The sequence below is a fragment of the Maribellus sediminis genome, assembly GCF_011799805.1.
Lineage (GTDB): Bacteria > Bacteroidota > Bacteroidia > Bacteroidales > Prolixibacteraceae > Draconibacterium > Draconibacterium sediminis_A.
Genome location: NZ_WXUB01000003.1, coordinates 1 through 57671, shown reverse-complemented (window position 1 = coordinate 57671; position 57671 = coordinate 1). Strand labels below are relative to the sequence as shown.

Sequence of the window (57671 nt, the reverse complement as noted above, 5' to 3'; positions counted from 1 at the left end):
CTTCGTGGAAAGCAATGGTCTTTTTCTCTTCCTGAGAAATGATTTTATTCTTTTTCTCCAGACCACCAATGATACGGTCAACCGCATCAAGGAAATCCTGTTTGGTAACTGCCTCGCGGTTTCTACGCGCGGCAATCAAAGCCGATTCGTTACAAACATTCGCAATATCGGCACCCGAAAAACCGGGAGTTTGTTTGGCCAGAAATTCAACTTTTACGTCTTCTCCCAATTTCAACGGGCGAAGGTGAACTTTAAAGATCTCACTACGCTCGTTAAGGTCAGGTAATTCAACATGAATTTGTCGGTCGAAACGGCCGGCACGCATCAGCGCCCTGTCGAGGATATCGGCACGGTTGGTAGCTGCGAGAATGATAACTCCACTATTGGTGTCGAATCCATCCATTTCAGTAAGCAGCTGGTTAAGCGTGTTTTCGCGCTCGTCGTTCGAACCCATGTTGGGGTTTCGTCCACGTGCACGACCAATGGCATCAATCTCGTCGATAAATACAATACATGGTGCTTTTTCCTTGGCTTGTTTAAACAAGTCGCGCACACGCGAAGCTCCAACGCCCACAAACATTTCCACAAAGTCGGAACCCGACATTGAGAAGAAAGGCACATTTGCTTCGCCCGCAACTGCCTTTGCAAGCAATGTTTTACCGGTTCCCGGAGGACCTACCAGCAATGCTCCTTTTGGTATTTTTCCACCCAGTTTGGTAAACTTAGCCGGGTTTTTCAGAAATTCCACAATCTCCTCAACTTCCTGTTTAGCCTCCGCCAATCCGGCAACGTCTTTGAAATTGGTAGATACTTTCTGGTCTTTATCGAATACTTTGGCCTGAGATTTTCCAACGTTGAAAATACCACCGGCTCCGCCACCTGCGCCACCACGGCTCATACGGCGGAATATCCACCACCAGATCAATATGATAATGATGAACGGACCAATGCTGATCAGCACGTCGCGCACCCAGTTGGTTTCCTTTTTATATTCGGGCAGAATTTCATCCGCAGAACCTTCCTGTGCATCCTTTAAATTGGCCTCGAAAGTTTCAACCGATCCAATGTTAAAGCTGAAATGCGGGCCTGCATCAGCAGGTTTGGTAAAACTGTTTTCGAATTCGCTTTTGTAATTCTCGAGCCGGTCTTTTTTTATGTAGATTTTGGCTACTTCATCGTTTACCACCACTATTCGCGAAACGTCGTTGTTGGCCAGCATGGTCGATTTTACTTCGCTCCAGGTGGTTTCAACCGGTCCGCGGCTGTTACTTAAATAGAATTGCACGATCAAAAATACCACCGCAATAATTGCGTAAATCCAGTACGAATTAAATTTTGGTGGTTTACCGTCACCTTTTTTATTTGGAGAAAATTTCCCGAACGGGTTGTTCAGGTTATTGTTGTCGTTTTGGTTTTTATTTTGTTTTTCTTCTGCCATGATGTCCCTATTCTGTCTCCTCTATTGTTTTAATTTTTGCGTCGGCCCACAGACCTTCGAGATTGTAAAAATCCCTTGCTTCCTTTTGAAATACATGCACCATAATGTCGCCGTAATCCAGTAATATCCAGTAGGCATTTTTGTAGCCGTCGCGGTGCCAAACATCGGTTTTCAGTTGTTCCTTCACCGTTGTTTCAACCGACCGGGCAACAGAATCAACGTGAGTTGACGATGTTCCGTGGCAAATTACAAAGTAGCTGCATTCGGTATGGTGTATGCTTTCTAAGTCAATGAGCGAGATGTTTTTTCCTTTTAAATTTTGAATTCCTTCAAGAATTGTTTCTAATAGTATTTCTGTTTCTTCTTTAACTTTCTTCATATATTCTTATTGTTCCGTACAAAGATAATCTTTTTGTGCATTAACCATTTTTTAAAAGATTGGTTTACTTTTGATTCCCATGGATTCAGGGGATAAAAACATAGTTGTACTGAACGCGATAGAAAGTACCAACAATTATGCCAGCCAATTGGTTTCGGACAAGCCGGAAGAATGTACTGTCGTTTTGGCACAATTTCAACACAAAGGGCGTGGTCAGCAGGGAAATTACTGGGAAAGCGAGCCCGGCAAAAATTTGCTGATGAGTATGATTCTTTATCCGGGATTTCTTCCTGCCGACAAGCAATTCTACATTTCAAAGATTGTTAGCCTCGCTCTTGCTGAGGTTTTAGATGCTGAAGTAGGGCAGGTGGCCATAAAATGGCCCAACGACATGTACATCGGAACAAAAAAGGTAGCAGGAATACTAATCGAAAACGCCATTAAAGGATTTCACCTCGATCATTCGATTGTTGGTATTGGGTTGAACCTCAACCAGGAAACGTTTTTATCGGATGCGCCTAATCCGGTTTCTTTGAGACAGTTAACTCAAAAAGACTACGGTAATCTGGACATTGCTAAACGTTTTCGGGAGGTGTTTCGAAACTGGTATCAGGCGTTGAAAGAAGGAAAACTCAGTGAAGTAGATGCTGCGTACTTTGGTCGCTTGTTGGGAAAAAATGAATGGCGGAAATACCGATCAGGGGACAATGAATTCGAAGCACGAATTGTTGGAACAGGTGAATATGGCAAGCTTCAACTGGAAGACCGGAAAGGGCAGATCCTGGAATTTATGTTTAAAGAGGTGGAGTTTGTTTTTTGAGTGCTGTGAGCGTAGAGCTACGAGCCTCGAGTTTTTCTGTCTTCAGGATTTAAGCATTTTAGCATTCACGCATTTGACCTTCAATCCCTCAGTCCTTCGATCCCTCAATCTACTGGTAAGGTAATTTCGATAACGTATCAGCCAGTTGGTTGATTCCTTCCTCCAGTTTATTTCCGGCCATCATTTTTATCATCATGCTCATTTCGGCATGCAGGGTCAGTCGCATTTTTGTTTTGTACTCATCGATCGGAACCAGTTGGATCCAAAAAGTAAAACTTAGCGGTAATCCTCCCGAACTTTCAACTTTAATGGATTTAAAGGGATCGCGGTTTACGATTTTGATCTCGGCCAATCCCAGCCCGGTAATGTTGAATTTACACGAATCGCGGTCCGACTCAAAATCTGTGATTTTAATCTGAGGTACCTTTTCTGTGATCTTTTCAATGAGGCCCGAATTCAGGTACGTAGCCAGGTTTTCGAAATTCGACAAATAGTTGAACACAATTTGCTGATTGTGATCGATGGTTTTTACCTCGCTGACATATTTGTTAATTCCCATTGCTTTATCGAAAAAAATCCCGTCCCGATGGTACCGGAAACGGGATGTATTGAATGTTCTTGATTTACTTATTTTCCCCAGTTGGCCGGATCTTCTCTCCACTCCATCAGCGATTCTACCTGATCTTTTGTTATCTCACCTTCCTGAAGTGAAAGTTCGATTAGGATCTGGTAGCGGCTCAAAGATGTAAGTTCGATACCTGCTTTTTTGAAGTTTTCTTTAGCGTGAGGGAAATTGTAGGTAAAAATTGAAACCATGCCAATTACATCGCCACCAAAGTTATTTACAGCCTCGGCAGCTTTTAAACTGCTTACTCCTGTCGAAACCAGGTCTTCAATAACAACCACTTTTTGATAAGGTTTCAGGTCCCCTTCAATCAGGTTTTCCAAACCGTGTCCTTTTGGTTTCGAACGCACGTAGATGAACGGCAGGCCAAGTTGCTCGGCAACAAGCACTCCCATTGCAATTGCTCCTGTTGCAACTCCGGCAATAACCTCGGCTTCCGGATATTTTTCTTTAATTACTTCCACAAACTGGTCGCGGATGTAGGTACGTGTTTCCGGATACGACAAAATCTTACGGTTATCGCAATATATAGGCGATTTCCATCCTGAGGCCCATGTAAATGGGTTGTTCAGTTGTATCTTTATAGTGTTAATTTCAAGTAACTTTTTAGTTACCTCAATTTGAGAAGATTCCATAATTGTGCAATTTTTATTCGATGCAAAAGTATAAAGTTTTTTTGAATGAAAAGAGGATTCGGTTTTCCTTACCTGCTAAGATAACATTGGCGAAAACAACACTCGTTTCGCCCGCTTTTACCAGTACTTCAGAAGTTAAAGTATACCTTGATCAGCTACTGCAATCAGGATTTACCGAGGCTGTTATAGAACATGATAATCCCGAAGATGCATTTCGTTTCTTTCGTTCGGCGCTGTTAAATATAGAGGCAGCGGGAGGTGTGGTTCGCAGAAATGGTGAACTGCTTTTCATTTTGCGGAATGGGAAATGGGATCTGCCTAAAGGAAAAATCGATGCGGGAGAAGAAAAACAGGAAGCTGCCTTGCGTGAGGTGGAAGAAGAATGCGGGATCAGTGATCACCAGATTGTGAAGGAATTACCAACCACCTATCACATCTATCAGTCGCCCTATAAAAAAACAAAAGGCGAATGGATTTTTAAACCCACTTACTGGTACGAAATGGAATATTCGGGTTCTTTCCACGGCGAGCCACAAACAGAAGAGGGAATCACGCAGTTAAAGTGGTTCAAGCCTTCAGACCTTGATGAGGTTTTGGAAAATACTTACGAGAATTTGAAAGTATTGATTGAAGGACTGAGGGATTGAAGGATGGTTGATACCAGATACGGGATTCTTGATCCTTGAGAATAACCTGTGACTGATAATTGCGACTGAAAACTTTTAACTCGAAACTCGCAGCTCAAGGCTCGCGGCTACCTGTTCTGATTTCGCTGTCGCATAAATAATTCATTCTGCAGATAGGCGCCAAATTGCTGTTCGAATCCGTCGAGCGGAGCTTTTGCAAAGTCGAAAACCACCCGATGTTGTTCATCAAGCAGCACACACTGCGGGAAAGATTTTATGCGGTATTCTTCTATAAACATTCCGTTTTTATCGATTAAAATCTGAGCAGGTACTTTGTATTCATTAAAAAAGCTTTTTACTGTTTCTGGTGGTGCGTTACGCAAAATCACAACTATTTCGAGATGCTTGTTAAAAAGCTCATCAAGACGACTGAGGTATTTTAAATGTTCCTTACTCACCATGGTTTCAACGTCGGCAAAAACAAGGTATTTAAACTTGTCGGTGCCCGCACTGGTACACACTTTCGTTCCTTCGAGGTTATTTAAACAGATGGCAGGAGCAACACTCCCTTTCACCAAAAAGGAGAATTTATCGAGAATGTTTTCAGCCGTGGTTTTCACCAGAGCATTGGTGCTTTTTGTGAATCGCGGAGATTCCACCAAATTTCTTATGGCTTGCTGAGAAAATTCTTTGGAGTAAAAACCGTCGTGTAATAATTTCAGGAGCACAATGTCGGTTGTTAATCCTGAGGTCTTGTATTTGCTTTCCACAAAATCGATTAAGGCCTGCAAGTTTTTAGTCCCTACCGCCGCCCTCACTTTATCGCCATGAATTGCCTGGGCTGAAAAGCTAAGCTGTCGGTCGAAGGTTTTGTTCATCGCTTCCACAAAAGCAGGGTGCAACCAAAATTTCGGTTCAATATTGTTGAAGATGGCGGAGTAAGCTTCGGGGCGAAGTTGAAAAATATCGGCTTCAGTGAGTTTTACCCGCAGTACTTTATGATTAACCATGGATTTTGGAGCTGTATTTGGCACCAAAATATCGAGCTGCGTTTGAACCGAATCGAAAACAGCTTTGGATTGTTTCAGGTAAAGTTTGTTGAAATATTTGTCGGTGAGGTAATTCAGCTGCTGTTCAAATTCAGAAATCTTATCGGTTAAATTCGCCCCACTTTCGCTGATAAACCAAAAGGAAACAGGTTGAAAATAGGGATTCTTTTCTTCGGCAAATGTCTTTGCCCGGAATGGAGGAAGTTTCAATGTCACGGTTTCGCCGGGTTTAACCAGCAACATACCGCGAAATACTCCAAAATCAGAAAAATAATAGCTGTCGTTTTTGATGTCAACAGTAATAGTGCAATTACCATTGTTGTCAATTTCAAGGGTAAATGCTTCCGATTTGTAGTTGGTTACCGGATCTTCAAGCTGGTAAAACACCAGCGATTTGCCGGCATATTCCTTGTTCGAACAATTTATTTTGGTAGTGGCACCCTGAAGTGTGCCTGCAATAAAAGAAATGAAAAAGAAGAAAACTGCTATTTTCTGAACCACTTGCGAACTGTTTATTTTGTTTTAAACTCGTTCATGTCCAGTCCTTTGGGTAAAAACATACTGGCGTCGCCTCCGTGCGAAACAATGTCGCGGATAATGCTGGCGTTAATTGGCGTGTGTTCAGGCAGTGTCAGTAGAAACACCGATTCAATTTCGGGATGCATCTTTTTGTTTACCTGCGCGATAGCCCGTTCGTACTCAAAGTCGGAGGATGTTCGGATGCCTCGTAAAATATATCGGGCGTTTACCTCTTTACAAAAGTCAACCGTTAATCCTTCATGAACTCTTACTTCTACTTTTTCCTCGCCTTGAAACACCTGATTGATCCATCTCATCCGCTTTTCTACCGGGAAATACGATTGCTTGTTGGCGTTGTTCCCTATCATGATGTAGATTTTATCAAACATAGGTACGGCACGCCTTACAATTGATTCATGTCCGATGGTGAAGGGATCGAATGATCCGGGAAATATGGCTATTCTTTCCATTTTTTATGTATATCAGTCGTTCAAAAGTAACGAAAAAAGCCAAGTCAAAAACGAATAGCGCATTTAGTTTATTGCTTTGGCGCGGTTGGAACTCACGAACAGGATGTTACCCAAATCGTTATATCCCTGGCTGAATTCTTCGATATTTCGTAAAGCATCGGTAGTAAATCCAATGATCGTAAGGTCGGCATCGGCGGAGTATTTCATGATCACATTTTTTCGGTTGCCCGATTCAAAAGGCACCATCGAAATGTTGGACGGACTGATAGGAAGTCGCCCTGTTTTTATCAGATCGAGCAATTGTTTGCGTTTGTCTTCAATGTCTTCTTCGGGGTAAAGTGCGTAAATTTTAATTTTACCTTTTTTCCAGTCGGGGTGGCCTAAAATGATGTAACCCAACAGAATCATCAGGTTAGCATTTACATAGTCCTCTGGGCTGATCCAGATGTGGATCTCCTTTTTATATCCAAAACTTTTATACGATGTATTCAGAATACAAATGTCGAAACCGGCAGATTCAACGATCTGGTAATTTCCGGTAATTTCCTTCAGATTACCGGGGTCAGTTCTCGAAAATTCAAACAGAATAAGGTTATTTCCCTTGCCCGAAATGCCCGAAAGTTGCACCACCTGTGCAATGGCCGACGTGTACGATGGTGAAATGATGGTGTCGAGGTAAACGCGGTTGTTACTTCCCGACGAGAGCTGGATCAGACGTTCGAGCACTCTTTTCGATTCTTCGGTATTTTTTTCGTTCAGCAGTCCTTTTATAAAATGAATATAGGTTCCGAAACCGTATTTATAGGAAATCCAGCGCATAATGTCGAAAGCCGACCGCCGTTTAAACGTGTCGTGTGAAATGCATACTCCAAATGGTCGCCAGCTTTTATCTTTTTCACTGTCGGCACGCTGCAGCATGATCTGCATCTGTCTGCTCAACTGGAAAATTACACCGCGGAAAAGTTTATTGAGGCCCTGGTTCTCCTCGTTGTTCAGCATTATGACGTAGTAAATGAGCGCCATAATAATTACTGAAATAGCGGCATAAGTGGCGTTCATTTTAAACATCAGCCAGAATGAAAACAGGGTACCCACCAGTGAGATTTGCCAATACGAGCGGAAAGTTGGTCGGTAGGCAGGATCGGCGGCAAAATGTTCGAGAAATGAAATCAGGCAGATGGCACCATAGGTTACCATGAAAAACATGGAGATGATCTGTGCCACAAAGTCCACGTCGCCAATAATCACAAAAATAAAGGCGATAAATATGGTAATTAAGGAGCCGTTGATTGGTTCATTATCTTTCTTTCGTCCTTTTGCAAACCAGCGGTTGGCTGCACTTTGCGGAAAAATATCGTCGAAGCCAATGGCCTGCAAAGTTCGCGGTGCCACCATAATCGATCCCAAAGCCGAACTTAACGAAGCCGCTGCCAACCCGATTGGAATAATTGGCCCCCAAATGGCAATTTTGCGCATAATTAGCTGGTCGCTTACCAGGTCTTCCGGCGACGCCGAAATGGTAAATTTATAGGCTACGGCCACATAAACAAACATGCCCACAATAGTTGCCCAAATGGTGCCTCGCGGGATAGATTTTTTCGGATCTTTTAAATCGCCCGACAAACCCAGCCCGGCAGCCAGTCCGGTAAAAGCCGGGAAGATGATGGTAAAAACAAAAAAGAAATTGACATTACCTTCAACTGTGCTGTGGAAATTAATTTCGCCGGGTTTTATGGGCGAGTCACCCATAAAAAACATAACAAGAGAAGTCAATAAAACGGCCACTACCACATACAATGCTTTCATGCCAACATTGGCGCCTTTTGTGAGAATCAATAAGGAAAGTAATCCCATGGTTGGAATGGAGATCCAGCGGCGATCAGGAATATAAAAATCGTAGGTTTTATAAATCCAGTCGATCAAAGGTTCAAAAGCTTCACCAAAAGCAATCACATAAAAGGCAACGCTAATGGCCTGCGAAAGGAAAAGCGCAATTCCAATGGCTCCGCCGATGTTTAGGCCAAAAGAACGACTGATGATGTAATAAGCACCGCCACCCTGAACACGCTGGTTGGTGGCAATTTCGGCTACGGCAAAAGCGGTTGGAATGGTTACAACATGCCCGAGAATGATGATCCCGATCACACCAATAAAACCAACTTGGCCAACGGCCCATCCAAAACGAAGAAAAAGTATAGCACCAAGAATGGTGGATAAAGCGGTTAGAAATACCGGCAGCGTTCCAAATTTTGCATTTGTGTTAACCAGCGATTTAGCCATAAGTAAAGCGTTTGCGGTTTTAAAGGTGAAAAGGATTTCTGAAAATTCAAATCTTTTTAAATAAAAATAGAGAGCCTGATACTGCGTTTAGCTTGATTTAGAGCGGGAAATTGTTATACAGCCCGAAGTCTTCAGATTTTTCGATCACCACAGTTGCGTCGTTGGGTTTCACCAGTAAATCGTCAACAGAAACATAATCACCTTTAAGCTTTAGCTGAATACGATCACCAGGTTTCAAATCGAAATCCGATGAAACCCTGATCCATTTTCCGTAAACATCGTGCACCTCGCGGGTATTTAGCTTTGTGGTTTTGCTGTTATTATCGGCTGTAGTGACTGTAACAAAAGCCTGTGGCATATCGTAGTGCCGTGCATCTACATACAGCCAAAACGAGAGTTCGTATTTTCCCTGTATGAATGAATTGTCCAGCGTTTGATTCAGCAATTCGTTTTCACCTTTTTTAGTGAAGAAAGCACCGTTTCCGCTAAAAACAAATTCTCCTTTCTGATCTTCAAAATCCTTATAGATGAATGCAGGTTGTGTTGAGTCCGTCAAAAATTCGCCGTTTTTTATCAGGCCTGGAAGTGTATTTGCAACTTTATCTTTCCATTTTTTGTGGCTTTCGGTAAAAACACTCAGCGGTAACCTTGAAAGTGTAATATATTTGTCCTCCCAGAAAACTTCGGCCTGCGATTTGAGCCAGGCTTCTTCGCTGTTTAATTTTTCTTTGGTACAAACCAATAGCAGCGGTTTTTCATTCATGTCATGCAAACGTACTTTTTCGAGGGCCGGATTTCCCAGCATCTGAATACTGCTCAAGGCATTGGCGTACGATAGTCGTGGCGAGAAACTCTGTACCAATGGAATGCCGGTGTGGTACGAGCATTTCATGGCTTCTGAGAAACCGTTTAGCGTATGCTCGAACAACAGTTTGTCGCCACAGGTGCTGGCGAATGGTAAAAAGAATATGGCCTGAAATTCATGGGGATTGACATTCGCTTCCTGGAAACGTGCCAGGTATTCGCTGTCGTTTGCTTCGAATTTATCGTTTTTATTGAGCAATCCACGCGTGCTTCGTTTAATATTTATCCCGGCATCAATTGCCCAGTAACCGATTGTAAAAACCAGTAAAACAGTTGCCGCAACAGGTAATTTCCTGATTTTCAATAAACGAAAAAGGCGGTAAATAAACCAGGCGGTATAAGCCGTAAACACACAGTAAAAGATCCAGGTAAAACGGCCCAGTGCCCGAAACTGTTTTACCGGAGGCAATACATCCAGCAACCAGTGGAATCCGTATTTAAACGGAATGCACATGGAAAATAAAAGAATGAGAATGGACGCGTAGAAAAATACTTCGATCTTTTTCGTTGGTTTAAAAAATTTCCAGCTGCTTTTCTTTTTGCTGATCAGGTTATAAAATCCGGCAATAAACATCGATGTTGCCAAAATGGTAGCCGGCAGTCCGACATAAGCACGTCCTTCCCACTGATAATCCATGTTGATGGTGTTGCCCAGAATACTTTTAAGGAGCGATCCGGGAGGTAGGAAAATGCTTAAGAAATTGGCATGGTAGACGTAAAATCCATAAGGATTATTGGGCCGGTCTGAAACCCAGTCGGTGGCTGAAACCAGTCCTTTTACAACAACTAGCGGAATTATGGCGACCAAAAATAAATAGAGGCCTGTTTTCCAGTATTCCGAAAGATTTTTTCTGTGGTTCCACAGTTCAACAAATAAAACACCAAGCAGCATGATGGTGAAAAAGGCTACAAAATAGGCGCTTGTAAAACCACCTATTAGTGCGGCTATAATTAATAATGCCGACCATAGCGTTCGTTTTTTGGCCCGACGCCAACAGATGAGGAAGTACCAATACATGGGCAGAAAGACGGCGTAAACCATCTCGAAATGACCATGTATACGGTCGAATTGCGGGCTGAGAAATAATAATAACAGCGATATGATTCCTGCATACCACCGCGGTAATGAATAATAACGGAGAATAAGAAAGATAAACGGAAGAGCAAGAAGAAAAAGTGCCAGCATCGTTAGGTTTAATATGGCAACTCCATGATCGGACACCGGATAAATGCGCTTGTCGACAAACTTAACGAGCTGCACAAAAAGCGGGTGCGAGTTAATGTACTGCAGATGGTCGCCGTAAGGATAGTTGATGCCATCGTGCCGAATGCCATCATCGTACTTTAAATAATACGCGAAATTGAAATAGCTTTTTTGTGCATCGCCTCCTTTCGAATATAAAATAGAATTGGGATATTGAAACACCGGTTTTAACTGCATAAACAACACCAGTGTTGCGACAAACATTAAAAAAACTATTACTATTCCGTTTTTCTTCATACGAATTTAAATACTTGAATTTGGCAATTGTATCGATAATGAAACTGTAATGTCATCGATATAAACTGCTACCTTTTTAGAATTGTAAAAATAAACTTTCAGTTCATTTACCTGCTGAAATTTGGGTGTAAGATATAGTTTATATTGGAAGTCATTCCAGGTGTTTGATTTTAGAGAATAATCTGAACAGAAAACCGCCTGGCGCAAAACATTGCCATCTTTATTGGTAATTTCAATGATCAAACGGGCACCGTTTTGTTCCGACTCTTGCAGGTATTTACAGGAAAACTCCAATGCCGTGATCGGATTTTCCATCACGGTATCTGCTTTCAAATGAAAGGTCGATCCATATTTATCTCCTTTTTTTATGACATCGGACATGGTTCCGGAGAAAGATTTTTCAGAAGATAGGCCTTGTTGCTTCCATGCTTCAGGACTTGCTTCCATGTTGTTGAAATAAGTTTTCTGAATTATTTGTTTGTTTTGATCCAGTGCCGGGTTAAAAGTGGCCTTGATTAAACGTTCATCGTTGTTGGTATTTACAAAAGTGGTATCAAAATCTGTTGACATTCCCACCAGTTTTGCATTCTTTTCGAGTTCTTGCATCAGTTTTTTTGTATTTCTTCCGGAGCCTGAAAAGAGATACATGGTGTTACTTTCGTTTAAGATCTCGTAAATCTTAGCATCTTTTGTTCTAAAGTGTTTAATGGGACGGTCTGTTCCTTCGAACGATAAAACCCTGGGATAATGCTTGAGGTAATAAGGTGTAAAATCATTTCGACCGGCTACATAACTAACTCCGTAAAGCAAAGCATCTTCTACCATTGCCCCGGTTTTCCAGGTAGGTTCCAGAAACAAATAATCTGTAGCGTCAATGTGATTCTTGATGTAGTTTACGGTTTCGTTTCTATATGCATTGTTCTTCTTCTTTAAGGCGATTTGTTGGTTCATTTTAAAGAGAGTTGGCAAACTCAACACTGAAATCAATACAAATAAGATCACCATCTTCAAACACTTTTTTTGTTCGATGAAACGTTTGAAGTATTCCCAAACCAGGAAAAGTGAAGTTCCGGACAAGCCCAGAACCGGTGCGAGGTAGTAATTCTTGTAATTTTTTGAAGCCAGTACAATGATCAATGCAATGGCAATAAAATACCCCATCAGGAATCCAATTCTCTTTTTGTTATCTTTTTTCTTTTTAATCAGATAAATTACCAACACAACAAAGGCCAAACAGGAAATAAGCACAAAACTAAGGTTGAGTTGACTCGCATTTTTAAACGATTTAATAATCAGATCGAAACTGGCAATCCCTTCCTCGCCTGTTCCATATGAACCTTTATTAAAAAACAAACTGCTTAAAAACCGTTTCACATCCTGGAACTTATCGATGATAGGTAGGAAAGATATGAAGGCGGATACGATAAAAGCAGCAGCATATTTTAACCAGTATTTAAAGGGTGGAAGCATTAAAACCGGTATAATTGTTAGAACAACGAAATTAAATTTTGTAATAAATCCAATTCCTAAAATTATGCCTGAAAGAATTGCAAAACGGTTGCTGCTAATAGAGTTGTACAGGTACGATATAGTGTAAACTGCAAAAACAAATACCAAAAGCGGACTGATGCGGTCCATGTTAAACCGAACCTGCAAATAGAAGCAAATGGGGGAAATGATTATCGTACTTTGGATAAGTAACATGGCAGCCGTGCTTTGGGTAGAACGGTGTACTTTATTCCCTCCCCAAACCATTAAAATCAAGGTAATTACAAGTAATACATACGATGCAGACTCAATGTAGTAATCGGGCCTAGACAATACATCATCGATTATTGAATCTGAGCCAAACAGAAAATGAACGATACGCAGCAAAATTCCTGAAAGAACCAGAAAAGGGGTTCCCGGAGAATCGGTAAATCCAATGTTGTGAATCTTTAATAACGAGACATTTAGTCCATTTAGCAGGCAAACAAACTCCGGATCAATTCGGGTAATTGAAGCCGGGAAGTCCGGTGCACTAATAAAATAGATTGAGCTTACAGTAATTAACGGAAGAACAAGCGATAATATGTTGATTCGTTTGTTTTTAAACCAGCCTTTTTGACTTCTCATACGTAAAAGAATGTGCTGTGTAGGGGGTAAAAATATAAATAAATGATGAAAATTGATAACGCACAACCATCTGCTTCCTATAAAACGAGACAGACGATGCCTAAGCAATATTTATGGCTAATCGTGCAAGCTACGTATCTCATGCTTAATGGCAGTAATGTGCCGGGATTATATTGTTTTTTATAATTTCGGGAAGTAATTATTTTATAAAACTATGCTATGCGACTAAGTTTCTTAGGTTTGTTATTAATGGGTGTCATGGCTTGCATTCAAAGTAAGGCTCAGAATGATACTATTAAATATTTATTTGCCGGACATACTTACCAGTTTTATACGCATGGTGACAAAGTAGATACACGTCTTGAAGGACTTGACTTGTCAGCCTACGAGAGCATATGGTTAGGGGGCGATGTTTGCTCGGAAGCATTATTGGAATACACAACATTGGAATACATTGATGGATTATTTAACCTGAAGCATCCGAATTCGCATTGGACTTTAGGAAATCACGACGCGCGAAATGCAAACTGGAAATGGTTGGAAGAGTGGACGGGTAAAAAAACTTACTATACTAGCCATTATAAGGGTATCAGCTATATGGTTTTGAATACAACCTTAACCCCATATGATTGTGAACAACTCGACGATCAGTACCGTATTCTAGTTAATTTGTGTGATACCATTTCTGAATCCTCTCATTTGATCCTGATCATGCACCATTGCCTTTGGGAAGGTGTTCCCGGGTTGCCGGAGCCTTCTAGATACGCGCAAAGTAATTTGCGGTACTTCAGTTTTAACTGTTATCGCCCTGATGCTACTTTCCTGGATGAAATTTACCCGCGATTGATTGAAGTTCAAAAACGCGGAGTTGAGGTTATTCTGATTATGGGGGATATGGGGGCCAAAAAAATTGATGTGCTCTCCGATGATGGAATCCGATTTTTGGGAGCCGGTTTAACACATAGTAAATTTCAGACTCCTGAAGAACTTGAAAAAGCAGGTCCCGACTGGTTGATTGAGTTCCGACATGTTCCTGTGAAAAGGGAACTGGAATGGGAATTTCTTAACATTGATGTTATGGTTGAAAACCAGCAGCAACAGTAAGTTTTCCCTTGTAAACGATCTGTGAATTTTGTGATATGGTATAGATATAAGTCCCACTCGAAATGATGGGTTTATGTACCGTTTTTGAATTTGGAAGTACATCTCCGCTATATACTTTTGCCCCATTCAAATTATAGAGTTGTATTTTAAACGATGACTGGCTGTCTGATTTAACTTCAACAAAGAAACGATCATTTACCGGATTGGGGTAAATTAAAATTTGCTCAACGCTATCATTAATTTGCGGTATAATTGACAGAAGATCCTGCTCACCGTTTTTCGAAATTTTATAAAAAACAATGTCTTCTTTTCCTATCTGTCCTTTTCTGGTCCATCCCGCGAAAACACAACCAGAGTCTTCGGTGCAAATCAATGAACTGCTGTAATCCGACTCGGTACTGCCATAATTTTTAGACCAGATGATATTGCCGTTAAGATCTGTCTTTACCAGGTAATGATCGGTAGTATAATCGTTTGAAAAGCTGGCACTGGTGCCAATCAGGTACAAATGATTATCATTACTGAGTTGTACTTGTTCGCCATATTCGAATTCAACTCCGCCATAAGTTTTAAACCACAATTCATTTCCGTCATCATCAATTTTCATTAAAAAAACGTCAAAACTTCCGGCACCGTCACTTTGGCTTGATCCACAAACAAAAAAACCTCCGTCGGGCGAAGCAATAATACTTTTTGCCCAATCGTGACCGGCACCGCCAAATCGTTTGCTCCAGATTTCTTCACCATCGGCATTTGTTTTTACAATGAAAATGTCGGCATCCGGGTTTTTATAATGCGTGCTGGTTGGATTATAAAATCCGCCATAAGTTCCTGCTACGTATAAATTACCATGAGCATCTTCTACAACATCAAATCCATGATCAACAAAGTTGTCGCCAAAATTATTCTCCCAGATCAAAGTTCCGTTTTCATCAGCCTTAACCAGATAAACATTGCCAAAATCATCAACACTTCGGTTAAATCCAACCAATGCAAAATTTCCGTCTGATAATTGGATCATGCTATGGCCAAGATCGTTATGGTGTCCCCCGAAATAACTTTTCCATTGCCTGTCGCCATCAAAATTTAGCTTGCTCAACAGCATGTCGTTATTTGGGTAACCGCCATCCCATGTTTTTCCCAGCACATAAATACCATTGTTATTCACAATAATATCTTTACCTACATCGCGGTGACTTTCGCCAAAAACGAACTCATTCTTTATGCTGCCATTTTTGTACAACTGAAGCACATAGTAATTTGCCGGGCTTGTTTTGCTTTCACAAGTAGTACCAACAATAAAGTAATTGTTGTTGTACTCGCACATCGAGTATGCAATGTCTTCTTCGTTGCTTCCAATTCCAATTTTATCCTGACCTGAAACCCAAGCCGCAGGTAGAATAAATAGTAAAGTGGCCAGAATATTGATAATTTTTGACATAATAAAAAAAGTCTGTCAAAGTTATAAATTGTATCTGAATTACTATTTTTGCAGTTTCAAAAAAATAAATGAATTTTCATTCTTCATTCATACTAACAATTCTTTTGGTTTTCGGGGTTGCTGCCTGCACAAACAAAACAAATACTGCGCAGTTAGGAAAGCAAGTTGTGTACATGTGCGATGCAGAACAAATAGCCGTGGATGGTAAAAGATTTCTGGAAAAGAATGGAAGTGATATCCTGTTTTCGAACACCAATACACGATCGGATGAAGCAGCATTATCCGGAACTTATTCGAGCAAACTTTATCCGGGGAATCGTTTTGGAATGACCACCGAATTGAATGATGTTAAACCCGACGATTACCTTGAAATTACAGTCTGGCGAAAAAGCCCTGCCGAAAGCGGTCTTATTGTTGCCGACGGAGGAGAAGTAGGCGGTTACGAGGCCTCGGACAATGTGGTTGAAAAAGGAAAAGACGGATGGGAAAAGATTGAACTGGAATATTACGTGCCTCCGAATTATTTCAGCGGAAAGGTAAAGATCTATGCATGGAACAATACGGCCGATACGATTTATTTCGATGACTTGCAGATTATTCATCGGAACAAAAAAGAATATGCTTCATTTGAAAGTTATCCAAAGTTAAGGTTGTATGTGGATGAGCAGTTTTTTCAGGCATTTGGTAATAAGCGTTTTGATGCTTTTGAAACGGGTGTTTTGGTGAACTCGGGCGACGATTTCGTGCCGATGATGCTTTACGATGGCCATAATTTTTTAAATGGTGAGCTTCGCTTGAAGGGCGATCTGATCGATCATCTTTACGGTGACAAATGGTCATACCGTCTAAAATTTAAAAAGGGTTTTGCCTGGGACGGGATGCTGACTTTTTCCGTCCAGAATCCCTCAACACGCCATTTTTTAAATGAATGGTTCGCACACAAGATTTATTTACATGAAGATGTTTTAACTACCCGTTATGGTTTTATTCCCATCGAAATAAACAGCGAATCGAGGGGGGTTTATGCCTGGGAAGAGCATTTTGAAAAGCAACTGGTTGAAAATAAGAACAGGCGGGAAGGGCCGATTATCCGTTTTGATGAAACGCTTTTCTGGGACCAGATACGAGAAACAAGGCTCAGCGGGCAGAACTGGGACGTGGATTACTACGGCGCAGCTCAGATCATCCCATTTGGAATCGGTGGCGTGATAAAAGATTCATTAAAGGTGAAACAATTTGAGGAGGCTGAGACTTTGCTTACGCAGTTTAAGTTTTCAAGCGCACCGGTTACCGATGTTTTTGACGTGAAAAAACTGGCAGCTTATTATGCACTGCTCGATCTCACACAGGCTTATCATGGTTTTGCCTGGCATAACCTCAGGTTTTACTATAACCCGGTTACCTGTTTGCTCGAACCTATTGCTTTTGACGGCTATATCGAAGACGGAATCTATAAGCGGATTGATGAACGCATTAACGGATTGTTTCCGGCCGATAAAGTCGACCAGTTGTCGCGCATGGATTTGATGCTTTACAAACCTTTCGAAAATCCGGTGTTTTGTGAAGAATACCTTACGTGCCTCAAAAAGTATAGCGCCAAAGAGTTTGTTGCGGGCATTATCGCAGAAAATAAAAGTGAGATCGATTCGCTAACCACCTTGCTTCAGGTGGAATTTCCGTATTACAATGCCGACTTTTCGTATATACAGGAACAGGCTGCGTTTATTGATAATAACCTTGAAAACATTCGGAAAAACCTAAGAGAACTGGGTGCAAAACTACAGAGCAAAAAGATAGAACGCTATCATCCGGGAACATTACAGGGAGCCAATGCGAATTTAATAGTTCAACAGGTTCATGCTTATTTCGATAAATCTGAAAAGAAACTATCGGTTTTTAATCATGCCAATACAGATGTAAAAATTCTGGGTGCTTTTATGAAGAAGTCACTGCCGCTTAGTTTTGATGATAAACCGGTAATCGAACCCTCCAAAGGAATTGTGGCTAAGAGTCTTGATTTTAAGATTAAGGAAGGCGTTCCTGAAAAGCTGTTGTTTGCAGTGGGCACCGAAATGTTTGAAGCGATGATCAGCCAATGGGCGGCACCCAAAGAAAAATCGGCACGGCAGGTTTTGCTGGCTCAGCCTCTGCATCCCGACTTAACATTTTCAGGTGACTCTGTACTTTTTGAAGGGAACTATAATTTTTCGGAAGATGTAGTAATTCCTAACTCATTTAAAGTTTTTATAAAAGCAGGAACGACTATTGATTTTACACATGGTGCCGGTTTCTTTTGTTTCGCACCGGTGGTTTCTATGGGAAATGCTTCGCAGCCGGTATATATTCATTCAAGCGATAGTTCAGCCAATGGATTTAATATTCTTCAGGCTGCCGGCAAATCGCGGTTTTCTTACACTTACTTCTCCCAGTTGAGCAATATGAACCACAGTGGTTGGTTTTCGCCGGCTGCAGTAAATATCTACGAATCAGATGTTGAGTTGGAGTACTGCAGGTTTGAACGAAATAAGAATTGCGACGATGCCTTGAATGTCGTCCGGTCGGACTTCCGTGTGAACAATTGCGAATTTAAGCATACATTTGCCGACGCTTTTGATTCGGATTTTTGTACCGGAACAGTGCGGAATTGTACCTTTGAAAATATTGGCAACGATGCTATTGATTTTTCCGGGAGCCAAGTGGCGATCAATGATTGCCAAATGTTTGAAATTGGAGATAAGGCCATTTCGGGAGGTGAAAAATCGGAACTGAATGTGAGCGATGTTAAAATTGAAAATGCAAACATTGGTATTGCATCGAAAGATTTAAGCCGTTTAACGCTCGACAGAATTGAAATTGACGGTGTGAAATACGGTCTTGTCGCCTTTGTTAAAAAACCGGAATATGGTCCGGCTAGCATCAAAATAGATAATCTCAAACTTAAAAACAAGGTCGTGTTCCATCAAATTGAACTCGGTTCGGTGTTGGAACTCAATGACAGGAAAATAGAGGGAAGAGAAGAGAATTTAGCAGTTAAATTATATCAATAAAAAAAGATAAAAATGGATAAATGGAATCTGTTTCAACGGTTTTTGATCACCGAGAGTTCACAAATCTCGATCGTGGATTTTTTAATCAATACAGGAATTGTTTTAATACTTTCGCTGGTACTTGAATTTACCTATACCCGGTGTGCAAAAAGCCTATCGGGCCGAAAAACTTTTGCGGCCAATTTCTTTTTGGTGGCATTTACTACCATGCTCATCATCTCCATTGTAAAATCGTCGCTCGCACTTTCGCTTGGTTTGGTTGGAGCACTGTCCATTGTTCGTTTTCGTTCGGCCATTAAAGAACCGGAGGAACTGGCTTATTTGTTTCTTACAATTTCAATTGGTTTGGGTATGGGAGCCAATCAGCGACTGGTGACTATTGTTGGTGCTTTTGTTTTGCTTGGAATTATTTGGATCAGGCACTTTAGTACTCCGAAAAGAAGCAGGCAAAATCTTTACCTTACTGTTAGCGGAGCAGGTGAAGGAAAACCCACTCTTGAAAGTGTTGACGAAGTAGTGAAAAACAGTTTTAAAGCCTCTAAATTGGTGCGTTACGACGAAACTTCTGATAATATTGAAACAGCATTTTGGATTGAAATAAAAAATCCGGATGATCTTCAGAATTTTAAAAACAAGCTGACAGCAGTTAGTAGTGAAGTACGTGTTTCATTTGTCGATAACAACTCATTTTAAGAATGGTAAACGGCTATACAGAGTTAAATACCTATCGTTTCGAGCGTAAATTTATTGCGCCCAATATGTCGCGCCTGGCCACCGAGTTGGTCATTAAGCAAAACCAGGCATTTTTTTCTTCCGTATACCAACCCCGGCGCGTGAATAACATTTATTTCGATACCCCGGGACTGGATTGTTTTTTCGATAATCTTTTTGGTCACGGAACCCGCTGGAAATGTCGCCTGCGATGGTATGGCGATGTATTCGGAACTATTGAATCGCCGATATTGGAATTCAAAATAAAAAAGGGATTGGTAGGCACAAAACGCTCGTATAAAATGCCGGCTTTTCATTTTGATAAAAACAATTTTACCGTTCAGGATATCGACTACCTTTTTTCGAACGGAAACCTTCCTGATGATGTGCGTGAGCGGGTGGCAAAACTTCAGCCTGTTTTACTTAACTCGTATGAACGAAGCTACTTTGAATCGAGGAATAAAAAGTACCGCGTAACCATCGACGATAAACTGGAGTTCTATAACCTGCGGCGTGGATGGAACCATTTTGGCCGGCCTTTTACCGAGGACTTTAAAACCGTGGTTGAACTGAAATACGATGAGGAATGGAACAACGAGGTTGATCTGATTACAACTCAATTTCCGTTTCGTTTAGATAAAAACTCGAAATTCCTGGCCGGAATGATCCATTTCAGAAGTGAAGTTCCCGAGTAGCTATATCTTTAAGCTATCAATTTGAAATTTCGTCTTTTAACATTCGCGCTAATACTTCCGATCCCTTATAATTCACATGATCCTGATCTCTGAAAAAGTGTGTACTGTCGGGGAATGCATCTGTAAAGTCGAGCACAGGCAGATCATGTTTCACAAACACCGAATCAGCTTTATACGATTTATCGCCCATCGCATAGATAAACTCAGCAGGTAAGGGAAATTTTATGCCGTAAACGGCAACATCATTTTTTGCACAAATAACGATCATTTCTTCCAGCGTATTGTTTAACTTTTCCGATTGTTTCTCATCCGGGAATTGTGTTTTAACCCGCTTAACACTTCTTGCTTTCAGCTGTTCATCGGGAATTGTAGAAATATCAAAATTGTCGAAGTTGCGCGGTACTTCACTTTGTATACGGCTGATAAGATACTTTTTGAATAATTTTGAGTTTTTGGTTTGTAAGAGGGGAAAATATGGAAGAATATTTTTTTTCACCCAAAAATCGAAATGTTTGATTGGGTAATACTTGTTGTAGTCCTTGTAGGTTGAATAGTACAACGATCGGCTTCTGTTTGTCCAGTCCTCGCGGTATTGCGACAGAGTGTGGTTATCGACACAAATGTATACGGTGTCGGCAAGGTGATTCCGCAGCAGGTATTTCAGTTTTAAGGCCGAATCGAAATAAGAATCAGTATCGTAAGCCAGGTTGAAGATTTTTAATCGATCGAGGTCGGTTTGCCGGATGGCTTTGGCATGCGAATCGCCAAGTAAAAAGCTACGGTAATTTTGCATTTCACGTTTTGGAATAAAATAGCCTTTGTACAAAAGTGGTTCGGCTATAAACCGGTAGGCCAGCAGGTTGACCAGCAAAAATAAAATTGAAAAATACAGTAATCTCCGTATAAATACTTTCATGGTTTAAAATTGAAAGTAAATGAATTCGTAACCAGAGTCGAAATCTCCAAAAAGAAAGATCACCAAAATAATTAAAGTGTAGAGCGACCACCGCACCGGTCGTGTAAAACGGTATTTTACCTGAACTTCCAGGGCATGTTGCTTTTTACGCTCAATCCACTCGATGATGACAAGAATCGTAATGAGGATCAATATTTCGGAAGGGAATATTTCGGGACGTTTAAATAAGGATGTGCTGAAAATGCCTTTCAGATAAATGAACGCATCCTTAATGCTTTCGGCCCTGAAGAATACCCAGGCTAAAGTGGTTATAAAAAAAGTGAACAACATTTGAAGCAGCTCCTTGAGTGATGGAAAGATCGTGTTGGCCGCAACCTGGTCGATATTTTTTCGGTTTTGCTTTCCCAATAATAAGGGAATAAAGAACAAGGCATTGATAAATCCCCAGGCTATGAATGTCCAGTTGGCGCCATGCCAGAATCCACTTACAAGAAATATAATAAATACATTTCTCACTTTCTGCCACAAAGAGCCCCGGCTTCCACCCAGCGGAATGTACACGTAGTCGCGAAACCAGGTAGACAGCGAAATGTGCCAGCGCCTCCAAAATTCTGCAATGTCTCTCGAAAAATAGGGAAGAGCAAAATTCCGCATTAGGTCAAATCCAAACAGGCGAGCGGTGCCAATTGCAATATCGGAATATCCCGAGAAATCGCCATAAATCTGAAATGCAAATAAAACGGCACCCAGTAAAAGCGTACTGCCAGAGTACTGGTCAGGGTTGGAAAAAATTTCATTGACGTAATAGGCACAATTGTCGGCGATTACGATCTTTTTAAACAGGCCCCACAGAATCTGCCTCATTCCATCAGTTGCTTTGGCCTGATCGAAAATTCGCTCTTTGCTAAACTGAGGGAGCAGGTTTGATGCCCGTTCTATTGGCCCCGCAACCAACTGTGGGAAGAAGCTGACAAAAGCGGCAAAATCAATCAGTTTTTTGGTTGGTTCTATTTTTCTTCGGTACACATCGATGGAGTAACTTAAAGTTTGAAAGGTATAGAAACTAATTCCTACGGGTAAAACAATATTAAGTCGGTTGGGCGCAAAGTTTTTTCCCATTAAAGTAAAAGCCTCGGCAAAACTGTCGATGAAGAAGTTGAAATATTTGAAATAGGCCAGAAATCCGATGTTCACGAATATGCTGACCAGTAGTAAAATCCTTCTTTTTTTGGGGTTATCGGATTCACCCAATTGAATGCCTACCAGGTAATCGACAAGTGTACTAAATGCAATAAGCGATAGGAAGCGCCAATCCCACCAACCGTAAAAGAAGTAGCTGGCAATTAATAACAACACATTTTGCCGGCCTGTCGATTTGTTGGTGACAAACCAGTATAGCACAAAAACCACCGGTAAAAAAATGGCAAATTCGATCGAATTAAAAAGCATATTCTGTGCTGGTTTCTTTAAGAACAGCAAAAATAGAATAAATTGTAACTTTTATATTAGCCGTTAGAAATTTGTTGATGCCAATTTGTAATAATTCACCAATGCTTCTTGGCATAAGTTTCAACAATAGATTTCTAAATGGATTAGCACATTTGCTACAATGATTATTCAACCCATTGTGTAATGCCGTTTAACTATGGTGGATAGTTTTATTAATGCATATGAAATTGTACATTTACGGCTCAAATTTTTGCAACAACTAGCCAAAATTACTTATGGATATTTACAATAAGAAGAAGGAACAGCTAAAATCATACTTCGATTTAGCGGCAAAGACTCGTGTTAAGTACCGAAAGAAGAAAAGCTATTACTGGGATAGCATCACGGAATATTGTGATTTTTTTATTCATCCGGAATCCTCTGTTTTGGAGATTGGTTGTGGCACGGGAGAATTGTTAAATAAGATAAGTGGCCAATATAAAACCGGGATCGATTTTAGTGCGAACATGGTTGAGGAGGCAAAGGCTCAGTTTCCCGATATCGAATTCATTTGTATGGAAGCCGAGCAGATTCAAATCGACAGAAAATATGATGTGATTATCCTTTCAAACCTGACGGGTTACCTTCTCGATATTCAGTCGGTTTTTGAAGAACTGCATAAGGTTTGCCACGCCGAAACTAAAATTATTGTCACTTACTACAATTCAAGTTGGGAACCCTTCATAAAATTTGCCGAATTCATCGGAATTAAAAAGAAGGGACCAAAACAAAGCTGGATCTCGAAAAAAGACATGGCCAACCTACTTTATCTGTCAGGTTTTGAAGTTTACAAGCAAAACTCATCCATGCTCTTCCCATATTACATTCCGTTAATATCCGGTTTCTTGAATAAGTTTTTATCGCGGTTGCCCTTGTTTAATTTGCTGGCTTTAAATCAATATACCTTTGCTCAACCCATTTCTAAACAGTCAAAAGAAAAAATAGAAGAGGAATATTCAATTACCGTATTGATTCCGGCAAGAAATGAAAGTGGCAATATTGAAAATGCTATTTTGCGTCTACCAAAATTTGGAAAACACATCGAGATCATCTTTGTTGAAGGAAACTCAACCGACGATACCTGGGAAAAGATTCAGGAGATGCAAAAGAAATATGAAACAACTCACGATATAAAAGCGATTCAGCAACCCGGAAAAGGAAAAGGAGATGCAGTAAGGGCCGGATATGACATTGCTACCTGCGATATTTTAATGATCCTGGATGCCGATTTGACTGTTCCGCCCGAGCAGTTGCCAAAATTCTATTACGCACTGGCACAAAACCAGGGTGGATTTATAAACGGGACACGTTTAATTTATCCGATGGAAAAAAATGCCATGCGTTTTCTGAATACGCTTGGGAATAAATTCTTTAGCATAGCTTTTAGCTGGTTACTCGAACAGCCGATTAAAGATACTTTATGTGGAACGAAAGTGATGTTTCGAAAAGATTACCTGAGGTTAGCAGCTAACCGTTCGTATTTTGGCGACTTTGATCCGTTTGGCGATTTTGATTTACTTTTTGGAGCCTTTAAGCTCAACCTGAAAATTATAGATATGCCAATCAGGTACCAGGAAAGAATTTATGGCGACACCAATATTTCAAGGTTTAAACACGGTTTGCTTTTGTTGAAAATGTGGTGGTTTGCCTTATTCAAAATCAAGTTTAAATAAGACATCTTTTCTACAATTTTACCTTTCCGGCCAAGCGTGTAACAAAGGTTGCAAACGCAACTACCGAAACCGAAGATATTGGCATTAAAATGGCCGCGACCACCGGCGAAAGGTTTCCGGTGATGGCAAAACTAATTCCGATAATGTTGTAGAAGAAGGAGATAATGAAAGCCACTTTTACAATGCTTAGCGATGTTCTGGTAAAACGGATAAATCCTGCCATTTTACTGAATTGTTGCGCCTCGAGCACTGCATCGCTGGCAGGCGAGAAGTGGTAAGCTTTGTCTGCAATTGTTAAAGCCACGTCACTTTGCATCAGCGCGCCGGCATCATTCAATCCGTCGCCAGTCATCAGCACTGTTTTTCCTTCGTTTTGAAGTTTTTTTATGAATTCAGCTTTGTCGCCCGGCTTTTGGTTAAAGTGCATGTTCTCAGCATCGAAATATGATTTCAGATTATCGGCTTCGGCACTGTTGTCGCCCGAAATCAGGTACAGATTAAAGTTCCCGTTTAACGATTTCAATACCTTGTCGAGACCGCTGCGGTACTGGTTGCTAATGGTAAAATGCCCTTTAACCTGGTCGTTGAAGGCCACAAATACCGTTGAAGACGGCCGGCTGCTTCCCGATGATTGATTGGAAACATATTCTTCCGAACCGATACGAACTTCCAGCTTGTTTACTTTCCCGAAAATACCGCGTCCGGCAACCTCCACAACATGTTCGGGAGCGTGGTAGGTACTGCCGTTAAAGTTTTGTGCCAATGCCGTACTAAGCGGATGTGTGGATTGTTTAGCCAGGGAAAAAACCACTTCCTTCTCAATGTCGCTGAGCTTCTCTCCAATATAATCAACTTGGTTCTGGTTGGGTTGTGTTAATGTTCCGGTTTTGTCGAACACAATGGTATTGATGTGCGACAGCTTTTCGATAACGTCGGTGTTTTTGATGTACAAACCTTTTCTGCCAAAAATGCGCATGGTGTTTCCAAACGTAAACGGAATGGAAAGCGCCAGTGCACAGGGGCACGCCACAATCAGCACTGCAGTAAATACAAAAACAGCGGTGTGTGTTTCGCCTTTCAATGCCCAGTATGTAAATCCACCAATGGCAATGGCAATAACGATCAGTGTAAAATATTTGCTGATTCGGTCGGACAGGTTTTTTAGCGAATCGCTTGGTTTGTGGTAAACCGTGTCCTGGTTCCAGAGTTTGGTGAGATGACTCTGGTTCACTTCTTTTTTCACCCTGATTTTTATGATACCACCCATTTGCCGGCCACCGGCGTAAATAAAGTCGCCAAGGTTTTTTACCACGGGCGTCGACTCGCCGGTAACAAAACTGTAGTCGATCCGGGCATCTCCTTCAATCAGTTCCGAATCGGCAGGTATCAGTTCTTTGTTGCGAATGATCAGCACATCATCCACTTCAATTTTTTCAAGCAGAATACTTTCTTCAATTTGCTTATTGATTTTGGTAACGGCAATCGGGAAATACGATTTGTAATTGCGTTCAAACGATAGCGCTTCGTAGGTTTTGCTTTGAAACCACTTTCCAACCAGCAGAAAAAATATCAACCCCGAAAGGCTGTCGCTGTAACCGGGACCGATTCCCGACATCACTTCGTAAGAGGTAACCGCAAACAAAACGATGATTCCGAGTGCGATCGGCAGATCGATGCTGATGTTTTTCTTCAGCAGGTTTTTGAAAGCTGAAATATAATAATCGCTTCCACTGTACAGCGCCACCGGAATCACGAGAACATAACTAAGAATGTTGAAGAGTGACTGCAGTTTATCGCTGAGCGGTTCGCCATTAAAGTATGCCGGTAAACTGTAGGTCATTACATTCACAAAAACAAAACCGGCCACTCCGATCTTGTACAGGAGGGTTTTATACGACTTGTCGTCTTTTTTGTCTGATAGGCTTTGCGAAAGGTCCGGAATATAGTGAATGGAAGAAAGCAGTTCTACCAGTTGCCGCAAGGTAATCTGGCTTTCATCAAAAGTTACATCCACCTCCTTTTTTGTAAAATTGACAAAGGAATGCCGGACGCCGGAATGCAGCTTCTGCAAATGCTCAAGCAGCCAGATACAGGAGGCACAATGAATTACGGGGATGTAAAAACGAACTTTGGAAATGGTCCCCTCGGTAAAAGAGATGAGTTTTTGTTTTACCTCGTCGTTGTCGAGAAAAGCATATTTGTTGCCAAACTCAGTGGTCTCAACTTTAATCCCAGGCGTTTCTTCAAGCTGGTAATAATTGTAAAGCTTGTTCTCGTTCAGGAGCTGATAAACCGTAAGACAACCATTGCAACAAAAGTTCAGGTTTTTCCATTCCACGGGCTCTTTTCCGCAATCGGCTCCGCAGTGGACACATGTATTGTTTTGTTGTTGTTTCATTCTCCTTTTAATGTCTAAAGGTAGTTCTGGAGATTGCTTCGCCTGCGGCTCGCAATGACAATACATTTAAAAAAGGGGAGTTAGGCAGGCGGCTCTGCCGCCTGCCTAACTCCTCGTCCTAACCTGATTTCGTCATTGCGAGGAGGAACGACGAAGCAATCTAGTCTACCTTGCAACAATCTCCCTTCGACTCTTCATGCAATTCAGCTGATTCTGACTGAAGACTTTTCTCAAATTTCTGCTCAATCTTTTTTTTTGGCGGGCTAAGATAAGGAATTCCAAGGCTAAGACCGCGAAGTATAAACAGAACTCCAACGATTACCACCAGCACCGGAATAAGTTTGTTGATGCGTTTTCTCACTGTCAGGCTCAATATGTTTCCGGCCAGCGAAATGGCCAGCAGCATCGGGATCGTACCAAATCCAAACAAAATCATATACAGCGAACCTTCAACAACACCCCCGGTTCCGATTGCTCCGGCAATGGCCATATAAACCAGGCCGCAAGGCAATAGCCCATTCAGCATGCCAATAAAAAACAAGCTTTGGAACGAACGGATGGCAAACATTTTCGCGATGGTGCTTTTTAGTTTGCCAACAAGTGATAACCAGCTTTTGTCCATCCGGTACTGATTTTTAAACAGGGCAGGGAAGAGCACCGAAATGATCATGATAGCGCCCATAATCACCGATACTTTCTGCTGAAATCCTATGAGTTGAAGACCTTGTCCCAGCAAGCCAAAAATGGCTCCCATAATTCCGTAGGTAATCGTTCGGCCGAAGTTGTACAGGGTGCCTCCAAATATTTTCTGTGGAACGGTGTTTCCGTGAAGTGGAAGTGCTATGGCAATTGGCCCGCACATTCCGGCACAATGAAAACTTCCCATAAGGCCAAGAAGCAGGGCTGAGAATAAAATGGTCATGGCTGATGAAATGAACTTAAGTTAGTAATTGGATTCTAAAGATAACGAAACTATTGCACATTTACAGGGCGGCTGACTTCGTATTTTGTACCATCAGTATACCACGAAAACTTGAGGATATAACGCCCGTTAATTAAATCGGCTTTTTTGAACTGAACAGAAGAACTGTGTGCTGAAACCGACGCGGTAATGTCCTGTTCTTTGTCGGATGGACGGTACAGGTACATGCTGCCCGAATCAATTTTTGCTGCTAATTCAGAGGCAATTGCAACGTTTAAAAAGTCGTTATCGGTGTTAATGGTAATCGAGTGATTATATGGTTTTGAGCGTTCGATCACCCGCATTTGTTCCGAGTAATCAACTCCTTTTTCGTAATAATCCTTGTGTACCAGATTCACCTGCTGCTTCGAGGCAAAAACGATAAACACTGCCGATGCTGCCAGAAACAACACCAAAAAAAGAAAAATCCCTGTTCCCCACGTAAACTTCTTCATATCAACTGTTTCTAATTTTCTTTAAACTGAATACTGAACACTGCGACTGTAAACTGTACTACGGTCCTACAAAAGTGGTTTGATACGTTTCCATTAGTTTTCCATTGCTGTAAATCCCGAACTTCACTTCGGTTTTATCGCCTGTAATTTCTGCCTTCGGAATGTATAAAATGAAGGTAGATTCGTACATCGACTGGTCTTTAATAGTCATTTTATTTCCTGCCAGTTGTATTCTTCCCTTGTGCGACAAAATCTTAAGTTCAAGCGGCATTTCTTCATGCGTTTTGTTCACCACTTTTATATTGTACACGTTCGAATAAGTGCTGTCCTGTTCCTGGTATAGCAATCCCGGAGTACGCAAAATAGTCGTTTCAATCTCAGGACGACTGGCAAGCGTGTAAACAAAAAACGAGAAGATGATAAGCAAAACAACCGAGTAAGCACGGTTTCGTGCATTCCATATTTTTGTATGTCCTCCCTTTATCGACGCTTCCGAAGCATAACGAATGAGTCCCGGAGCTTTGCCGGTTATCTTCATTACTTTGTTGCACTGATCGATACAGGCCGAGCAATTGACACATTCCAACTGGGTGCCGTTTCTGATGTCGATTCCGGTAGGGCATACCGAAACACATTGTTTACAATCGATGCAATCGCCTGTACTTCTTGGCCCGCGTGGTTCGCCACGCTTGTAATCGTAAGCCACCATAATCGATTTCGAATCGAGCAGAACACCCTGCATCCTTCCATAGGGGCAAACCATGGTACAAATCTGTTCCCTGAAAAAGGAGTAAATCCAGTAGAATACTCCTGAAATCAGCAGCATAATGGCAAAACCTCCGAGGTTTTTACTGATCGGTTCGCGAATCATTTCCAGCCAGTGTTCGCTGCCGATAAACCACATCAGAAAAACGTTGGTCATGGCTACTGAAATGAGAATGAATATGCCGTGTTTGAGTGTTTTTTTGAAGATCTTTTTAACGGTCCACGGACTGTTATCGAGGTGAAGGCGTTCGCGGTAATCCCCTTCAATCAGGTATTCAATCCGGCGAAAAACCATTTCCAGGAAAATGGTTTGCGGGCAGGTCCAGCCACACCATAAGCGGCCGTAAGTAACCGTGAACAGAACGATGAACAGCACAAATGACAACATCAATAAGGCCAAAATGAAAGTATCCTGTGCCCAGAAGATGGCGCCAAAAATTATGAATTTGCGATTGGCAATATCGAGGAGAACCAGCGGATTTCCATTTATTTTTATGAAAGGAACACCAATCCAGAATGCCAGCAGGATCCAGGCAACGATGGTTCGGCGGGTCCACCATTTTCCCGAAGGTTTTTTGGCGTACACCCATTTCCGTCCACCGCGTTCGTTCATGTTGATGGGGCGGTCTCTGAATGTCAACTCCTCGATCGACATATGTTCAATTTAATCAGAAAAAAGGGGAGGCCCCCTTTCTTTTATGAATTATCTCCGGTATTACAAACTTCTCCCTGAGGTGCTTTCGCATTGGCCGGATTGGACCCAACAAGACTAATTACATAACTAGCTACTTTCTGAATCTTTTCGTCACTCAACTGGCTCTTAAACGGTGTCATCCCTTTCGACGGTTCACCGTTTTTAATAACGTTGAAAACATCAGAAATGCTGCAGCCGTGAATCCAGTGGTCGTCAGTCAGGTTTGGACCGACGGCATTTCCTTCACCATTCATTCCGTGACATGCCATACAGGCCATTTCGGTATAAATTTGTTTGCCTTCTGCCAGCGACACTTCATCGGTGAAGGCAACAAGATCGTCGGCAGAAAGTGACGCGATCTGGTATTTTTCATCGTGTTGTGCCGATTTATACGCGTATTCCTCATCCTGATGCTTTCCTTGTTTCAACCAAAAAAAGTAGGCAGCGTAAATGATCGACCATCCAATTGTAACGTAAAAAAGCAGCATGATCCACCGTGGAGGCGGGTTGTCCAACTCCTTAATTCCATCGTAATCGTGATCGGTAATATGATCTTCGTGTTCTGTTACGTTCTTTTTTTCTTCCGACATAGCTTTAAAATTTAGTTTGAAGTTGTGACCTCTTCGGATTCTCCATCCATCAAAATTGAATTCTTTATCTCTTCCATGTCGCTATTTTTCATTCGCATGGTACGAATAAAAATGACAATGAAAAGTGCTACAAAAATCAGCAATCCAATGATGTAAAAAATCCGGATGCCCTCAATGCTCGTTAATACTTCACTTACTATTTTCATCTTGCAAAGTAATTAAGACATAACTTGTCAGTTGTGTTATCTGTTTCTCGGTAAACATGGTTTTGTAAGGAACCATTCCTTTAGCCACATTTCCTTCCGAAATTTGATGGAAGACAGCACCGGGAGTATTCCCGTGAATCCACTCCTCATCGGTGAGGTTCGGGAAAGTTGCGATTCCCTTGCCATCTGCACCGTGACATGCCACGCAGGTATTCTGGAAAAGCTGTTTGCCAGCCGCCAGGTCTTCCGGATTATTCAGTAGCTGAACTTCTTTAAATTCAGTAGAAGCAGTTTGTATTGTATCGGCCGGAACTTCTGTACCGGTTGAAATATCGCGACCCAGTTTGTGCATGTAGGCGATCATTGCCACCATTTGTTTTTTAGGATCGATTTCAATTCCCGATGCTTTCAAGTCGTCTGAAATGCCCTGTGCCTGCGCCAGCAAATCATCTACTGCTTTTTTGTCGTAACCTTCTTCGTAAGGTACTCCGAGTTTCTGCATTGCCCTGATCTTTTTGGGCGTTTGGCTCAGATCGATATTTTTAACGGCCAACCATGCATAATTCGGCATGATGGAAGCCTCATTCATTTTTTGCGGATCCATAAAGTGGTTGTAGTGCCATGCCGCATTTTTGTACATCGGGCCGCCAACAACACCAGCACGAGCAAGGTCCGGGCCGGTTCGGCGCGATCCCCACTGATAAGGGTGATCGTAAACGAACTCGCCTATTTTTGAGTATTCTCCGTAGCGGTCGGTTTCCCAACGGAACGGACGAACCATTTGCGAGTGACAGACATAGCAGCCTTCTTTTACATACAGATCGCGGCCTTCGAGTTCGAGAGGCGTATATGGTGTTACTGAATCGAGCGTTGGTACGTTCGATTTAATAAAAATCATCGGGATGATCTCCACCGCACCACCTATCGACAGGGCAATAAATGTAAGTATGGAGAATCGAACGGCTTTTCTTTCCAGCCAGCGGTGAATGGTTTCGCGAACCGGATTACGACTTCCGGCCGGCACCAGAGCAGGTGCTTCCGATGCTTCGTTATTAACAAAGCTGCCGGCTGCCATAGTCTTTGCCAGGTTGAATACCATGATCAGGAATCCGGCAAGGAACAATACTCCGGCTACTACTCTCACTGCATACATCGGAACGATCTGCGTAAGTGTTTCCAGGAAGTTCGGATAAGCCAAAAATCCTTCGGGAGTGTATTCGCGCCACATCAGCCACTGGGTAACTGCTGCCCAGTAAAGCGGGATGGCATAAACCAGAATTGCTAAAGTTGAAATCCAGAAATGGATATTGGCCAGTTTTTCGGAGAAGAGTTTTGATTTAAACAGTTTTGGAACCAGCCAGTACAGCATTCCAAATATGATACCGCCGTTCCAGCCCATACCGCCAATATGAACGTGGGCAATGGTCCAGTCGGTAAAGTGTGTGATCTGGTTCACGGTTTTAAGCGACATCATTGGCCCTTCAAAAGTCGACATACCGTAAGCGGTAACACCAACCACAAGGAACTTTAATGCGGCACTGTCGCGAACCCTGTCCCAGGCTCCACGCAGGGTCAGTAATCCGTTTATCATTCCACCCCAACTTGGTGCAATCAGCATGATCGAGAAGGTAACTCCAAGTGCCTGTGCCCATTCAGGTAAAGCCTGGTACAACAGGTGGTGCGGGCCTGCCCACATGTAAAGGAAAATGAGCGACCAGAAGTGAATGATGGATAATTTATACGAATAGATGGGCCGGTTTGCAGCTTTGGGAAGGTAGTAGTACATCAATCCAAGAAATGGTGTAGTAAGGAAAAATGCAACGGCATTGTGACCGTACCACCACTGCACCACTGCATCCTGTGCCCCGGCGTAAATCGAATAACTTTTGAACAGCGAAATGGGCAACTCAAAGGAGTTAACCACATGCAAAATAGCAACACCGAGGAAGGTTGCCAGGTACCACCAAATGGCGGCGTAAATGTGCTGCACACGACGTACAATTATTGTCCCGATCATGTTCCAGCCAAAGGCCACCCACACCAGTGTAATAAGAATATCGATCGGCCATTCCAACTCGGCATATTCTTTTCCGGTTGTGAAACCGGCCAGCAAGGTTACTGCTGCCAGCACAATGATCGTTTGCCAGCCCCAAAAGTGGAACTTACTCAGCGCATCGCTGAACATGCGTGTTTTCAGCAATTTTTGCATGGAGTAGTACACCCCGGCAAAAATAGCATTACCCACAAACGCAAAAATAATGGCATTGGTGTGTACCGGTCGAAGACGGCCGAAAGTGGTGTACTCTAATCCGAAGTTAAAAATCGGAAAGGCCAATTGCAGGGCAGCAATCACACCAACCAGGATACCGACAACTCCCCAAACCAGGGTAGCCAGGATAAACAGCTTGACTATTTTGTTGTCGTAATAAAATTTTTGATTTTCCATATCTTGGATCTTATGTCGTTTGTTTTTCTTCGTTGTTTGAATCTTCTGTTTCGTCATCGTCGAATAACATCCTTATCGATGGAGTTTCATTATCATCGTACTGCCCCGAACGCACAGCCCAGATAAAGGCTCCCAAAAAGATGAGGGCGGCCAGTAAACTTACTCCTATCAATAAGTAAAAGATATTCATCGTGCGTTATTTTTTACCCGCTTTCCAGATTTTGAAAATCTGAAATACCACATAAGCGATCGACAACCAGGCTGCTCCAACCGCACCGAGATATGAAAGCAATAACCACGATTGAACATTTTCATTCGTCGACCAAAGAATTTCTTTTCTGATCAGCTTTGGAAGCGGTTTCGGCTGACCAACTTTTGCCGCATCCAGCACAACCTGGTCGGTAATGAAGTTGTCTTCCAATTCAACCACAATATTTACCAATCCGTTTTCGTCGCCAATCAAGGTTTCCGGAACGACAAACTCAGCACGGCCATCTTTATTGGTAAGTACTTCGCCGATGGGCAGGTTCCCAAAGGCTTTTTTTGCTGAAATTTTCACAGTAGCTTCGGGAAGTTCAACAAATTGTTTGTCGGTATTTTCTACTTCAGCAAAAATCTCCACTTTTTTGTCGGCCTCGTTAACTGAAGCTAAGAGTTTGGCTTTTTTCGGGGGAGCTTCCACCAAAACCGGCTCAACGTCAGGATTGTAGTTTCTGATGAAATTTACCAGGCGCCAGCGGTCGTCTTCCGAAATTGTTGTTTCGAACTGAGGCATTCCCCCGCGACCATGCGTAATTCGGTAGAACAACTCACCCGGAGTATTGGCTTGCATAATATCTGAAGTAACATCAGGTGGAGGAGGTACCAGGGGCAATCCGTTGTGTTTACCCACATCGCCGTGACACGATTTACAGTTTTTCATGTAAAGGTCTTTCCCTTTCTGTACATTGGTCAGATTATAGGGCAGCGGATTTTCAACACTTTTATATTCATCAGGAACAATCCATTCCTGAGCCATGCCTTGTACTGCAAGAACCAGTACTAAAACGAATAGTAGGTATATCTTTTTTGTCATCTTGCTTACTTTTTAGGTTCAGAAATGATTTCCCTTGGGATGCCTTTTTCTTCAGCGTATTCCCAAATGGTTATCACCGGGAACATTTTAGCCAGCACTGTAATGATCAGTAAAGCAGCCATAAACGAGAATAAGGTGATCATGATTTCGATACTCGTAGGTGAATAATGTTTGAAGTGTTCAGGAACATTCTGCACTGGCAGAAAGGGGTGTTCCAGCGTTGGAATTACAATAATGTAACGTTTGAACCATGAGGCCACCAACACGAAACCTGAAATGATGGTCAGCGGCAGAGGTCTTCGGAAGAATTTCATCAGCATCAGCAAAATAGGGAAGATCAATCCTAAAAGCTGAGTCGACCAAAACATCAAAGCATATCTTCCGGTAAACAGGTTGGCCAGGTGAATACCTTCTGCAGTTTTCATTTTATAACCCGGAACCAGGAATTCGTTGATATTAAAATAGAGGTAAACCAAACTCACAAATACAAGCAGTTTACCCATGTAATCGAACTGAAGTTCGCCAAAATATTCTTTCAGCCCGTAACGGTTTCGGTAAGCATACATTACAATAACAACGGCTGCTGAACCGGCAACAAAGGCTCCGGCCACGAAATAAGGGCCAAAAATGGTAGTATCCCATCCCGAACGCAGTGTGGCAGCGAACAGCCACGAAGTAACGGTGTGGATGGAAAGCCCAACAGGGATGATCAGCAGCATTAAAATGCGCATGGCATGATAAACCAGTTTATACTGCTCGGCATTTCCTTTCCATCCTAATGCAAGAATGGTGTATATTTTCATTTTCCACTTCGGAATATCGTCTGTTCCTTTGTCGCGCAACAAAGCCAGGTCGGGTATTAGCGGAATGTAGAATAACAACACTGAAATGGTAAGGTAGGTGGTTACAACGGTAACGTCCCAGATAATTGGCGATGCAAAACGACCATGCAGAAACACATTCAGAAAACGGTCGGGACGTCCCATGTCGTTAATAATAATGATACCGGCCAAAGCTACTCCTGCAATGGCAACTTGCTCGGCTACCCTTGAAATGGGTTTCGACCATTGTATTTTTAGCAGGTGCAGCGCCGACGAGATCAGAAATCCAATCAGACTAATGGCAACAAAAAACACAAAGTTAGCAATGTACATTCCCCACGAAACGTAGTCGCGCATTCCTGTAACGCCCAGTCCGTCGCGGATTTGGATGCCCCATCCCCACAATCCAACTGCGGCAAACATGATGAGGATGAAGTACCAGAAATTGGTCAGCTCATCCCGCTTCACGATCGATCGTGTGAGGTCGTAGGTAATTTTATCCAATAGTTTCCGGGATTCTTCCGGAGATTTTATTTTTTCCATCGTTTAAAGATTAGTCAGATTTTAAGAATGATGCTCTTCGATTTCACCCTGGAAAGGGAAAGCCCTGTCTTTGGGCGGCAGGTAATATACGCGTGGTTTTGTTCCCAGTTCTTCCATGAGCGTATAACCGGCATTATCTTTTATCAAATCACTGAATTTGGTTGTTTCGTGCGTGGTACCATTTGTAACTGCATCTTCGTTTTGGTCGCCAAACCAGTAAACACCGTTCGGGCAAGCTGAAACACACGACGGAAGTTTTCCATCGCGTAAACGGTCGGCACTGAACAAACATTTTGAAATGGTTCCTTTTTTCTGCGGAACATTGGCCTCAATATTATAGGTAACGCCTTTGTATTTATCGGCATCGCGCGGTTCGAACCAGTTGAATACCCTTGCTGAATAGGGGCAGGCTGCAATACAGAAACGGCAGCCAATGCAACGCTCGTTGTCGATCAGCACAATACCGTCTTCACGCTTGAATGTGGCATTAACCGGACACACCTTTGTACATGGCGGATTGTCGCAATGCTGACAAGGTTTTGGCATGTAGTAAGGTGCCGTATTTTCGGCATCCTGCATTTGTAGCACGTTAATGTGGTGCTGTTCCGGACGGAGTTGGTGGTGGTTCTGACAGGCTTGCATACACTTTCGTGCATTCCGGCATTTCGACAGGTCGATAACCATTACAAACTTACGGTTCGGCAACCCTTTTCGTCCCCGTTTTTGATTTTCCTCCAGGCTTGGCATGTCGGCCGGTTTCAGTTGCGATTTGTCAACTTTAACCAGCTCACCGCTAGATGTTAACAGCGTAATCGTGTTGCCGTCTGTTGTTTCAACCTGAGTACATGAATTTAAAAGTGTGGATCCTCCAACAACTCCTGCAGCACCGATAGATGCTCCAAGAGCTTTTACAAAGCTTCTGCGCGATTTCTTTTCCATAAACTGACAATTTTCGTACGTGGAAATTAAGCCTGAAATAGTTCTATTCTTTACGAAATTATAAAATAAGCCCTAAGCAACAAACTTAATTTATGGAATAACAAGAATAAAAGACAAAAAAGTCCAAAATAACTAATAATGAGTAAGTTAGGTGTTATCGAGACCTTGCAATTTTTTTTGAAGCAATAATTGATTGATAGTGAATAGAAATGCCGAAAACCGGATAATTTTTTTTTATTCCTTGCATGAACAATTCAAAAACTCGTGTGTTTTACTTGGTTTTTCTGTATTCTGGCCCCCGATTTCAACTGAATATAATCTTTAATCCTATGTGTTGTAAAACATATTCTAAATAACGATCGCAAGGCGCGCTGTTGCATAAAATAAGTGAATGAGGCCGATTTTAGCATTAGTTTTCAAATAGTTTAAAAATTTGATGTAAGGCAAATATTGAACATATGATTGAATATTGCTTGGTGAAATAACGATATTTGGGTAAATATGTAAGAAACAGGGCTTTTCAATAAACATTAAAGGGCTTTTTGGGTTTAATAAACTGATAAAAATTAAACCGGCGGGAAAACAGCAGTCATTAATATCTTGTGTTGATAGATGTAGTTGGTCTGCTCAATTCCCGTGAAACGATTAGAAAAAATGAGAAATCAACTTTTCTACAATTTAACATTAAGCTTATTACTCGTTATTGGAAGTATGGTTTCAGGATCGGCTCAAAGCATTATCAATCCTGCTGCTACCGACGATGATGTGGAAATAGGTATTGTTGAACACCTCGATGAATACGTCCCTGACAGTATTCGCCTGATCAATGAACAGGGAGAACAAGTTTGGCTGGCAGATCTGTTAGACAAACCAACCGTTTTGAATTTTGTGTACTACCGTTGTCCCGGTATTTGCAGCCCGCTGATGGAAGCTGTTGCCGGTGTGATGGACAAAGCTGATGTGGTTCCCGGAAAGGACTACCAGGTACTGACCATTAGTTTCGATCCGGGTGAAACCATCGATTTGGGTATTCGAAAGAAAAAGAATTACCTGAACCTGATGAACAACGCCGACAAAATTGAAGCCGCACAAACAGGCTGGCGATTTTTTGTGTCGGACAGTGCCAGTATTGCGAAAGCTACCCAGGCCACAGGATTTAAGTATATTAAGACTGGTAACGATTATACGCATGCTGCTTCATTAATTGTTTTGAGCCCCGACGGAAAAATCACCCGTTACCTGAACGGTTTGTATTTTCTTCCTTTCGAATGGAAAATGGCAATTGTTGAAGCTTCAAAAGGAGAATCGGGACCAACAATCAACAGAGTATTACGATTTTGTTATTCATACGACCCGGAAGGGCAAAGCTATGTGCTGAATGTAACCAAAATCAGTGGCACGCTGATTTTGTTCTTTGCCGTAGTTCTGTTACTGGTCATGGTACTAAAACCAAAAAGAAAAAAATCAATTTAAACAAAACTTTATGCAAACGAGTAGCGCTGTTAACGGAGCAAATTATCTGACCTATCAAGGGAAATATAAGGGTTTGCTCGGATGGATTTTTTCGACCGATCACAAACGGATCGGGTTGCTTTACATGTATTCTATTGCCACCATGTTTGCCACCGGACTTTTGCTGGGGCTGGCCATGAAATTTGAATTGCTGGCACCGGGTAAAACCATTATGGAGGCACAAACCTACAATGCCACTTTTACGGTGCATGGTGTAATAATGATATTTATGGTGGTGGTTCCGGGTTTACCGGCGGTATTTGGTAACCTGATGCTTCCATTGATGATTGGCGCGAAAGATGTAGCTTTCCCAAAATTGAATCTGTTGTCGTGGTGGTTGTATGTTACCGGTGTATTTCTGGTACTTGCTGCCTTGCTTTTTGGCCCTGGTGCACCTGACACCGGCTGGACATTTTATGCACCCTACAGTTTTAAAACCGGTACCAATCTGTTACCCGCTGTTTTTGGGGCTTTCGTGCTTGGTTTTTCATCTATTTTAACAGGCTTGAACTTTTTGGTGACCATTCACCGCTTACGTTGCCCGGGCTTGAAATGGACCAAACTACCGCTTTTTGTTTGGACACTTTACGGTACGGCCTGGATTCAGCTACTGGCCACTCCGGTGGTGGGAATCACCCTGGTTCTGGTAGCACTCGAACGTGTATTTGGCGTTGGAATTTTTGATCCGGCACTGGGTGGCGACCCGATTCTGTATCAGCACCTGTTCTGGATCTATTCACATCCGGCCGTTTACATAATGATTTTGCCGGCCATGGGTGCCATTTCTGAGATCATTCCAACATTTGCGCAAAAACACATTTTTGGTTACAAAGCCATTATTGCATCAACCATGGCAATTGCTTTTGTGGGTTACCTCGTTTGGGGCCACCATATGTTTACTGCCGGAATGAGCGGAACAGCACAATACTATTTCTCGCTGCTTACATTTATTGTGGCCATTCCAAGTGCTATAAAAGTATTTAACTGGATTTCAACCTTGTATAAAGGTGCAATCAATGTACAAACACCTTTTTACTGGGCAATATCGTTTATTTTTGTTTTCATGGTCGGTGGATTAAGTGGACTCGTTTTAGGCGCACTGGCAACCGACGTTCATGTGCACGATACTGCCTTTGTTGTTGGCCACTTTCATTATATTGTGTTTGGCGGAACAGGCTTTGCCTTTTTTGCTGCCATGCACTATTGGTTCCCCAAAATATTCGGAAGAATGTATGATAAATCGTGGGCCAATATTGGCTGGCTGGTTTTTACCATCGGTTTTCTGGCGCTTTATACCCCGATGTTCTACCTCGGAATAATGGGAATGCCGCGTCGTTATTACGACTACCTCGAAGAATTTCATGGTGGAAATATTCTGAGCACCTTTGGCTCGTGGGTATTGGCAACCGGTTTTGTCATCATTGTTGTTAACCTGATCAGGTCGGCACGTAAAGGTGAACCGGCTGAAAAAAATCCATGGCACAGTAAAACGCTGGAGTGGACTGTTTCATCACCGCCTCCGGTACTCAATTTTGATGAAGAGCCTGTAATTGGCGAGAACGACGGACCTTACAATTACAAATAAACTTAACTGAACGGATTATGGAACATGCGCATCATGTAGAGCATCCCGATATGTACGACGAGGAATCGTCGAAGATTGGAATGTGGTTATTCATTTTTACAGAACTTCTGCTGTTTGGGGCCTTGTTTGTGGTTTACGCAGTTTACCGCTACATGAATCCCGATGCTTTTCACCTGGCAGCCGAAGAATTAAACCGGATGATAGGTGCAATAAATACCATCATTCTTTTGATAAGTAGTATGACGATTGCCATGTCGACAACGGCATTGCGGAAAGGACATCGGAAACTGGCAATCGCACTGGTAAGCATAACATTCCTTATTGGGTTAGCATTCCTTGTCAATAAATATTTCGAGTGGGGCGTAAAATTCTCGCATGGAATCTGGCCGGGCTCAGAGCACATGCTCAACGAAATGAGCCAGGGAGAGATCCTGTTCTTCGGCCTCTATTTCGTAATGACAGGTTTGCACGCGCTGCACATTATTATTGGAATGGCCATCATGGTATTTGCCATCAGAGGATTGATAAACGGAAAAGTTCAAATCGACCGTCCGTCCTTGCTCGATAACTGTGGTCTTTACTGGCACCTTGTCGACTTGATCTGGATCTTCCTTTTCCCACTGTTTTATTTAATTCATTAAAAACCGAGCTTATGTCAGGAGATAAACCACATATTGTACCGTATCGCGTGTATTTGATAATCTTGGTGGCGCTTATTGCCTTAACTTTAGGATCGATTTGGATTACCAGCATCGAAATGGCCGAATACACAGTAGCAGCGGCCCTACTTTTTGCTGTAGTTAAATCTTATCTCGTCCTAACTTATTTCATGCACCTGAAATACGACAAGCGATATATAAAAGCCATGGTCGGATTTGTATTCGCCATCTTTTTAGTTGTGATCATCATTACCTTTTTAGATTACCTATTTAGAGCCTAGCTATGTATAACTCAGAAATAACCAAAGCCTCTAATTTTGTCCAGGGTGTTGACACAGCATTCATGGTAATTCTTGGAATATCATTCATATTCCTGATCGGATTGACCGCCGTGATGCTGTATTTTGTTTACAAATACAACCGGAAACGTCATCCGAAACCTACTCAGATTGAAGGAAGCGTGAAGCTGGAGATCATCTGGACAGTTGTTCCGTTTATTCTTACCATGTTTATGTTTTATTACGGTTGGGCAGGCTGGAAACCGATGCACAACCCACCAAAAGATGCAATGGAAGTTACGGTTTACGGCCGCATGTGGAATTTTAGTTTTGAATATGATAATGGCAGGAGAAGCGATACTTTGTTTCTGCCAAAAGACCAGGCGGTAAAATTGAATCTGGTTGCCCTCGATGTTTTGCACAGTCTATACATTCCTGCTTTCCGGGTAAAGCAGGATATGGTTCCCGGAAAGAAAGACAACTTTATGTGGTTCGAACCGCAGAAAGAAGGAACATTCGAACTGTTTTGTGCCGAGTATTGCGGATTGCAGCACTCGTATATGTACACATTTGTTGAGGTTATGGATCCGGCAGATTTTCAGGCCTGGAAAACCGATACCACCAGTGTTTCTTCGTCGATTGCTGCAGCGGCGTCGCCAACGGCAACCGGAAGAAAGATCATGCAGAACATTGGTTGTTTTGCCTGTCATACCATCGACGGAACCAAACTGGTAGGGCCAAGTTTCAAAGGAATTTGGGGTGAAACGCAAACCGTAACAACAGGAGGCGAAAAACGCCAGGTTACTGTAGATGAAGATTACATTCGCAAATCGATCTTCGACCCGAATGCTGATATCGTTGACGGATTTGCCAAAGGTTTAATGGTGACTTACGAAGGACAGTTGACCGACGCCGATGTTGACAACATCATCGAATACCTGAAAACCTTAAGCGATCATAAAGATTAAAAAGACAATTTGAAAGCACAACTCAAAATAGTATACGAACTCGCGAAGGTTCGAATTTCGCTGCCCATTGCTTTATCGGCAGTAACCGGTTACGTATTGTTTACCCGCCACATGGATGCTCAGGGGTGGTTGCTCGGCTTTGGTGTATTTCTTATGTCGTGTAGTTCGAGTGTAATTAACCACTGGCAGGAGCGAAAAACCGATGCACAAATGATCCGCACGAAAAGCCGGCCGATCCCGTCGGGTAGGATCAGTGCAAACAATGCCTTAATGCTGGCAATAATTCTGGCGGTTTTGGGTTCAGGAATACTGCTGGTATCCAATCCGGTGATGGCACTTATTCTGAGTTGGGCAACCTTGTTTTTTTACAATGCCGTTTACACGCCGCTAAAAAAACTTACGGCATTTGCCGTAATTCCCGGATCCATGGTAGGTGCTTTGCCACCAATTATTGGGTGGGCCGGTGCCGGTGGTAGTCCAACAGCTGAGATTATTTTACTGGTTGCCTCATTCTTCTTTATCGGTCAGATTCCGCATTTCTGGTTGCTGTTGCTTATGTTTGGCGAACAGTACAAGGAAGCAAAAATGCCGAGCCTTAACCAACTTTTTGATGATACCCAAATAAAACGTGTAACCTACGCCTGGGTATTGACAACCATCGCTTCTGCATTTCTGGTTATCTTTTTTGTTATCGGTAACCAGCTGATCATGTTTGTACTGCTGTTCTATATATTTTACCTGCTATCTTCCATCACCATCTCAGTATTTGCACAAAAGGAATTTAAGGTTCGGGCTTCATTCTACAAGCTCAATTTCCTCTACCTTTTTATGATGATTTTTTTGATTGTCGATAGTTTAGTTAACTCTTGATTGCCTGAACGGCTTTAGTGCCACATATTTGCTTAACTTTGCGGTGGCTCAATATTAATTTTTATGAAATTTTCTGAACTCGGAATACACGACGACCTGCTGGACGCTATAGAATATATGGGATTTAAAGATGCGACTCCCATTCAGGAACAAGCAATACCTATAATTCTGGAAGGCAATGATTTAATTGCCTGTGCCCAGACCGGTACCGGAAAGACGGCGGCATTTTTACTGCCCATACTCGATTTAATTGCTGATCTACCCGGAGGCGAAACCTCAACACTGATTATTGTCCCAACCCGCGAACTCGCTGTTCAGATCGACCAGCAGGTTCAGGGAATTGGTTATACCATGGGTATTCATTCTATTGCGCTTTACGGTGGTGGCGATGGTGATGAGTGGGGCCAGCAAAAAAAGGCACTCACAAAAGGAGCCGATATTATTATTGCAACACCCGGGAAACTCATTTCTCACCTTAATCTGGGATATGTAAAATTCGATACCATCCAGTTTTTGATACTCGACGAAGCTGACCGCATGCTGGATATTGGTTTTTACGACGATATTGTTAAGATCATTTCCTTTTTGCCGAAGGACCGTCAAACCCTGATGTTCAGTGCAACAATGGCACCAAAGATCAGGAAACTGGCTTCGCAAATTCTGTATGAGCCCAAAGAAATCAATATTTCTATCTCGAAACCGGCAGAAGGTGTATTACAGGCTGCTTACCTGATTTACGATTCACAGAAAAATGATCTTGTTGCTCACCTGATTTCTGAAAACCCGGAATACAGTAGTGTGCTTATTTTCTGTTCTACAAAGCGGGCTACCACCGAACTGGCCAGAAGACTGAAGCGACAAAAGTTCGACGCTGAAGCGATTTCTTCCGATCTTGAACAGTCGGAGCGGGAAAGTGTATTAAACGGTTTCCGGTCGAAAAGAATTCGGATTTTGGTGGCAACCGATGTAATGAGCCGGGGTATCGACATTAAAGACATTAACCTGGTCATCAATTTCGATGTACCGAATGATGCCGAAGACTATGTGCATCGTGTTGGAAGAACAGCGCGTGCTGATTCAACCGGTGTGGCTTTAACGTTGGTGAACGAAGACGACATGTACAAATTTCACCAGATTGAGCAATTGATCGAGCGCGAAGTATTTAAGATCCCGATTCCGGAACACTTGGGAAGCGGACCGGAATGGAGAGTTTCTTCAAAAGGTATGAAAAACCGGAAAGGCAAGTTTCATAAATACAAAAAGCAGGGTGGCGGAGGTCAACCCAAACACCGGCAGAACTACCAGAACAAAAAGAAAAAATAGTTCGACTGTGCGTATTGCGATCCTAACAAATTCGAATTTTATGTTGAAACAATTAGTGTTATTTGTAGCCCTGGTAATTGTGGTCACTACAGTTCAGGCCCAGAATCCACTCGAAAGATTTGAAAATATAATTGGTGTTTGGGAAGGAGCAGGAACCGGTTTTGGTAACTCGAAATCAAAGATAACTGCCAGCTACGCGTGGCTGATGAATAAACAGTATATCGAGGTAAAGCATCATTCTGAATTTGATCCCACCGAACAAAATTCCGAAGGAGAGATTCATGATGACCTTGGGATAATCAGTTTTGATAAAGGCCGTAATGTGATTGTTTTTCGTCAGTATCATAACGAGGGATTTTTTAATGAATATGTACTGAACGATTCCATTTCGACACCGACGAAGTTGATTTTTGAAACCGAGCGTATTGAAAATTTTGTGCCGGGAGGACGGGCACAATTCACCATAAACATCATTAACAAGGACGAAATCCAGACTGTTTTCGATGTTGGATTTCCCGGTAAAGAAATGGCCTGTTTCGGTACAAATGATTTGCAAAAAGTGGAATAAATAAAAAAATCCACCGGCAAACACCGGCGGATTTCTTCCTCGAAAGCCTTTTCCTGAACACGTCCCTAATTCTTATTTTTGTGGATTGTAACTTTTATAATCTGATCAACTGCCGGATATGTATATCCGTCATTTAGCGGGCGAACATCACCACCTTCATCGGTATCCATCGATTTTGTGCCCGGATATTCGTTCACCTCGGTGCCTGCATCAAACAGCATAACTTTGCCGGTAATATCTTCCACATCATTTCCAAAAGCAAGCTTGATTCCGCTGTCGCCAAAGGCAAAGAAAATATCGTTTGAGTTGCCCAACATGCTGGCAATACTTAAATATTGTCCGGGCTTCGCATCAATGGTGAAAGTGTATTTATCTCCTGGGAAAAGCGGACCAGGATCAACACCTCCGTCAGGAATGGCATATGCTCCGGCATTATATCCCATGCCGATCAAGCTGCTTGCCAGATCACCGGGATTTCCGGTTTCTGCCAGTAATTCCAGTCCTTCACCGCGATCAGCAGTATGGTTGGTAAAAATCGGCATTTCGTCTTTCTCGTGAACTGCCCAAAGTACAGGTGCAACCGGCGAAACATAACCACTGTTCCATGCGAGGTAATGCGTCAGCCGACCAGGATTTCCTGTTTCAGCAAGATCTTCCAATCCCTTATCCCAATCCTGTGTACCGGCCTCGAAAATTGGATTTGGCATCGTGTGTACCACCCATGCAACCGGAGAAATGGCAGTTGTGGCTCCGTCGAGCACATCAATCGTTATAGTAAACATGTGATCGCCATCGTAGTCGAGCATTACTTTCAGGTTGGTATCCACCATGCCGTAATCGTATCCGTCGCCAACATCCGACATTAACTGTACCGGATCATCGGTATCAGCTCCGTTGTGTGGATTTCCCGGGCCGGGCATCTGGTTCATCTGAGTACCGGCATCCCACAACATTATTTCAGATGTGATATCTCCGGTAACGGGAGTGCCGTTGTCAAAAAGTGCAATGCCATCGCCGGCAGGGGCGTAAAAACCGTCGTTCGACAGGCCGTACATGGTGGCAAACGAAAGCATGTGACTTGGTCCGGCGTGGAACGAAAATTTAAAGGAATGTCCCGGGAATGCAGGTCCGGCTTCGCTTTCGCCTTCAGGAATGGCAACTGCGCCGGCCTCGAAATACTTGTACGCAGTTGAAACGTTTTCAACAGTTACGGTGTACATTTTAGCCGGAACGACATCCGGAAGCGGACCTCTTTTCAGTTCAGGCTCTGTTATTTCATCTTTTTCACATTGGGTAAAAAGTAAAGCTACAAGTGTTAAGCTTAATAAGATTCGAAGTGATTTCATAACGGTATAATTTTTAGTGAATAAACTGATTCAAAGGTCCGGGGAAAGTATCACGGAAGTGTCACAAAGGTTTCAACTTTTAATAAAACTTTGAATTTGAAGCAAATGTGTGCCTTAACAAATGCATCATTTTTCAGGGTGGTTTTTGACAATTGGCTTTTATCTTTCTACTTTTGCGCCATGGCAAGAGTAGTAGTAGGATTATCAGGCGGAGTTGATTCAAGCGTTGCAGCTTATTTGCTGAAGGAACAGGGGCATGAAGTAATCGCATTGTTTATGATCAATTATCATGAACGTGAAGGTGTGCTTACCAGCTCGTGTACCTGGGAAGAAGATTCGCTGATTGCCAAAATGGTAGCCAAAAAACTGGATATTCCGTTTCATATTGTCGACCTCAGCAAAGATTATAAACAGCGTGTAATCGATTACATGTTTGCAGAGTACCAGGCCGGGCGTACGCCAAATCCCGATGTGCTTTGCAACCGCGAAATCAAGTTCGATACCTTTATGGAGGAAGCCCTGAAACTGGATGCCGATTTTGTGGCAACGGGGCACTACTGCCGGAAAAGTGAGGTGGAAGTAAATGGAGAAGTTATTCATCAGCTTTTGGCCGGCTTGGATCCGAATAAAGATCAAAGCTATTTTTTGTGCCAGCTGAACCAGGATCAGCTTTCGAAATCGATGTTCCCGATTGGTCACCTGCTAAAACCCGAAGTACGCAAAATTGCCAAGGAACAAAACCTGCCGACCGCCGAACGTAAAGATTCGCAGGGGATCTGTTTTGTTGGAAAAGTCGATCTTCCGACATTTCTTCAGCAACAGCTGGAACCCAAAACCGGTAATGTGATCGAAATTCCTGCTGAGTTTATGGCGAAGAAAAAGCAGGTTGAAGTAACTGAAGATAATTACCGGAAATTGTGCTTTGCTTTTCCATATAAACCCTGGAATGGAGAAGTGATAGGAGAACACGAAGGCGCCCATTTTTACACCATCGGGCAACGAAAAGGATTAAATATTGGCGGAAGAAAAGAACCGCTTTTTGTGATCGGTACCGATGTGAAACGGAACATCGTTTACGTAGGAGAAGGTCAGGATCACCCCGGATTGCACCGGAAAGGCTTGTTTGTAGCCAGCGAGAATATGCATTGGCTGAGAACCGATATGATAATGAAAGTGGGAGAGAAACGTGATTTCGAAATCCGCATCCGTTATCGTCAGCCGCTGGAGAAAGGCACGATTCATTTGCGGGATGACGGTGCCTGGTTTCTGTTCGAAAACGAGCAACGCGGAATAACCTCGGGGCAGTTTGCCGCCTGGTACCTTGGCGAGGAGTTGATTGGTTCGGGAGTGATAAGTTAAGTATGGATTGAAGGATTGAAGGGCTGAAGGATGATAGATTGAAAACGAGATTGAGGGAGATTGAATGAGATTGGTGAATATTCAGCTTCAAGAATCAAGAATCATCAAGTATCCAGCATCCATAATCGAGTAACCAGCATCCGGTTGTTATTCCATTCTTTATACTAAATTTGAATAAAAAATTTTAATATGATAAAATCGATGACCGGCTTCGGAAAGGCCGAATTTGAGGTAAACAACAAAAAGATTACCATCGAAATTAAATCGTTGAACAGCAAACAGATCGATATTAATACACGTACCCCGGCACTTTATCGTGAAAAAGATATTGAAATCAGAAAAGCACTTTCTGAAAAGTTGATCCGCGGCAAGGTGGATCTGAATATCTACATGGAGAATCTTGGAGAGGAATCGAATTCAAAGATCAACGAGCCTATTCTGAAAGCTTATTACAACGATTTGAGCAAAATCAGCACCGATCTTAATTTGCCGGTCGACCATACCACGCTGCAGGCAGTTATGCGCTTGCCCGATGTAGTAAAAACACAATACGAAACACTCGACGAGCGAGAGTGGGAAACCATTTACAGCAATATAATACTGGCACTTGAAGAGATCGATGATTTCAGAGTTACGGAAGGAAAAGCCCTTGAAGCCGACATTCTTGGAAATGTAAAAAGCATACACGATTTGTTAAAGCAGGTTGAGCCTTTTGAAGCACAGCGGATTGAGAACCTGAAAAGTCGTTTGACCGACAACCTGGAAACACTGAAACAGAATGTGGATGAGAACCGTTTTGAACAGGAACTGATCTTTTATCTCGAAAAACTGGACATCAACGAGGAAAAAGTCCGGTTGGAAAATCATTGCGAATATTTTTACGAAACCGCCGATCTGCCGGTATCATCGGGTAAAAAGCTGGGCTTTATTTCACAGGAGATCGGTCGGGAGATCAATACCATCGGATCGAAAGCCAACGAAAGCAACATCCAGCGCCTGGTCGTACAAATGAAAGACCACCTCGAACGCGTCAAAGAACAATTGTTGAACGTTTTATAAAATTCTTATAGCTCGTAGCTCATGGCTCGAGGCTCAAAGCTTAATAATGAAAGGAAAGCTCATTATATTTTCAGCACCGTCGGGTGCAGGTAAAACCACTATTGTAAGACATTTACTCGCGAAAGGTTTCGATTTGGAATTCTCCATCTCGGCAACCAGCAGACAGCCACGTCACACCGAAACTCATGGAAAGGATTATTATTTTTTGACGGCTGAAGAGTTTGCGAAAAAAGTGGATAACGAAGAGTTCCTGGAATGGGAAGAAGTGTACAAAGGAACGAGGTACGGAACACTGAAAAGTGAAGTGGAAAGGATCAGAAATAAAGGGAAAAATGTAATTTTTGATGTGGATGTGGTTGGCGGACTCAACATTAAAAAATATTACGGCGACGAGGCACTGGCTGTTTTTGTACAGCCACCATCGGTTGAAGAATTACGCAACCGCTTAACCGGACGTTCTACGGAGACTGAAGAAAAAATTGCGATGCGCATTGCCAAGGCAGAACACGAATTAAGTTTTGCCCCGAAATTTGATGTGGTGATCGTAAACGATGATCTGGAAAGAGCTTTCGTAGAGGCAGAAAAAATTATTTCTGATTTTCTGAATAAGTAATATCCAATATTCAATTTCCAACTCCCAAATAATGCACTAATTTTGAATATTGATTATTGACCATTCAATATTGGGACTTCAATAAAATGAACAACCTGGTAACGGACATACTGGCACCAAAAACCAATCTGAAAATGAAGATTGGTCTTTATTTTGGAACCTATAATCCGATCCACATCGGGCATTTGGCCATTGCCAATTACATGGTTGAATTCACTGCCATCGACCAGCTTTGGTTTGTGGTGTCGCCGCATAATCCGCACAAAAGCAAAAATAACCTGCTCGACGACTACCAACGCCTCGAAATGGTGCATCGTGCTGTTGATGGTGACGACCGAATGCGGGCTTCCAACATTGAATTCAACCTGCCAAAACCAAGTTACACGGTGGATACCCTGGCTTATTTAAAAGATCAGCACCCGAATTATGACTTTGTAATTCTGATGGGATCAGACAATCTTGAAAATTTTCATAAATGGAAAAACTATGAAACCATCCTTGAGAATTATGGGGTGATCGTTTATCCACGGCCCGGTTTCGATCGTAAAAAAGTGCAGGTACATAAGAACATAACACTGGCTGAACAGGCTCCGCTTATGGAAATTTCAGCCTCATTCATTCGAAATGCCATCAAGGCCGGTAAAGATGTCCGGCATTTTCTGCCGGCAAAATCATGGGAATACCTGGAAGAAATGAATTTCTACAAGTGATTTCCATGTAATTTATTTTATGTATTGCACCGTACTTTAGTGCGGTTTGATGGGGAAGTAGCTTGTCAATGATTTTTCAGAAATTTTGTACTTTTTAGACTACAAAATTTCTGAAAAATCAAGTTTCATGAGCCAAATCCATTAATCGCCGCATGAAGTACGGCGCAAGAAAAATTAAAGTTAATCTGTTTAATAATCAATTAAATGATTCCATCCCTCACACAACGGGCGATCAGTTCAGTTGTATTTCTGCAATCCGTCTTTTTAAGAATGTTCTTTTTGTGTGTATTTATTGTATGTGGCGAGAGGTTTAGAATACCGGCGATTTCCCCAAAAGTTTTTCCTTTTGCAATGTTGCATAGAATCTCCTTCTCGCGCGGAGTAAAAAGTGTACTGAAATCATAGTGTTCTGTAATAAATTCCTCTTCTGTAGGAATCGCATAAAACGAAGGGCGGCCATCACCAATAAATGAAATCTTATTGTCAATCGGCATATTTAGGTAACTCACATCGGTGTGAATACCAAGTACATGCTGCACCTTTCCATCTTCCGATACACTTAGTGTTTTCGATTGCTGAAGAATGGTTCGGTAGTTACCATCGGTATGTCGCAAACGAATGACATAGACCACTTTATACTTTAGAATATCTTCGGTGGGGATGCGGTTCAGGATAAAATCAACGGCTGCAGCTTCTTTTTGGTGCATGTGTTTCAGGTCTTCCGGGTGCACCAGTTCGAATAATTTATCGAGGCTCCAGTTCTGTGCGTCAACCCCAAGGACTGATTCAATTCGTTTATCGACATGCTCCATCTGAAGCGTATCGAAATTAATGATGTAATAGTAGAAACTTCCTGCCGAGAACAGGTTGGCCACCTGCTCGATGATGTTGAGGTAAAGTTCAGTTTTAACGGGCTTTTCAATCTTGTTCGGTATCCACGCCGCTTTTATTCTTGCCACACTATCCTCATCCATCCTTCTTGAAAATTATTTTCTGTTGAGAGAATGCAAGATACATAAAATACCTAATATTAGGTATTTACTATTCCAATTTCCTCAGTTAACTTGCAGTCGTTTAAAATGATCTTGAAAAAGGAGAAGATATTCTCCGCACACACAATATAAATTAAAATATAAGCAGGAACCAAGTTCCTGCTTTTTTTATCTTGTCCGTGTCATATCCTCATCCACACAAATCGTAAAATCAGCCAGACCGGTGTTTTCTTCAAAAACAGAAATTATGTATTTATGGTAAAACGCAGTAATGAGGGAAAGTTATTATTTGCATGAAGTTTCAATTTGAACTTTCACAAAACAAAACGTGTTGTTTAATGTAATTCTTCAAGCAAAAAATCCAGGACTAATGAAAACTGTCATCTTCATTCACGGAAATGCAAGTTCCTCAAGAGTATTTGAACCCATAATTCAAACCTGGCAACTGCCAATACAGTTAAAGGCAATTGATCTACCGGGACATGGAAACTCTCCAAGAAAAGAGGAATATTCCTGGAATTCGAATAAGAACTTTCTTTTAGAGAAAATCAATCATATTGAGGGAGACGTAATATTGATGGGAAACTCTCTTGGTGGATTATATGCTGTAGAGTTGGCTCCAATGATTCGTTCGCTTAAGGGTATCGTTCTGATAGGTTCGTCGCCGCTAAAAAAACCGGTTAATTTTAAAGAAGCTTTTCTACCTAATCCGCATACGGAAGCATTTCTTAAAGTTCGACCCACCGAAAAAGAGATAGATGACGCAACTTCAGAAGCCGTCCAAAATAAAGCGGTAATCCCATTGCTAAAAGAAGATTTTTACAGTACAGACACAAAAGCACGGACCAAACTTCTTGATTGGCTGAGTGCGCCAAATGTGTTTCAGGACCAGGTAGAAATATTTAGCAAGTTGCAATGTTCAAAGTATATTATTGTCGGAAAAGAAGATACAATCGTCAATCCTGATTATTTGAAAAAACTTGTGAAAGAAGCTTTAAATCCCATTGAATTTATTGAAATGGAGAATTGCGGGCATGTTCCGACTATCGAAAAGCCGGTAGAATTCACAAAACTTTTGGTAAAAATCTGCGATGAGGCCTTTTAAAAGAAAAGTCCATGTTAAATTATACCTTCTTTAAGACAACGTGCAACCAGTTCGGTGAAATTGCTGCAACCCGACTTGCGTAAAATTTTCTTTTTATGGGTTTTCACCGTATGTGGCGAAAGGAAAAGTTTATCGGCAGTTTCGTCGATATTCATTCCTAATCCCGCACAAGTAATTATGTCAAGTTCTCGCGGCGTGATCTGTTTGAAGCAGCAATTGGTTGATAAAAGTGACTTCTTTTCGGTATCGTTAGCCAGGTACGAAGGCTTATTCTTGCTCAAAAAAGACAACTTATGATCGACAGAAGGATTCAAAAAGCTGAGGTCGGTATGCACTGAAATGGTTTCAAGTACGTCTCCTTTTTCCGAAACACTAATGGGGCGTGCCTGGTGCAAAATTGTGCGATAATTCCCATTTGCGTGTCTCAGGCGGATTAAGAAGGCCGCTTTATACGAAGTTGTTATTTCAACCGATGTTTGCTGCCCAAAGAACCAAAGCGCCATCGATTCTTTTTCTCTTATCTTCTCCTGATCCTCGGGATGCAGAATATCAAAAAGAAATTCAGGTGTAAAATCTTCCTTTTCATAACCCAAAACAGTTTTTAGCGAGTCGCTGACAAAATGAAATCCGGGCTGTGAAGTACGATGAAGGAAATAAAAAAATGTACCGGCAGCAAACGGATGGGCAAGTGAATCAATCAATCTGGCAATTTGCGGATGCTGATTGATCGACCGAAATATATTTTCTCCTTTTTCGGGAAGCTTATTATTTGATGCAGGGTGTTTCATTTTTTTCATGTCAAATTAGTCCTGCTCTAATGCATTTGGCAATTAATTCGGTAACCGTTTTCGAATGTGACTTTTCCAGAATATTTCTTTTGTGGGTGTTAACTGTGTGAGGCGAGATTCCAAGGGCGTCGGCAATTTGTTTGTAATCCTTTCCCTCGGCCAACTGCTTCAAAACCAGCGTTTCTTTCGATGTAAACAAATGGCTAATACTTTCGTCGAGCAACTGCAACGGGATGTCGGGGACAATAGAATAATAGCAGGGACGCTCATTGCTGATAAACGATACTTTGTGGTCGAACGGGATGGGTAAGTAACTGATGTCGGTATGCACTCCAATAACCTGCTGTACTTTCCCGTCTTCAGAAACATTAATTGCCTGTGCCTGATGAAGTACTGTTTTATATATGCCTTTTGGATGTCTGAAGCGCATAAGGTACACCACTTTATATAAAGGTATTTCATCTGTAGGTATTGTTTTCAAAAGAAAGTTTAATGCTTCCTGTTCTTTTTTATGAAGTATTTGCAGATCTTCGGGATGCATGTAGTCAAAGAGTTTATCCAATTGGAATTCATGAGGTTCAATTCCCAGAACATCTCTGATGCTTTCATCAACATATTCCATTTTAAGTGTGGCGAAATTCAGGATGTAATAATAAAATGAACCTGCCGAAAAGGTAGAAGCGATCTGATCGACAATTTCCATGGCCATTTTTGCCTTGCTGGGCTTCAAAATGGAGTTATGCTTTTCCCAAACATTCAGAATATTTTCGATGTGCTGCTTTCGCATTAGGTCTGGATTTCACTAGCAAGTTTCTGAATGGTAAACAAATGCAATTTAGAATGGTTCAAAATACCCCTAATTCAGTATTTACTTGTACGAACTGAGGGAGTAACTTGAAGGGGATAAAAAATAAGGTTTAATCTCAAATCCTCGTGTTATGAAAAAATTTTTACTCTCATCCGGAATTTTCATTTTGATATTATTTGTCTCCACAAATCAACTTCTGGCTCAGGAAATATGGGGAACAGCTGCAGGAGGAGGTGACTATGGCGGTGGAACTCTGTTTAAAACGGATATAAATGGGGATAACATGCAGGTAATGCATTCATTTAATCCTTCGACAGATGGAAGGTTTGTCCTTGGAATTACACAAGCCTCAAACGGTAAAATCTATGGGCTTGCTAATTATGGGGGATTGCACGACAATGGTACCATCTTTATGTTTGAACCATCAAGTAATCAATTTACTAAGATTTTTGATTTTGATGGTACTGCTGGGAGCCAACCTATCGGCTATTTAGTTGAGGCCTCCAATGGGTTGCTATATTGTACAACACATCGGGGAGGGGCAGTTGGACAAGGAGCATTAATAGAGGTAGATCCTGCAACGAACACTGTAACCAAAAGAGCAGATTTTGGCTCAGGAAACCAAAGTATTAATCCTGGTGGAACGCTGGTTGAATGGAATAACGGTATTTTTTTGGGTACAACGACTCAGTCAGTTGTTGGACCGGGTTCATTATTTCGTTTTGATTCTAATAATGGACAGATAAATACCTTAACAAGTTTTAATGGAAGTAATGGCGCACATCCATATTACAACTTGGTAAAGGCTGCAAATGGCAAGTTTTATGGGCTTACTGTAGATGGCGGGGTTTACGGATCAGGTGTAGTTTTTGAATTTGATCCATCCAGTGGATTTTCAAAAAAAAGAGATTTTGATCCAAACAATCTCGGAAGAAGACCATTCGGTGGATTAGTTGAATGGGTAGATGGTAGAAGTTTGTATGGGATGACTTTTGAAGGAGGATCCGCCAACATGGGAACAATTTTTATTTATGATCCGGTTGGTAACGGAATTTCCAAAAGAATAGACTTTTATGGAGGAAATGGTTCTCATCCCATAAGAAACTTGACTTTAACTCCAGATGGCACTTTTATTGGCGTTACCCGTGATGGCGGGCAATATAATCAGGGTGTTTTATTTACTTACAATCCTGCAAATAACTTGTTTGTAAAGAAAATCGATTTCGAAGGCGGAATTGGTATTAATCCACAGTCGACCTTGATCGTTAGCAATTGTTTTCCATCAAATATCCAACCTGATGTAGCATCACTTCCTGATATTAACGCTGACTGCGAGGTTAGCTCTCTAATTCCTCCTATTGCTTCCAACAACTGTGGTGAGCAAGTTATAGGAACTACAGATGCAGTTTTACCTATTGCGGCATCAACAACGATTATCTGGACTTACGACGATGGCAATGGAAATACGACTACGCAAACGCAGAATGTGATCATCGACGATATAACACCTCCCGATATAACTTGTGCAGATGTAACGGTAAGCACAGGCAATGAGAATTGTGAAGCTGAAGTTGCTGTTCCGACACCTGTTGTTTCGGATAATTGTGAGGCAATTTCAGGTGCCCTTGATTTCGACGGGAACAACGATTACGTGGAAATCCAGAACTTTCCTTTTCTGAGTGATTTCACTCTGGAAGCGTGGGTAAATCCAATATATATTCCAAGTGAAGGTTATAGAGCAATTGTTAGCAAAGGGGCTGTGTTTGATTCAAATACTAACTATTCGTTTGGATTAAGACATAATTGGAGAAACGGAGAATATACTCTTTACTTATATGTTCAGAATGGAAGTGCTATCTCAGGATATGCTGCCCAAATAGTTAGTTCCTCAAATACATGGACACATGTTGCCGCAAGCTTTGACGAAAGTTCAAAAACAGTTGTTCTTTATCAAAATGGGTTAATTATTGGAAGTTCTCAATTAACTGTTGTCCCTGGAAACGGAGGTCAATCCTTAAGGATCGGATATCCCGCGAGTACTGATGGACAAGATGAACCATTTACAGGACAGATTAGTGATATAAGAATTTGGAGCAGAAATTTATCTGAGACAGAAATTGCAGCGTCATATGATAAAATCTTATCAGGATTAGAACCAGGTCTTGAAGCATATTTTAATTTCGATGATGGAACTGGTAGTAATACCTTGGCAGATCATTCTTCAAATGGGAATAGTGGTGTCTTGACAAATATGGATGTGAATACGGATTGGATAACATCCGGTTCTCTTATCAAACCATTTAGCTTAACAAACAACGTTACCGGAACAAGCGATGCGTCGGGCACTTATCCTCTTGGTGAAACCGAAGTTGTCTGGACTGCCACTGATGTCAAAGGGAATTCTTCAACCTGCACATCTACTATAACTGTTGAAGACAATACCTCACCTGTTGCAATAGCACAAAACTTAACCGTTGAACTGGATGCAAATGGTCAGGCAACGATTACTCCTGAGCAGGTCAATAATGGCTCGACAGATAACTGCGAGATTGAGAGTTTGAGTTTAAGTAAAAGCAGTTTTGATTGTTCGGATGTAAACCTAATTCAGAATTCAGCGTCCGCAGTATCATTCCCGGGAAATGGTGAATATGTCCAGTTTGGAAGTTCTCCTGTTTTGAAAGTTTCTTCGGCGCTTAGTGTTGAAGCGTGGGTTTATCCAACCGCATATCATCCAAATGGAGGAATCATTGTAAGCAGAGAGGGAGAGTATGAACTGGCCATATATCCTGACGGAACATTTCGATGGGCAATTGCTAATTCGAACCCTGGATGGGCATGGGTAAACTCCACTAAAACGATACCACTGAATCAGTGGTCTCACATAACTTTTGTTTACAACGGTCTTGATGCTAAGTTGTATATAAATGGCAATTGGGCATTCTCGTATGGAACATTCGGACCAATTGGAGATTATCATCCAATACAAAATGATTTTAGAATTGGGGATCGTCAACTTGGAGGACAACCTTTTATTGGAAGAATTGATGAAGTAAGAGTATGGAATACAGTTTTGTCGGAAACAAAAATCCACGATCAATACAATAAGAAATTAGTTGGATCAGAACCTGGCCTTCAGGGATATTGGAGCTTCGACGAAGGTATTGGTTTAACCACGGTAGATAAAACATCGAACGGTAATAATGGAACATTAGTTAATCCGTCTGCCTGGGTTTCACCCGGCGCACCGCTTTTAACAAACGAACATCTGGCTGTTTTAACCGTCACCGATGCCAGCGGAAATTCATCCACAGCCAATGCAATCATTACGGTTGAAGACAATCTTCCTCCGGACATTATTGGACAGGATATAACCGTAACTTTAACAGCAAGTGGAACAGTCAGCATTGCTCCGGAAGATGTTTTGGTAAACGGTTCTGATAATTGTACGCCGGTTACTTATTCGTTGAGTCAAAGTGTATTTGATGTCAATGATGCTCTTGCCAGCCCGGTGACGGTTGATCTGACCGGAACCGATGAACACGGAAATTCGACAATCGTTCCGGTGCAAGTTACCGTATTTGATCCGGTACCAACAGCAATCGCACAAGACATTACGGTGTATCTTGATGGCAGCGGAAATGTAGTCATATCTCCCGACGATGTAGACAATGGTTCTAATTCAGTGGTTGGGATTGCCAATAAGAGTTTGGATATGAGCGCTTTTGCTTGTGAAAATATTGGAGCCAATATTGTGAGTTTGGTAGTGGAAAGTACACTTGGATCCATGGATACAGCATTGGCAACAGTGACAGTAAATGATACAATAAAACCGGTCGTGGTAACCAAAGACATCACAGTTTACCTGGATGCCAGCGGCAACATGAGTATCGCAGCCGATTCGATTGATGACGGTTCAAGTGATGCCTGCGGAATCCAAACTTATGAAACCGATATTACGGACTTCGACTGCAGTAATGTTGGAGCCGTGCCAGTTGTACTAACAGTCACTGATGTAAACGGAAACGTACAGACCGCACCGGCGACAGTTACTGTGATCGACACCGTGAAACCGGTCGTTCAAACGAAAGACATTACGGTTTATTTGGATGCCACCGGCAATATGAGTATCGCAGCCGATTCGATTGATGACGGTTCAAGTGATGCCTGCGGAATCCAAACTTATGCAACCGACATCACTGACTTCGACTGTAGCGATGTTGGAGCCGTGCCGGTTGTACTAACAGTCACTGATGTAAACGGAAACGTACAGACCGCACCGGCGACAGTTACCGTGATCGACACAGTGAAACCGTTAGTAATCACCAAAGACATCACAGTTTACCTGGATGCCAGTGGGAACATGAGCATTGCAGCAGATTCGATCGATGACGGTTCAAATGATGCCTGTGGAATCCTGACTTATGAAACCGATATCACAGACTTTGATTGCAGCGATGTTGGCGATGTTCCGGTAATACTGACTGTCACTGATGTGAATGGAAACATACAAACTGCTCCTGCTACTGTCACAGTAATTGACACGGTAAAACCGGTAGTTCAAACCAAAGACATCACACTTTACCTGGATGCCACCGGCAACATGAGTATCGCAGCCGATTCGATCGATGACGGTTCAAGTGATGCCTGCGGAATCCAAACTTATGAAACAGATATCACTGACTTTGACTGCAGTGATGTTGGAGCCGTGCCGGTTGTACTAACAGTCACTGATGTAAACGGAAACGTACAGGCCGCACCGGCGACAGTTACCGTGATCGACACCGTGAAACCGGTCGTTCAAACGAAAGACATTACGGTTTATTTGGATGCCACCGGCAA

48 protein-coding genes (1 of these 48 running past the window's edge) are annotated in these 57671 nt (G+C 42.1%); 21 read left to right on the top strand and 27 right to left on the bottom strand.

The features are described from left to right. Both ftsH and rsfS read right to left on the bottom strand, forming a co-directional pair. Positions 1 to 1438, bottom strand: the 5' portion of a protein-coding gene (ftsH, locus tag HFD85_RS12090; protein WP_167609873.1) for an ATP-dependent zinc metalloprotease FtsH. 659 nt of this gene lie to the left of the window's left edge; 1438 of the gene's 2097 nt are visible here — the first part of the coding sequence; its start codon is at positions 1436 to 1438; its stop codon lies off the left edge, out of view. Between the two features lie 7 nt (positions 1439 to 1445). After that, on the bottom strand, positions 1446 to 1817 hold the full coding sequence (rsfS, locus tag HFD85_RS12085; RefSeq protein ID WP_167609870.1) for a ribosome silencing factor: 372 nt from the start codon (positions 1815 to 1817) through the stop codon (positions 1446 to 1448). Positions 1818 to 1896: 79 nt separating this feature from the next. Here rsfS and HFD85_RS12080 point away from each other — a divergent pair, with 79 nt between their 5' ends. After that, positions 1897 to 2637 carry a biotin--[acetyl-CoA-carboxylase] ligase gene (locus HFD85_RS12080; RefSeq protein WP_167609865.1) on the top strand — a complete coding sequence of 247 codons (741 nt, stop codon included), beginning with the start codon at positions 1897 to 1899 and terminating at the stop codon, positions 2635 to 2637. 109 nt (positions 2638 to 2746) lie between these two features. On the opposite strand, the gene HFD85_RS12075 is transcribed toward HFD85_RS12080, so the two are convergent. Then, positions 2747 to 3196: an SRPBCC family protein gene (locus tag HFD85_RS12075; protein ID WP_167609862.1), complete on the bottom strand. Its 450-nt coding sequence runs from the start codon at positions 3194 to 3196 to the stop codon at positions 2747 to 2749. Positions 3197 to 3264: 68 nt separating this feature from the next. Beyond that, positions 3265 to 3897 carry an orotate phosphoribosyltransferase gene (gene pyrE, locus HFD85_RS12070; RefSeq protein WP_167609859.1) on the bottom strand — a complete coding sequence of 211 codons (633 nt, stop codon included), beginning with the start codon at positions 3895 to 3897 and terminating at the stop codon, positions 3265 to 3267. 20 nt (positions 3898 to 3917) lie between these two features. Here pyrE and HFD85_RS12065 point away from each other — a divergent pair, with 20 nt between their 5' ends. Further along, positions 3918 to 4544 carry an NUDIX hydrolase gene (locus HFD85_RS12065; RefSeq protein ID WP_167609856.1) on the top strand — a complete coding sequence of 209 codons (627 nt, stop codon included), beginning with the start codon at positions 3918 to 3920 and terminating at the stop codon, positions 4542 to 4544. A 107-nt stretch (positions 4545 to 4651) separates the two neighbouring features. On the opposite strand, the gene HFD85_RS12060 is transcribed toward HFD85_RS12065, so the two are convergent. From HFD85_RS12060 to HFD85_RS12040, 5 genes are all read right to left on the bottom strand, one after another. Next, positions 4652 to 6073, bottom strand: a complete 1422-nt coding sequence (locus tag HFD85_RS12060) for a TlpA family protein disulfide reductase (protein WP_167609853.1) — start codon at positions 6071 to 6073, stop codon at positions 4652 to 4654. A gap of 11 nt (positions 6074 to 6084) precedes the next feature. Further along, a complete protein-coding gene (coaD, locus tag HFD85_RS12055; RefSeq protein WP_167609850.1) occupies positions 6085 to 6561 on the bottom strand; it encodes a pantetheine-phosphate adenylyltransferase in 477 nt (158 codons plus the stop codon). Between the two features lie 63 nt (positions 6562 to 6624). Then, a complete protein-coding gene (locus HFD85_RS12050; RefSeq protein WP_167609847.1) occupies positions 6625 to 8841 on the bottom strand; it encodes an APC family permease in 2217 nt (738 codons plus the stop codon). A gap of 97 nt (positions 8842 to 8938) precedes the next feature. Then, positions 8939 to 11206 carry a DUF6311 domain-containing protein gene (locus tag HFD85_RS12045; protein WP_167609844.1) on the bottom strand — a complete coding sequence of 756 codons (2268 nt, stop codon included), beginning with the start codon at positions 11204 to 11206 and terminating at the stop codon, positions 8939 to 8941. A gap of 6 nt (positions 11207 to 11212) precedes the next feature. Continuing rightward, the gene (locus HFD85_RS12040; protein ID WP_167609841.1) at positions 11213 to 13321 is read right to left on the bottom strand and encodes a hypothetical protein; all 2109 of its coding nucleotides are present in this window, start codon (positions 13319 to 13321) and stop codon (positions 11213 to 11215) included. 258 nt (positions 13322 to 13579) lie between these two features. Here HFD85_RS12040 and HFD85_RS12035 point away from each other — a divergent pair, with 258 nt between their 5' ends. Next, positions 13580 to 14425 (top strand): hypothetical protein, encoded by an 846-nt coding sequence (locus HFD85_RS12035; RefSeq protein WP_167609838.1) that lies wholly within the window; start codon positions 13580 to 13582, stop codon positions 14423 to 14425. On the opposite strand, the gene HFD85_RS12030 is transcribed toward HFD85_RS12035, so the two are convergent. Next, the gene (locus HFD85_RS12030) at positions 14397 to 15866 is read right to left on the bottom strand and encodes a T9SS type A sorting domain-containing protein (RefSeq protein WP_167609835.1); all 1470 of its coding nucleotides are present in this window, start codon (positions 15864 to 15866) and stop codon (positions 14397 to 14399) included. The two genes, HFD85_RS12035 and HFD85_RS12030, sit on opposite strands and share 29 nt — an antisense overlap. 68 nt (positions 15867 to 15934) lie before the next feature. On the opposite strand from HFD85_RS12030, the gene HFD85_RS12025 reads away from it, so the two are divergent. Genes HFD85_RS12025 through HFD85_RS12015 form a run of 3 tightly spaced genes read left to right on the top strand, consistent with a single transcriptional unit; the run spans position 15935 to position 20319 of the window. Next, positions 15935 to 18913, top strand: coding sequence for a CotH kinase family protein (locus tag HFD85_RS12025; protein WP_167609832.1), 2979 nt, complete (start codon positions 15935 to 15937; stop codon positions 18911 to 18913). A 12-nt stretch (positions 18914 to 18925) separates the two neighbouring features. Continuing rightward, a complete protein-coding gene (locus HFD85_RS12020) occupies positions 18926 to 19606 on the top strand; it encodes a DUF4956 domain-containing protein (protein ID WP_167609829.1) in 681 nt (226 codons plus the stop codon). A gap of 2 nt (positions 19607 to 19608) precedes the next feature. Continuing rightward, positions 19609 to 20319 (top strand): VTC domain-containing protein, encoded by a 711-nt coding sequence (locus HFD85_RS12015; RefSeq protein WP_167609825.1) that lies wholly within the window; start codon positions 19609 to 19611, stop codon positions 20317 to 20319. A 16-nt stretch (positions 20320 to 20335) separates the two neighbouring features. Here the strand turns inward: HFD85_RS12015 and HFD85_RS12010 are convergent, their stop codons facing one another. Both HFD85_RS12010 and HFD85_RS12005 read right to left on the bottom strand, forming a co-directional pair. Beyond that, positions 20336 to 21235 carry a hypothetical protein gene (locus HFD85_RS12010; protein ID WP_167609822.1) on the bottom strand — a complete coding sequence of 300 codons (900 nt, stop codon included), beginning with the start codon at positions 21233 to 21235 and terminating at the stop codon, positions 20336 to 20338. A 3-nt stretch (positions 21236 to 21238) separates the two neighbouring features. Beyond that, positions 21239 to 22684: an MBOAT family O-acyltransferase gene (locus HFD85_RS12005; protein WP_167609819.1), complete on the bottom strand. Its 1446-nt coding sequence runs from the start codon at positions 22682 to 22684 to the stop codon at positions 21239 to 21241. Positions 22685 to 22959: 275 nt separating this feature from the next. On the opposite strand from HFD85_RS12005, the gene HFD85_RS12000 reads away from it, so the two are divergent. After that, positions 22960 to 24396: a glycosyltransferase gene (locus HFD85_RS12000; RefSeq protein ID WP_167609816.1), complete on the top strand. Its 1437-nt coding sequence runs from the start codon at positions 22960 to 22962 to the stop codon at positions 24394 to 24396. Positions 24397 to 24406: 10 nt separating this feature from the next. Here HFD85_RS12000 and HFD85_RS11995 read toward each other — a convergent pair whose 3' ends face one another. The 11 genes from HFD85_RS11995 to HFD85_RS21845 form a co-directional block, all read right to left on the bottom strand. After that, positions 24407 to 26794 carry a heavy metal translocating P-type ATPase gene (locus tag HFD85_RS11995; RefSeq protein WP_167609813.1) on the bottom strand — a complete coding sequence of 796 codons (2388 nt, stop codon included), beginning with the start codon at positions 26792 to 26794 and terminating at the stop codon, positions 24407 to 24409. A 160-nt stretch (positions 26795 to 26954) separates the two neighbouring features. Continuing rightward, on the bottom strand, positions 26955 to 27716 hold the full coding sequence (locus HFD85_RS11990) for a sulfite exporter TauE/SafE family protein (RefSeq protein WP_206081963.1): 762 nt from the start codon (positions 27714 to 27716) through the stop codon (positions 26955 to 26957). Positions 27717 to 27766: 50 nt separating this feature from the next. Then, positions 27767 to 28210: a FixH family protein gene (locus HFD85_RS11985; RefSeq protein WP_167609810.1), complete on the bottom strand. Its 444-nt coding sequence runs from the start codon at positions 28208 to 28210 to the stop codon at positions 27767 to 27769. A 58-nt stretch (positions 28211 to 28268) separates the two neighbouring features. After that, a complete protein-coding gene (ccoG, locus tag HFD85_RS11980) occupies positions 28269 to 29630 on the bottom strand; it encodes a cytochrome c oxidase accessory protein CcoG (RefSeq protein WP_167609807.1) in 1362 nt (453 codons plus the stop codon). A 41-nt stretch (positions 29631 to 29671) separates the two neighbouring features. Next, positions 29672 to 30259, bottom strand: coding sequence for a cbb3-type cytochrome c oxidase N-terminal domain-containing protein (locus HFD85_RS11975; RefSeq protein ID WP_167609804.1), 588 nt, complete (start codon positions 30257 to 30259; stop codon positions 29672 to 29674). Positions 30260 to 30270: 11 nt separating this feature from the next. Then, a complete protein-coding gene (locus HFD85_RS11970; protein WP_167609801.1) occupies positions 30271 to 30465 on the bottom strand; it encodes a cbb3-type cytochrome c oxidase subunit 3 in 195 nt (64 codons plus the stop codon). Then, positions 30449 to 32911, bottom strand: a complete 2463-nt coding sequence (ccoN, locus tag HFD85_RS11965) for a cytochrome-c oxidase, cbb3-type subunit I (RefSeq protein WP_167609798.1) — start codon at positions 32909 to 32911, stop codon at positions 30449 to 30451. The genes HFD85_RS11970 and ccoN overlap by 17 nt, the downstream gene beginning before the upstream one ends. Before the next feature lie 10 nt (positions 32912 to 32921). Continuing rightward, on the bottom strand, positions 32922 to 33101 hold the full coding sequence (gene ccoS / locus HFD85_RS11960; RefSeq protein WP_167609795.1) for a cbb3-type cytochrome oxidase assembly protein CcoS: 180 nt from the start codon (positions 33099 to 33101) through the stop codon (positions 32922 to 32924). A gap of 6 nt (positions 33102 to 33107) precedes the next feature. Then, complete coding sequence (locus tag HFD85_RS11955; protein WP_167609792.1) at positions 33108 to 33986, bottom strand: c-type cytochrome; 879 nt, start codon at positions 33984 to 33986, stop codon at positions 33108 to 33110. Between the two features lie 5 nt (positions 33987 to 33991). Beyond that, complete coding sequence (gene nrfD, locus HFD85_RS11950) at positions 33992 to 35350, bottom strand: NrfD/PsrC family molybdoenzyme membrane anchor subunit (RefSeq protein ID WP_167609790.1); 1359 nt, start codon at positions 35348 to 35350, stop codon at positions 33992 to 33994. A gap of 21 nt (positions 35351 to 35371) precedes the next feature. Beyond that, positions 35372 to 36289, bottom strand: coding sequence for a 4Fe-4S dicluster domain-containing protein (locus HFD85_RS21845; protein ID WP_167609787.1), 918 nt, complete (start codon positions 36287 to 36289; stop codon positions 35372 to 35374). Positions 36290 to 36943: 654 nt separating this feature from the next. On the opposite strand from HFD85_RS21845, the gene HFD85_RS11940 reads away from it, so the two are divergent. The 8 genes from HFD85_RS11940 to HFD85_RS11905 all read left to right on the top strand — a co-directional run bounded on the left by HFD85_RS11940 (position 36944) and on the right by HFD85_RS11905 (position 44052). Beyond that, complete coding sequence (locus HFD85_RS11940) at positions 36944 to 37762, top strand: SCO family protein (RefSeq protein WP_167609784.1); 819 nt, start codon at positions 36944 to 36946, stop codon at positions 37760 to 37762. Positions 37763 to 37772: 10 nt separating this feature from the next. Then, complete coding sequence (locus HFD85_RS11935) at positions 37773 to 39386, top strand: cytochrome c oxidase subunit I (protein ID WP_167609781.1); 1614 nt, start codon at positions 37773 to 37775, stop codon at positions 39384 to 39386. Positions 39387 to 39403: 17 nt separating this feature from the next. Further along, on the top strand, positions 39404 to 40027 hold the full coding sequence (locus HFD85_RS11930; protein WP_167609778.1) for a cytochrome c oxidase subunit 3 family protein: 624 nt from the start codon (positions 39404 to 39406) through the stop codon (positions 40025 to 40027). Between the two features lie 11 nt (positions 40028 to 40038). Then, entirely contained in the window at positions 40039 to 40326 is a 288-nt protein-coding gene (locus HFD85_RS11925; RefSeq protein WP_167609775.1) for a cytochrome C oxidase subunit IV family protein, read from the top strand. A gap of 2 nt (positions 40327 to 40328) precedes the next feature. Then, positions 40329 to 41291, top strand: a complete 963-nt coding sequence (gene coxB / locus HFD85_RS11920) for a cytochrome c oxidase subunit II (RefSeq protein WP_167609772.1) — start codon at positions 40329 to 40331, stop codon at positions 41289 to 41291. Between the two features lie 9 nt (positions 41292 to 41300). Next, entirely contained in the window at positions 41301 to 42161 is an 861-nt protein-coding gene (locus HFD85_RS11915; protein WP_167609769.1) for a protoheme IX farnesyltransferase, read from the top strand. Between the two features lie 63 nt (positions 42162 to 42224). Further along, positions 42225 to 43484 (top strand): DEAD/DEAH box helicase, encoded by a 1260-nt coding sequence (locus HFD85_RS11910; RefSeq protein ID WP_167609766.1) that lies wholly within the window; start codon positions 42225 to 42227, stop codon positions 43482 to 43484. Positions 43485 to 43524: 40 nt separating this feature from the next. Continuing rightward, positions 43525 to 44052 (top strand): hypothetical protein, encoded by a 528-nt coding sequence (locus tag HFD85_RS11905; protein ID WP_167609763.1) that lies wholly within the window; start codon positions 43525 to 43527, stop codon positions 44050 to 44052. A gap of 65 nt (positions 44053 to 44117) precedes the next feature. On the opposite strand, the gene HFD85_RS11900 is transcribed toward HFD85_RS11905, so the two are convergent. After that, positions 44118 to 45398, bottom strand: a complete 1281-nt coding sequence (locus HFD85_RS11900; RefSeq protein WP_167609760.1) for a spondin domain-containing protein — start codon at positions 45396 to 45398, stop codon at positions 44118 to 44120. A 180-nt stretch (positions 45399 to 45578) separates the two neighbouring features. On the opposite strand from HFD85_RS11900, the gene mnmA reads away from it, so the two are divergent. From mnmA to nadD, 4 genes are all read left to right on the top strand, one after another. After that, a complete protein-coding gene (gene mnmA / locus HFD85_RS11895; RefSeq protein ID WP_167609757.1) occupies positions 45579 to 46757 on the top strand; it encodes a tRNA 2-thiouridine(34) synthase MnmA in 1179 nt (392 codons plus the stop codon). 189 nt (positions 46758 to 46946) lie between these two features. Then, entirely contained in the window at positions 46947 to 47816 is an 870-nt protein-coding gene (locus HFD85_RS11890) for a YicC/YloC family endoribonuclease (protein ID WP_167609754.1), read from the top strand. Between the two features lie 46 nt (positions 47817 to 47862). After that, positions 47863 to 48429 (top strand): guanylate kinase, encoded by a 567-nt coding sequence (gmk, locus tag HFD85_RS11885; protein WP_167609751.1) that lies wholly within the window; start codon positions 47863 to 47865, stop codon positions 48427 to 48429. A gap of 56 nt (positions 48430 to 48485) precedes the next feature. Then, positions 48486 to 49139: a nicotinate (nicotinamide) nucleotide adenylyltransferase gene (gene nadD, locus HFD85_RS11880; RefSeq protein WP_240925044.1), complete on the top strand. Its 654-nt coding sequence runs from the start codon at positions 48486 to 48488 to the stop codon at positions 49137 to 49139. A gap of 200 nt (positions 49140 to 49339) precedes the next feature. Here nadD and HFD85_RS11875 read toward each other — a convergent pair whose 3' ends face one another. Continuing rightward, positions 49340 to 50113 carry a LuxR C-terminal-related transcriptional regulator gene (locus HFD85_RS11875; protein WP_167609748.1) on the bottom strand — a complete coding sequence of 258 codons (774 nt, stop codon included), beginning with the start codon at positions 50111 to 50113 and terminating at the stop codon, positions 49340 to 49342. Positions 50114 to 50462: 349 nt separating this feature from the next. On the opposite strand from HFD85_RS11875, the gene HFD85_RS11870 reads away from it, so the two are divergent. After that, the gene (locus HFD85_RS11870) at positions 50463 to 51236 is read left to right on the top strand and encodes an alpha/beta fold hydrolase (protein ID WP_167609744.1); all 774 of its coding nucleotides are present in this window, start codon (positions 50463 to 50465) and stop codon (positions 51234 to 51236) included. A 14-nt stretch (positions 51237 to 51250) separates the two neighbouring features. Here HFD85_RS11870 and HFD85_RS11865 read toward each other — a convergent pair whose 3' ends face one another. Both HFD85_RS11865 and HFD85_RS11860 read right to left on the bottom strand, forming a co-directional pair. Continuing rightward, the gene (locus HFD85_RS11865) at positions 51251 to 52024 is read right to left on the bottom strand and encodes a PAS domain-containing protein (RefSeq protein WP_167609741.1); all 774 of its coding nucleotides are present in this window, start codon (positions 52022 to 52024) and stop codon (positions 51251 to 51253) included. A gap of 10 nt (positions 52025 to 52034) precedes the next feature. Beyond that, on the bottom strand, positions 52035 to 52811 hold the full coding sequence (locus HFD85_RS11860; RefSeq protein WP_167609737.1) for a LuxR C-terminal-related transcriptional regulator: 777 nt from the start codon (positions 52809 to 52811) through the stop codon (positions 52035 to 52037). 151 nt (positions 52812 to 52962) lie between these two features. Between HFD85_RS11860 and HFD85_RS11855 the strand changes: the two genes are divergently transcribed. Then, the coding region (locus tag HFD85_RS11855; protein WP_206081962.1) for a choice-of-anchor tandem repeat GloVer-containing protein at positions 52963 to 57671 on the top strand (4709 nt) is incomplete at its 3' end.

Bases quoted from the DNA above. Each gene is read 5' to 3' on its own strand.
- rsfS (WP_167609870.1), bottom strand. From the start codon at position 1,817: ATGAAGAAAGTTAAAGAAGAAACAGAAATACTATTAGAAACAATTCTT.
- HFD85_RS12080 (WP_167609865.1), top strand. From the start codon at position 1,897: ATGGATTCAGGGGATAAAAACATAGTTGTACTGAACGCGATAGAAAGT.
- HFD85_RS12075 (WP_167609862.1), bottom strand. From the start codon at position 3,196: ATGGGAATTAACAAATATGTCAGCGAGGTAAAAACCATCGATCACAAT.
- pyrE (WP_167609859.1), bottom strand. From the start codon at position 3,897: ATGGAATCTTCTCAAATTGAGGTAACTAAAAAGTTACTTGAAATTAAC.
- HFD85_RS12065 (WP_167609856.1), top strand. From the start codon at position 3,918: ATGCAAAAGTATAAAGTTTTTTTGAATGAAAAGAGGATTCGGTTTTCC.
- coaD (WP_167609850.1), bottom strand. From the start codon at position 6,561: ATGGAAAGAATAGCCATATTTCCCGGATCATTCGATCCCTTCACCATC.
- HFD85_RS12050 (WP_167609847.1), bottom strand. From the start codon at position 8,841: ATGGCTAAATCGCTGGTTAACACAAATGCAAAATTTGGAACGCTGCCG.
- HFD85_RS12045 (WP_167609844.1), bottom strand. From the start codon at position 11,206: ATGAAGAAAAACGGAATAGTAATAGTTTTTTTAATGTTTGTCGCAACA.
- HFD85_RS12040 (WP_167609841.1), bottom strand. From the start codon at position 13,321: ATGAGAAGTCAAAAAGGCTGGTTTAAAAACAAACGAATCAACATATTA.
- HFD85_RS12035 (WP_167609838.1), top strand. From the start codon at position 13,580: ATGGCTTGCATTCAAAGTAAGGCTCAGAATGATACTATTAAATATTTA.
- HFD85_RS12030 (WP_167609835.1), bottom strand. From the start codon at position 15,866: ATGTCAAAAATTATCAATATTCTGGCCACTTTACTATTTATTCTACCT.
- HFD85_RS12025 (WP_167609832.1), top strand. From the start codon at position 15,935: ATGAATTTTCATTCTTCATTCATACTAACAATTCTTTTGGTTTTCGGG.
- HFD85_RS12020 (WP_167609829.1), top strand. From the start codon at position 18,926: ATGGATAAATGGAATCTGTTTCAACGGTTTTTGATCACCGAGAGTTCA.
- HFD85_RS12015 (WP_167609825.1), top strand. From the start codon at position 19,609: ATGGTAAACGGCTATACAGAGTTAAATACCTATCGTTTCGAGCGTAAA.
- HFD85_RS12010 (WP_167609822.1), bottom strand. From the start codon at position 21,235: ATGAAAGTATTTATACGGAGATTACTGTATTTTTCAATTTTATTTTTG.
- HFD85_RS12005 (WP_167609819.1), bottom strand. From the start codon at position 22,684: ATGCTTTTTAATTCGATCGAATTTGCCATTTTTTTACCGGTGGTTTTT.
- HFD85_RS12000 (WP_167609816.1), top strand. From the start codon at position 22,960: ATGGATATTTACAATAAGAAGAAGGAACAGCTAAAATCATACTTCGAT.
- HFD85_RS11995 (WP_167609813.1), bottom strand. From the start codon at position 26,794: ATGAAACAACAACAAAACAATACATGTGTCCACTGCGGAGCCGATTGC.
- HFD85_RS11990 (WP_206081963.1), bottom strand. From the start codon at position 27,716: ATGACCATTTTATTCTCAGCCCTGCTTCTTGGCCTTATGGGAAGTTTT.
- HFD85_RS11985 (WP_167609810.1), bottom strand. From the start codon at position 28,210: ATGAAGAAGTTTACGTGGGGAACAGGGATTTTTCTTTTTTTGGTGTTG.
- ccoG (WP_167609807.1), bottom strand. From the start codon at position 29,630: ATGTCGATCGAGGAGTTGACATTCAGAGACCGCCCCATCAACATGAAC.
- HFD85_RS11975 (WP_167609804.1), bottom strand. From the start codon at position 30,259: ATGTCGGAAGAAAAAAAGAACGTAACAGAACACGAAGATCATATTACC.
- HFD85_RS11970 (WP_167609801.1), bottom strand. From the start codon at position 30,465: ATGAAAATAGTAAGTGAAGTATTAACGAGCATTGAGGGCATCCGGATT.
- ccoN (WP_167609798.1), bottom strand. From the start codon at position 32,911: ATGGAAAATCAAAAATTTTATTACGACAACAAAATAGTCAAGCTGTTT.
- ccoS (WP_167609795.1), bottom strand. From the start codon at position 33,101: ATGAATATCTTTTACTTATTGATAGGAGTAAGTTTACTGGCCGCCCTC.
- HFD85_RS11955 (WP_167609792.1), bottom strand. From the start codon at position 33,986: ATGACAAAAAAGATATACCTACTATTCGTTTTAGTACTGGTTCTTGCA.
- nrfD (WP_167609790.1), bottom strand. From the start codon at position 35,350: ATGGAAAAAATAAAATCTCCGGAAGAATCCCGGAAACTATTGGATAAA.
- HFD85_RS21845 (WP_167609787.1), bottom strand. From the start codon at position 36,289: ATGGAAAAGAAATCGCGCAGAAGCTTTGTAAAAGCTCTTGGAGCATCT.
- HFD85_RS11940 (WP_167609784.1), top strand. From the start codon at position 36,944: ATGAGAAATCAACTTTTCTACAATTTAACATTAAGCTTATTACTCGTT.
- HFD85_RS11935 (WP_167609781.1), top strand. From the start codon at position 37,773: ATGCAAACGAGTAGCGCTGTTAACGGAGCAAATTATCTGACCTATCAA.
- HFD85_RS11930 (WP_167609778.1), top strand. From the start codon at position 39,404: ATGGAACATGCGCATCATGTAGAGCATCCCGATATGTACGACGAGGAA.
- HFD85_RS11925 (WP_167609775.1), top strand. From the start codon at position 40,039: ATGTCAGGAGATAAACCACATATTGTACCGTATCGCGTGTATTTGATA.
- coxB (WP_167609772.1), top strand. From the start codon at position 40,329: ATGTATAACTCAGAAATAACCAAAGCCTCTAATTTTGTCCAGGGTGTT.
- HFD85_RS11910 (WP_167609766.1), top strand. From the start codon at position 42,225: ATGAAATTTTCTGAACTCGGAATACACGACGACCTGCTGGACGCTATA.
- HFD85_RS11905 (WP_167609763.1), top strand. From the start codon at position 43,525: ATGTTGAAACAATTAGTGTTATTTGTAGCCCTGGTAATTGTGGTCACT.
- HFD85_RS11900 (WP_167609760.1), bottom strand. From the start codon at position 45,398: ATGAAATCACTTCGAATCTTATTAAGCTTAACACTTGTAGCTTTACTT.
- mnmA (WP_167609757.1), top strand. From the start codon at position 45,579: ATGGCAAGAGTAGTAGTAGGATTATCAGGCGGAGTTGATTCAAGCGTT.
- HFD85_RS11890 (WP_167609754.1), top strand. From the start codon at position 46,947: ATGATAAAATCGATGACCGGCTTCGGAAAGGCCGAATTTGAGGTAAAC.
- gmk (WP_167609751.1), top strand. From the start codon at position 47,863: ATGAAAGGAAAGCTCATTATATTTTCAGCACCGTCGGGTGCAGGTAAA.
- HFD85_RS11875 (WP_167609748.1), bottom strand. From the start codon at position 50,113: ATGGATGAGGATAGTGTGGCAAGAATAAAAGCGGCGTGGATACCGAAC.
- HFD85_RS11865 (WP_167609741.1), bottom strand. From the start codon at position 52,024: ATGAAACACCCTGCATCAAATAATAAGCTTCCCGAAAAAGGAGAAAAT.
- HFD85_RS11860 (WP_167609737.1), bottom strand. From the start codon at position 52,811: ATGCGAAAGCAGCACATCGAAAATATTCTGAATGTTTGGGAAAAGCAT.